The sequence below is a fragment of the Streptomyces sp. NPDC092369 genome, from assembly GCF_044755245.1.
GTDB lineage: Bacteria > Actinomycetota > Actinomycetes > Streptomycetales > Streptomycetaceae > Streptomyces.
In genome coordinates, this window is the sequence record NZ_JBIVQP010000006.1 from 636,915 (window position 1) to 678,521 (window position 41,607).

Below are 41,607 nucleotides of genomic sequence, written 5' to 3' on the forward strand. Positions count from 1 at the left end.
CTCATGCTCTGCAACTCCCTTTTCCTACGGCGGACTCGGCGCCGGACATGGCCGAGGCGGGGCCCCGGTCGGGCGACTCTCCGACCGGTGACCCCGCCTCGTGGCGGGCCTCAGCCCTTGTGCGCGACGGGGCGCTTCGGGGCGGGCTTCTTCGGCGCCGGCTTCTTGGGGGCCGGAGCGGGCTTGCGGGACTTCTTGACCGGGACGATCTTGTGGAAGCTCATGACTCTCTCCTTCGGTTTGGCTTTCGTGTTGTCGTTCGTTCTCGACATGGAAAACACTACGGGATTTCCGAAGCCAAAAAAGCCTTTTCGCCTTAGACCTCAATAAGGATGGATAGGAATTGCCTCTGAAATGAAACTCTCAGCGGAAGGGCGGAACCGAACCCGCATTCACACAGGTTTTATGCCGCACACGCAGAAGGCGGCCGCGCAAAAACGCGGCCGCCTTCGGATGAAGCGAGAGACTACTGAACGATCGTGATCCGGCTCGGCGTCGGCGGGGCGAGCGGGCTGCTCGCCGACGAGTTGGCCGTCAGGTACTGCTCCAGGGCCGTCAGGTCGTCCGCGCCGACCAGGTCGTTCGTGCCCTGGCCCAGCGTGGTGAAGCCGTCGCCGCCGCCCGCCAGGAAGCTGTTGGTGGCGACGCGGTAGGTGGCGGCCGGGTCGATCGCCGCGCCGTTCAGCCTGATGGAGTCCGTGACGACCCGGTCCGCGCCGGACTTCGTCAGGTCCAGTGTGTAGGCGAGGTTGGCGGACGGCTGCAGGATCTTCGGCGCGCTCGCGTTCGACCCGCTGACCTGCTCCTTGAGCACCTGGATCAGCTGGGCGCCGGTGAAGTTCTGCAGGTTCACGGTGTTGGAGAACGGCTGCACGGTGAAGCCCTCGGCGTACGTGACCACGCCGTTGCCCTCGGCGCCCGTGGTCGCGTAGGTCAGGCCCGCGCGGACCCCGCCCGGGTTCATCAGCGCGAGGTCGGTCTCCGCGTCGAGCGCCTTGCCGTGCGCCAGTTGGGCGTCCGCGATCAGGTCGCCCATCGGGGACTCGGTGCCGGTGTTGGGGACGTCGGCGGAGATGTAGCCGATCGCGCGGTTGCCGATGGGGGCGGCGAGCGTGCCCCACTTGCTGATCAGGCTGGTCATGTCGGCCGCCTTGGGGACGGTCCGGGTGACCACGTGGTTCGCCGACTTCACCGACGTACGGGCGATGTCACCCGTGCGACGGTCGTAGGTGAGCGTCGTATCCGTGTAGAGGCGGCCGAAGGACGCGGCCGAGGTGACCATACGGGGGTTGCCCGCCGGGTCGGGGATCGTGCAGACGTACGCGGCGTGTGTGTGGCCGGTGACCAGGGCATCGACCGACGGCGAGATGTTCTTCGCGATGTCGACGATCGGACCGGAGATGCCGCTGCCCGCGCCCGAGGCGTCACAGTTGTAGTTGTAGGCGCCGGACGCCGGCAGGCCGCCCTCGTGGATGAGCGCCACGATCGACTTCACGCCCTGCTTCTGCAGCTCCTTGGCGTACTTGTTGATCGTCTCGACCTCGTCCTTGAACTTGAGGCCCTTCACGCCCTCGGCGGAGACGACACCCGGGGTGTCCTCCAGCGTCACGCCGATGAAGCCGATCTTGACGCCCTTCTTCTTCCAGACGTAATACGGCTTCAGGATCGGCTTGTTGGTCTTCTCGTCCAGGACGTTCGCGGCGAGGTAGGGGAAGTCGGCGCCCTTGAACTTCTTGTCCGTGTAACAGCCCGCGGTGGGGTGGCAGCCGCCGTTCTGCAGACGGGCCAGTTCCTTGGCGCCCTCGTCGAACTCGTGGTTGCCGACCGAGGTGACGTCCAGGTCCAGGTTGTTGAGCGCCTCGATGGTGGGCTCGTCGTGGAAGAGGCCGGAGATCAGCGGGGAGGCGCCGACCATGTCGCCGCCGGCCGCGGTCACCGAGTACGCGTTGCCCTTGCGGGCCTCGCGCAGGTGCGTGGCGAGGTACTCCACACCGCCCGCGTCGATGGTCTTCGTCGTGCCGTCCGCCTGGAGTTCGGTGACCCGGCCCGACGAGCCCGCCGGGGGCTCCAGGTTGCCGTGCAGGTCGTTGAAGGACAGCAGCTGGACGTCCTGGTAGCGGCTCGGCTTCGGCGTGCCGTGGTGACCGTGCCCGCTGTCGTGCGCGTCCGCCGGGATCGCCGCTCCGAGGGCGCCGACGGTGGCGAGCGCGGCGGCCGCGGTCAGGAGGCGGTACGCCCGTCTGCGACGCGGGTTCGGCTGGGAAGTGGCTGGCATGCGCCCCCCTGTGGGTCTGCTGAGGTAGTGGCCCGTTCCGGCCGCAGCCTAGGGTCAACGCGCGTAGCGCGACAGGGGTTTCCGGGTTACATCCTGGTTTCCCTTTGCCCTCCCCTTTGCGGCCACTTTGCCGGGTCCTCGGCTTACCCTCGTACGCATGACCAGCGACGACACCGTGGGATCCGACCGGGCCCGCACCATCGAGAACCTCACCGCGCTCTCCCCGCAGCAGACCGAGGCGGTGCTCGCGCTGCTCGCCGAGGCCGCCCGGCAGGACGGACAGCAGGCGGTGTCCGAACAGGGGCGGCTCCAACTGCGCGGCGGCGAGCGCACGGGCGTGACGCATCTGCTGCTGAGCGTCGGCGACGAGCTCGTGGGCTACGCGCAGTTGGAGGACACCGACCCGGTGGAGGCGCCGGCCGCCGAGCTGGTCGTGCACCCCGCGCACCGCGGCCACGGGCACGGGCGGGCGCTGGGCTCCGCGCTGCTCGGCGCCTCCGGCAAGCGGCTGCGGGTGTGGGCCCACGGCGGCCACTCCGCGGCGCGGCATCTCGCGCAGGTCCTCGGGCTCACTCTCTTCCGCGAACTGCGGCAGATGCGGCGCCCGTTGACCGACCTGGACCTGCCCGACCCGGTGCTGCCCGACGGGGTCACCGTCCGCACCTTCCGTCCCGGCGCGGACGACTCGGCCTGGCTCGCGGTGAACTCCGCGGCCTTCGCCCACCATCCCGAACAGGGGTCCCTCACCCAGCGGGACCTCGACGACCGGATGGCCGAGGCGTGGTTCGATCCCGCCGGGTTCTTCCTCGCCTTCCGCGACGACGAACTCATCGGCTTCCACTGGACGAAGGTCCACGCGGAGGAGGGGCTCGGTGAGGTGTACGTGGTCGGGGTGCGGCCGGGGGCGCAGGGCGGGGGTCTTGGCAAGGCCCTGACCACGATCGGGCTCCGCCATCTCGCGGGTCAGGCGTTGCCGACGGCGATGCTTTATGTGGACGCGGACAACAAGGCTGCGGTGTCCGTGTACGAGCGGTTGGGGTTCGTCACGTACGAGACGGACCTGATGTACCGCACGGAGACGTGAGCGTCACCGGAGCACGGGGGATGCGGAGCGGTGCTTGATCCGTTCCGGCATGCACAACCCCCACACCACCGCCGCCCCCACCAACAGCACCGCCCACCGCTCGTGCGCCGCCGCCCACCTCTTGTCCTCCACCGCCACGAACAGTGCCCAACTCTCCGGCAGCAGCAGCGGGGTGAGGATCGCGAGGACCAAAAGGCCGGCCGCGACCGTCTGGCCCGGTTCCGCCTGGTCCGTCAGCCGGATCGCGGCCGTCGCCCCGGCGAGCGCGAGCGCGAAGGCCGCTCCCGCCTCCAGGGTGATGTCCGCGACCGGGGGACGGACGGACGACGGTACGAGCAGCAGCACCGCCGTCCACCACGAGGCGAGGACCGGGGCGACCAGCGCGAGCCGCAGCCCGGACCGTACCGGTCGCCGTACCGGCACCGCGGCGGTGGTGTGCCGGGCCGGGTCGTCCAGGACGAAGGCGAGGCCGAGGGCGAGGACGAGGGCGGCGGTGCGCAGGAGGTTGACGGTCAGCCAGGTGGACGGGTCGTCGGCCATGCGGGGTATCGCGGCCAGCAGCAGGGCCATGACGCCGCTCGCCAGCAACGCCCGCCAGGGCAGGGTCCGCCATACGGGGAGCGTCAACTGCCGGATCAGGACTCGCACTTCTCGTCCTTCTCCTTGGGTGCCGGCACACCCAGCAGCTCGGCGGCGCGCGCGGACGTCAGCTCGGGGGAGGTCAACTCCGCCCAGTGCGCCTTCACTTGGGCGGCGACCGTCTCGCGGGGCTTGCCCAGCAGTTCGCGGACGACCGTTGTCTGGGCCGCGCCCATGGACAGCGGTTCGGTCTGGGAGACGACGATGGCGGAGCCGGTCACGCTGTCGTCGAGGCGGACGTCGCGCATGGACCGCAACGGGTCGTCCTGCCCGGCCAGGGCGAGCCACATGACGGTCACCATGCGGCCGCCGCACAGCGAACTCGCCGCCTTCTCGTCGCCCGCGACCAGCACACCGGCCACGGCGACGGAGAACTCGGGGACGCGGTTGCCGCCCCAGGCGGTGCCGACGGTGACCTGGTGGGGTGCGGTGGCGGGGGCGATCGCGCCGTCGGCCTGGAGGCCGTAGCGGGCCTCGATCCGCTGCCGTACGACCAGCGGCTGGTCGTGGGCCGTGCCGCCCGCCAGGGACCTGACCCGGTCCGCGGCCTTCGCCCAGGTGGCGGTCCGTGCCGTCCAGTCCGGGAACGCGCAGTACGTCGAACCCTCCCGCTCGACGCACTTCTGCGTCTTCTCCGGCGCGTTCGTGGCCTGTTCGCGCGCCGTCTTGATCCGGGCGGGGAGGTCCGCGGTCTGCGCGACACCGCCCGTCACCGTGAGGGCGAGCGCCCCGGCGGCGGCCACACCGACCAGCCGGTTGCGCCCGGCGACCAGGACGGCGAGCAGCGCCACGGTCAGGGCGACTCCGGCGAGGTAGAGGGCGTGCCAGGCGGCCGGGCGGCCGATCAGGTCGGAGGGCAGCGTGGTGCTGCTCGACTCGCTGACGATCGGCGCCAGCCAGCGCGTCCCGCGCTCGCCGCCCCCGGCGGGGAACGCCCCGGCGACGAACAGGAAGAGCAGCAGCACGATGGCCAGCGGCGCGGCCATGGCCGACGGCAGCAGCCGGGCCTCCAGCACGCCGATCGCACCGAACAGCAGCACCGTCAGCGGTCCGACGAGCAGTTCGCCCGGCGAGCCGCCGCCGACCGCGCCCGGCTGCAGGGCCGCCCAGCCGAACTGGCCCAGCACGACCAGGCCGGTGACCAGCGCCGCCGCGACGACGGAGAGCGCGTGGGCCGCCGTACGCCACCCGGGCGCCAGGACGAGGACCTGGAAGTGGCGCTCCGTGTCGTACCGCTGGGAGCGCAGCACCGCGTGGTTGACGGACAGCAGGACCGCGAGGGCGACGAGCAGCGGGGCGGCCTGGGTGGCCCGGTCGACGTCCTGGAGGGCGGGGAAGCCGTCCTCGAAGTCGGGGGCACGCCACACCGTCCAGCCGATGTAGGCGGCGAAGGCCACCAGCACCGGGATACGGAGCAGCAGTCGGCGCGCCTCGAACAGGGTCAGGGCGATCACGGCCGCCCAGGTGCGGCGAGGGCCGGGGGTCCGCACGGCCACGGGAGTCTCGTGGGTCAGTACCGCGCTCATGCCGCCGCCACCTCCGCGCTCATGCCGTCCAGGGTGAGCAAGTAGCCGTCCTCCAGGCTGGGTTCGAGCAGGTCCGCGCCGGGCGGCGGGTCGCCGACGTTGCGGAAGGAGCCGACGCCGGTGCGCCAGCCCGCCTTCGCTCCGGGGTCGCGTTCCGCGCTGCTCCACACGTGTCCGGCGGCCCGCGCGGTGAGTTCGGCAGGGGTGCCGTCGAAGCGGACGGTGCCGGCGGCCATGACCAGCACGCGGTGGCAGAGCATCGCCACGTCCTCGGTCTGGTGGGTGGACAGCAGGACGGTCCGGCCCTCGCCGGCCCGGGCGATCAACTCCCGGAACCTCATGCGCTGTTCGGGGTCCAGGCCGACGGTCGGCTCGTCCAGGACGAGGAAGCCGGGGTCGCCGACGAGGGAGGCGGCGAGCGCGACCCGCTGCCGCATACCGCCGGACAGCTTCTTGATGCGCTTGCCGCGCACGTCGGCGAGGTCGACCTCGTCCAGCACGCGCCGCACCTCGCGGTGGCGGGCGGCGCGGTCGGTCAACTCCTTGAGGATCGCCACGTAGTCGACGAACTCGAAGGCCGTGAAGTCCGGGTGGAAGCCGGGCGTCTGCGGCAGATAGCCGAGCACGCGCCGCACCTCCTGCCGGCCTGCCGCGCTGCCGGGGTCGTGCCCGAGCACGGTGAAGGCGCCGCGGTCCGCGGACACGGCGGTGGCCAGCACCCGCAACAGGGTGGTCTTTCCGGCCCCGTTGGGCCCGAGCAGCCCGGTGACACCCTGGGTCAGCCGCAGCGACACGTCGTCGAGGGCGCGGGTACCGCCGTAGTGGAGGGTAAGCCCCGAGGCGGAGACGGTCGGTGTCATGCGGCACTCCTGGAGAAGAAGACGTCGAAGCGGTCGCGGGCGAGGAAGAGCAGGCCCGCGGCGAGGGCGGCCACCACGGCGGCGGCACCCTGTCCGGCGGCGGTGAACTGCACGAGCGATCCGTCACCGCTCGACCGGGCCAGGACGAGCAGGCCGACCCACACCCCGCCGACCAGCGAGGGCGCGAGAACCTGCCCGAGCCGCGGGGTGAGCGCGAGCCCGGTGGCGGTGAGCGCGAGGGCGGGCAGCAGCCAGGCCAGCGCGCGCAACCCGTAGGCCGGAAGGGCGAGCGTGGCAAGGAAGTTGAGCCCGAGCCCGGTGACCAGCACGGCGACGGTACGGATCATCAGCAGCCGGAACCCGTGCACGGGCGAGACGACCGCCATCTCGTACGTCGGGTCCAGGACGGGCCCGTAGGCGAGCGCGACCCCGGCGAGCGGGAGCAGCGGCGCGAGGGCGAGGAACGCGGTGGGCGAGTCGGCCGTGTGGACCACGCCCACGGTCGCCATCAGTACGAACACTACCGCCGCGAGCCAGGAGCGGCGCAGCACCGGGGTGGCCGCCAGCAACCGCGCGGTGTGGTCGGCGACCCCGACCCGCACCAACGCCCGCTCCCACAGGCCCGGTTGAGGCGCGTCGAGTTCGGCGTCGATACGCTCCCAGCCGGCGTCCACGCCCTCGCTCACGGAGGCCAGCACGCCCCGGCACTCGGCGCACCCGGTCAGGTGCGTGTCGGCGGACCAGAGCAGGGGCGGCGCCAACTCGCCCTGGGCGTAGGCCCGTAGGTCCTCGGCATCCACATGCCATGTCATGCCAGCGCCTCCCGCAGTTGCTTGCGGGCGCGCATCGCCCGCGTCTTGACCGTGCCGGCCGGGATCCCGAGCAGGACGGCCGCCTCCCGGGTGGTCAGCCCGTCGATGACCGTGGCCTGCAGGACCGCCCGCAGTTCCGGCGAGAGCCGGACGAGCGCGCCCGCCAGGTCCCCGTGCTCCACCCCCGCGAGCACGCGTTCCTCGGCGGACGCCTCGTCGCGGTGGCGCAACCGGGCCAGCGCCTGCCGCAGCCGGCCGCGCGCGCCGTCGCCGCGCAGCGCGTCCACCAGCCGCCGCGACCCGATCCGCCACAGCCACCCGGCCGCGTCCCCGGTGCCGGCCTCCTCCCGGTAGCGGGCCTTGCCGCGCCACACCGCGAGGAACGTCTCCTGTACGACGTCGTCGACGATCCCGGCGTCGGCGCAGCGGCCGCGCAGCCGGGCGGTCAGCCAGGGGGCGTACCGGCGGTACAGCTCCTCGAAGGCGCGCCGGTCCGCGTCCGCTGCGATGGCCCGCAGCAGCTCCGCGTCGCTTCTCGTTTCGCTCACGTCTCCTCTTCGCAGCGGGCGTCCCGTCCGGTTCACGAAACCACGACTGTTTTTCGGACGGCTGTTCCGACCGCTGTTCCGACCGCGCCGGCCGACCGGGCTTGACAGGACACCCTCCACCCCACCACCCTTTCACTACTCAATTAGTGAAAGGGTGGTGGAACGGGTGGTCGAGTACCGCATCGACCGGCGCTCCGGCGTCTCCACCTACGTCCAGATCGTTCAGCAGACCAAGCAGGCCCTCCGTCTCGGCCTGCTGGAACCAGGGGACAAACTGCCCACCGCACGCGAGGTGGTCGAGGCCACCGCGATCAACCCCAACACGGTCCTCAAGGCCTACCGGGAGCTGGAGCGCGAGGGTCTGGTGGAGGCCAGGCGGGGCCTTGGCACCTTCGTCCGGCGCTCGCTGGGCACCGCCCCGGCCGCCGAGTCCCCGCTCCGCGACGAGCTGGACGCCTGGGCCGAGAAGGCCCGCGAGGCCGGCCTGGACCGGGACGACATGGCCGCGCTCTTCACCGCTGTACTCGAGAAGCACTTCCAGGGAGACCTCACATGACCGACACCGCGGGCCTCGCCATGGAGGCGACCGATCTGGGCAAGCGTTTCGGCCGGGCCCGGCTGTCCCCCGCCTGGGCCCTGCGCGGCTGCGACTTCCGGCTGCCCGCCGGCCGGGTCTGCGCCGTCGTCGGCCACAACGGCGCGGGCAAGTCCACGCTGCTCGCCCTCGCCGCCGGGCTGCTGGTGCCGACCGAGGGCACGATCCGGGTCCTCGGCACGGACCCCGCGTCGGCGCGGGCCCGGGTGGGCTTCGTAGGCCAGGACAAGCCGCTCTATCCGCAGCTCACGGTCGCCGAGACGCTGCGCATGGGCGCCGACCTCAACCCCGGCCACTGGGACGCGCCGACCGGCGAACGGATCGTGTCCGACGGCGACCTCGACCCGAAGTCCCGCATCCGCGCCCTGTCCGGCGGCCAGCGCACGCGGGTGGCTCTCGCCCTGGCCCTGGGGAAACGCCCTGACCTCCTGCTGCTGGACGAGCCGATGGCGGACCTGGACCCCCTCGCCCGCCACGAACTGATGGGCGTCCTCATGTCCCAGGCGGCCCAGCACGGCACGACGATCGTCATGTCCTCCCATGTGGTCGCCGAACTGGAGGGTTCCTGCGACCACCTCCTCCTGATCGGAGCCGGGCGCGTCCGCCTGTCCGGCGACATAGACGACGTCCTGACGGCCCACACCCGCGTATCCGGACCGGCGGCCACGTCCCTGGACCCGCACGGGGTCATCGAGTCCCGCACGACGGGCCGCCAACTGACCGCCCTGCTCCGCACGTCGGGCCCTCTCCCGCCGGACCTCCACCCGACCACGCCCTCCTTGGAGGAACTGGTCCTGGCCTACCTGCGCAATCCGGGGGCGACGGACACCACGGGGGCCCAGCAGGAGAAGGCGGCGGCATGAGAACACCGACAGCCCGTGCCCGGGACGGGTCGGCAACCCACGGCACGACCGAGCGAGGGGACGCACCCGTCGCACCCGTCGCCCCCGTTGCACCCGTCGCGCCCGTTGCACCCGTCGCGCCCGTCGCGCCCGTCGCGCCCGTTGCACCCGTCGCGCCCGTCTCGGCGGCCGAAGCGCCGCTCGAATCTGGAGCCGCAGCCGCTTCCAGCCTCGGGTCCGGAGCCGGCCGCTCGGGCACTTCCGGCCTCCCGCGCACTCCCGGCCCCGCGTCCGCAGCCGACCTCGCACGCACTCCCGGTCTCGCGCCCGCAGCCAGTCTCGTGCGCAGCTCCAGCCTCACGTCGGCAGCCGACCTCGCGTGCACTCCCGGCCTCACGCCCGCAGCCAGCCTCGCACGCACTCCCGCCCCCGCGTCCGCAGCCGACCTCGTGAGCACCTCCGGCCTCACGTCCGCAGCCGACCTCGCGCGCACTCCCGGCGTCACCTCCGCAGCGGCCCTCGCACCCACCCCCGCGGCCGTGGCCCCGCCCGCGCACACTCCCGCTCACGCCCCCACCCCCGCCCCCGCCCCCGCCCTCGAACCCGCGGTCGCCGACGGCGATTTCGCCCCGCAGGGGCCACCCGCACCCGACAACGAAATCCGCACGGGTGGTGCGGGTGGGAGCTTCGAGGCCGATGGCGGAGCCGAGGCCGTAAAGGCGCCCATCTCCATCCCGTTCCATCACACGAAGGCCTCGATATGACCGCCCTGTCCGTGTCCGTGAACACCGGGCACCCCGCATCGCCCCGCCTGCTGAGGTGGCTGGTCCGGCTGCACAGGCCCGCCCTGTGGACCTGGGCCGCCGTCATCGTCGTACTCGCCGCCGCCCTGCTGTGGCTGGGAGGCCCCCTCACCGACGCATCCGGGGCGGCCTGGCGCCACTACGACGCCTGCCGCATGGGCCATGCCTGCCACTACGACCAAGATGCGATCGTCCGCTACAAGGACGTCTACAACTACACGACGTATGCCGTCCTGTTCCTGCCCTTCGCCGCCGCGGCCTGGGCCGGCGGCTCCCTCATCGGCCGCGAGATGGAGACCGGCACCGCCCGCCTCGCCTGGACCCAGGGCATCCGCCCCACCCGGTGGCTGGCCGCCAAGCTCGCCGCCCCCGCCGTCCTGGTCACCGCCGGTACCGGCCTGCTCGTCCTGCTCCACCACCGCGCGTGGTCCGCGGGCGACGGCCGCATCGACACGGCAAAGCCCTGGTACAGCTTCGAGACCTTCTACGCCAACGGCCCCGTACCGGTCGCCCTGGCCCTGGCCGGCCTCGCCGGCGGCGCGCTCATCGGCCTCGTCTCGGGACGCTCGCTGGCCGCGCTCGGCGGCGGCGCGGTCCTCACCGGTGCCCTGTGGTTCGCCGGCCACACGGCCATGCCCCACCTGTGGCCCACGGTCACCAGCGTCACCGGCCTGGACCACAACGGCCCCACCGGCTCCGGCCTCCAGGTCGACTCGGGCCTGCTGACCTCCGCCGGCGCCCGGCTCGCCGACCCCTACTGCGGCAGCGACATCTCCTGGGAGTGCCATGTGCTGTACACCAAGCTGGACGCCGTCTCCTTCTACAAGGACTACCACCCGGCGTCCCACTTCTGGCCCCTCCAGCTGATGACCTCCGGCCTGCTCCTCGCCGTCGCCGCGCTCTTCACCCTGGCCCTGTTCCGCCTGCTCAAGCGCCGGACCGCCGCATGACCGCCGCCCGCCTGCCCCGCCTGGTGCTGCGCCTGCACCGCACGGCCCTGATCGTGTGGGCCGTCTTCGTCCTCGGCACCGTCGGCGGCCTGGTGTGGCTGACCGAGGTCACGGCGGACTCCGTACGCGCCGACCTGAACAGCTGCCGGGTCATCACCCGCTCCTGCGACCCCACCTTCCTCCCGGCCGGCGACTACGCCTCACCCCTGGGCTGGATCAGCACCCTCGCCTACTACAGCTTCTGGGGAGTCGCCGCCTGGGCCGGCGCTTCCCTGATCGGCCGCGAACTGGAGAGCGGCACCGCCCGCCTCGCCTGGACCCAGGGCGTCACCCCCACCCGCTGGCTCGCCGCCAAACTCGCCGTCCCCGCACTCGCGCTGCTGCTCGGCGGCACGCTCTTCGTCCTCGTCTTCCGCTGGGCCTGGGCCGCGCACCGCGACCTGGTGGGCGACGACTGGACCTTCGACGACGTCTTCGCCGCCCGCGGCCCGGCCCTGGTCGCCTGGAGCCTGTGTGCCCTCGCGGTCGGCGCTCTCACTGCGCTGCTCCTGCCCCGCTCGCTGCCCGCCCTGGCCGTCTCGGTCGCCGTGATGATCGCGCTCAACCAGTACCTGGAGAAGCACCGCACGGACCTGTGGCCCAAGAAGCCCTCCTCCTCAGGGGAACACCCCGCGTCCCACTTCTGGCCCATGAACCTGGTCGAGACCGGCATCCTCCTCGCGATCGCCGCCCTCACGACGACGGCCGCCTTCTGGACCCTGCGCCGCCGTACGGCCTGAGGTGCCGGTTCGCGTACGTCCCTTCCACGGAGGGAGGGACGTACGTACTCTCCGAAGGCACCTGTCAGCGGGCCATGACGCCCCGGCCGCCGACGCGGCCGCCCGGGAGCCGCCTCGCGATATCCCGCACGCCATGTCGCCGTAACCAACGGTTCAGACGGGCTTGCGACCCTCGGCCAATGACGCCCACCGTGCCAGAGCCTTCGCCGCCCCCAGAGGCGACCGCGGGCAACGGGGACGCCCTGCTGCCCCTGGCCGCACTCCGGCCCGCCGCCTCCGACGCGCCCGTAAGGCCGGTGGCGCGGAAGAATGGGTCCATGAGTCAGCCGAACCCCCAGGCACAGGTCCAGCACGCGCAGCCCTCCGTGGGCTCCATAGCCGCGCACCGCCCGCACACGGTGTCCGCCGCGGTCTCCGACCTGGAGCCCGACATCGACGCCGACCTCGACGAGTACGAGGAGTCGCCGTACGACGGGCCCCAACTGCCGCAGGGCCGCTTCCTCGACCGGGAGCGCAGCTGGCTGGCGTTCAATGAACGCGTCCTCGAACTCGCCGAGGACCCGAACACGCCCCTCCTGGAGCGGGCGAACTTCCTCGCGATCTTCGCCAGCAACCTGGACGAGTTCTTCATGGTCCGGGTGGCCGGACTCAAGCGCCGTATCGCCACCGGTGTGGCCACCCGCTCCGCCTCCGGACTCCAGCCCACCCAGGTCCTGGAGATGATCTGGGCCCGCTCCCGTGAGCTGATGGCCCGGCACGCTGCGACCTACCACGAGGACATCGCCCCCGCGCTCGCGGAGGAGGGCATTCACCTGGTCCGCTGGAGCGAGCTGACCGAGAAGGAGCAGGCCCGCCTCTTCACGCTGTTCCGGCACCAGATCTTCCCGGTCCTCACCCCGCTGGCCGTCGACCCCGCGCACCCCTTCCCGTACATCTCGGGTCTCTCGCTCAACCTCGCGGTCCGCGTCCGCAACCCCGTCAGCGGCCAGCGGCACTTCGCCCGGGTGAAGGTGCCGCCGCTGCTGTCCCGCTTCCTGGAGAGCTCCCCGGGCCGTTACGTCCCCATCGAGGACGTCATCGGCGCCCATCTGGAGGAGCTGTTCCCCGGCATGGAGGTGCTGGAGCACCACGCCTTCCGGCTGACCAGGAACGAGGACCTGGAGGTGGAGGAGGACGACGCGGAGAACCTGCTCCAGGCGCTGGAGAAGGAGCTCATGCGGCGCCGCTTCGGGCCGACGGTGCGCCTGGAGGTCGAGGAGTCCATCGATCGCGAGGTGCTCGACCTGCTGGTGCGCGAACTGAAGATCAGCGAGGCCGAGGTGTACCCGCTGCCGGGTCCGCTCGACCTCACCGGCCTCTTCCGCATCCACCGCCTGGACCGGCCCGAGCTGAAGTACCCGAAGTTCGTCGCCGGGGTGCACCGCGATCTCGCCGAGGTCGAGTCGGCCTCCTCGGCCGACATCTTCGCCGCCCTGCGCAAGCGGGACGTGCTGCTGCACCACCCCTACGACTCGTTCTCGACCTCGGTGCAGGCCTTCCTCCAGCAGGCCGCCGAGGACGACGACGTCCTGGCCATCAAGCAGACCCTGTACCGGACCTCCGGCGACTCCCCGATAGTCGACGCGCTCATCGACGCCGCCGAGTCCGGCAAGCAGGTCCTGGTGCTGGTCGAGATCAAGGCCCGCTTCGACGAGCACGCCAACATCAAGTGGGCGCGCAAGCTGGAGGAGGCCGGCTGCCACGTGGTCTACGGCCTGGTCGGCCTGAAGACCCACTGCAAGCTGTCGCTGGTAGTCCGCCAGGAAGGCGACACGCTACGGCGCTACAGCCACGTCGGCACCGGCAACTACCACCCCAAGACGGCCCGTCTGTACGAGGACCTCGGCCTGCTCACGGCCGACCCGCAGGTCGGCGCGGACCTCTCCGACCTCTTCAACCGGCTCTCCGGCTACTCGCGCCGCGAGACCTACCGCCGCCTCCTGGTCGCCCCCAAATCCCTGCGGGACGGCCTGATCGCGCGGATCAACAAGGAGGTCCAGCACCACCGTGCCGGACGTCCCGCGTTCATCCGGATCAAGGTCAACTCGATCGTCGACGAGGCACTCATCGACGCGCTGTACCGGGCGTCCCAGGCAGGCGTACCGGTCGACGTGTGGGTGCGCGGCATCTGTGCCATCCGCCCGGGTGTCACGGGCCTGTCGGAGAACATCCGGGTCCGCTCGATCCTCGGCCGCTTCCTGGAACACTCCCGGGTCTTCGCCTTCGGCAACGGCGGCGAGCCCGAAGTGTGGCTGGGCAGCGCCGACATGATGCACCGCAACCTCGACCGCCGTATCGAGGCCCTGGTCAGGGTCACCGACCCGGCCCACCGCGCAGCCCTGAACCGGCTGTTGGAGACCGGCATGTCCGAGACCACCTCCTCCTGGCACCTCGGCCCGGACGGTGAGTGGACCCGGCATGCCACCGACGCGGACGGCCAACCCCTGAGGAACGTCCAGGAGATGCTCATAGACGCCCGGAGGCGCCGGCGTGGCACAGCGACACCTTGACCCGACGGACCCCACGGCCGGGCCCGCCCCCACCGGGGACGCCCTCGCGGGCTACCTGCGGGCCCAGGCCACGGAGTTCCTCCGCGCCCTGCGGCTGCACCGGGAGACCGGCAGCGGCCCGAACGGCACGGAGGAGTCCGTCGACGCGGCGCGCGCCCTGCGCCGCTCGGTCCGCCGCATCAGCGGCAGTCTGCACACCTTCCGTCCCCTGCTGGAGACCGACTGGTCGGAGAACCTGCGCCCCGAACTCGCCTGGCTGTCCGGCACGTTGTCGATGGAGCACGCGTACGCGGCCCGCCTGGACCGGCTGCTGCTCGCGCTGCACCGGCTGTCGGGGGCCGCGGTGCTCCCCGCGCAGTCCGCGGGCGGCCCGGCCGCCCGGTCCGACCTGGCGACCGCGGAGCGCGGCAATCTCACCGTCGGCGCGGCCAAGGCGGGCGCGCTCCTGGAACGCCAGCTCACCCTCGCCCGGACCCGGGCCCACAGCACCGCCCTGCAGGCGCTCGGCTCCTCCCGCTTCCACGCCGTCGCCGACAAGGTCGCCGTGCTGGCCAGCGAGGTCCCGCTCACCACGACCGCGGCCCGGGCCGACCTCGGCCCGCTGGCCGCCGCGGCCCACGAGCGGCTCACCGACGCCGTGACCGGACTGCCGCTGGTGACCGCCGGGCACCCCTACAACTCCGAGGCCCTGATCCACGGCCTCTCCCCGGACCCGGCCCCGCATCCGCAGGACGCCCCCTGGCACCAGGTCCGCCTGCTGCTGCGCCTGCACCGCTACTCCCGCGAGGTCCTCCTGGGCGAGAACGCCCTGGTCGACATCCGTCTCCTCGACGCGGGCCAGGCCCTGAACCGGCACCGGGACGCCTCGGAGGCGGCCGCCGCCGCGGCCTCGGCGGCCCGCACCCCCCGCATCGCCCCCGCGACGGCCTACGCGCTCGGCGTGCTCCACGCCGACCAGCGCCACGAGGTGGAGGGCGCCCGTTTCGCCTTCCAGCAGGCATGGCAGCGGCAGGAAGTACGGGCCAGTTGACGCGGAAGCAGGAGGTGCGTGCCAGGTGACCCAGACCGACAACACCCTGATCCAGGCGGCCGGCGGAGTGCTGTGGCGGCACTCCCCCGTCGACTCCGAGCTCGAAGTGTGCCTGGTCCACAGGCCGAAGTACGACGACTGGTCCCACCCCAAAGGCAAGCTGAAGCGCGGCGAGGAACCGCTCGCGGCGGCCCTGCGCGAAGTGGCCGAGGAGACGGGTTACACGGCGGAGCCGGGCACGGAACTGTCCACCGTGCGCTACTTCGTGGGCGGGCGCCCCAAGCAGGTGCGGTACTGGGCGGCCGAGGCCCGCTCCGGCGGGTTCGCCCCGAACGACGAGGTGGACCGCATCCTGTGGCTCTCCCCCGGCGCGGCCCGCAGCCGCCTGACCCAGTTCCGCGACCGCGGCCTGGTCGACGAGCTGCTCACCACCCTGCGTCACGCCTGAGGGTGGAGATGGACCTCCGCATCCGTCCGGGCCTGACTGCGGGCTCTGCGGGCCGGACCACGCCATCCGCAGACACAGCGGGCGAAGCAGAACTTGCCCTGTTCGACGGTCGTCGTCCGGTGTTCCTGATGCGGCACGATCACCACGCTACCCACCCTGAGTAAAGGGCTGGTATGCGCGTGACGGCACCCCCCACCCCTCGTTAAGCGGAACGACAGGGGTCCGTGCCGGGCGGCCCGGCTGGGGGTGAGCAGGCCATGGCGGAACGCCAGCACAGGATGGGCGGAGCGGTCGTCGCGGGGGTCTTCGTCTGCCTCGGCGGTCTCGGCACGAGCGGCTGTTCCGGCGCCGACGGCACCGCCGACGCCCGCACGTCCGACCCGGTCGGGACCCTGCACCGGGCCGCCGGAAACCTGGTGGAGGCGGGCAGTTCGAAGGCGCGGACGTCGATGGAGATGGCCACCGGCGGCACCCGGGTCACCATCCGCGGCGAGGGTGTCTACGACTACCGCAGGCAGGTCGGCCGGCTCCAGGTGCGGCTGCCGCAGGACCCGGCCGGGAACGCCGAGCACCGCCCCATCACCGAACTCCTCGCACCCGGCGCCCTGTTCATGAAGAACCGGGGCGCCGGCGTCCCCGCCGACAAGTGGGTCCGGGTGGAGACGGCCGCCCTCTCCGACGGGAATCTCGTGACCGGCGGTGCCACCGATCCCTTCGCCGCCGCCGAACTGCTGCGCGGCACCCGCACGGCGACCTACCTCGGCCGCACGGAGCTGGCCGGCACCGAGGTGCGGCACTACCGTGGCGTGGCCGACCTCACACTCGCCGCGCGGGGCGCAGGCCAGGGCGCCCGGGACGCGCTGGCCGCGGCGGCGAAAGGGTTCGCCACCGCCGAGGTGCCCTTCGACGTCTATCTCGACGACGCGGGCCGCATCCGCAAGGTCAGACACCGGTTCAGCTTCGTCAACGGCCGTCAGAAAGGTACCGTCGCGGTGGCCTCGACGACGCTGCTGTACGACTTCGGGGCCCCCGTCGACGTATCCCTGCCGAAGGCGAGTGACATCTACGCCGGGAAGATCGCAGAGGGATGAGGGCGGGCGCGTGGTTCAGTGACGGGCGTCAAGAACTAGCCCTTCCGTGCCATGCGCGGTGTGTAGGCCGCTCCCTACTCTAGGAAGTCGGTGACGGCAGAGAAGAGGTGATGCACGTGGCTCCGGTCGGCGGTACGGCAGTTCAGGACCACGTGGCCCTCGCCGAGATCGAGCTGTGCGGGGACCTGATCATCGCGGCCTCGGCCGCGCGCGAGGACCGGCTCAGCATGGATTGCATCGACGAGGTGCTCAGAGTGGCCGAGGAACGCGAGGAGCCGGTCGGCCGGTGACCTGGGGCCTGTCCGGGCCGTCGGGCCGGGGCGCTCAGGTGCGCAGCAGGCGGCCGATGGCCTTCGTGGCCTCCTCGACCTTGGCGTCGATCTCGTCGCCGCCCTTGACGGCCGCGTCGGCGACGCAGTGCCGCAGGTGTTCCTCCAGGAGCTGCAGCGCGAAGGACTGCAGGGCCTTGGTGGAGGCGGACACCTGGGTGAGTATGTCGATGCAGTAGGTGTCCTCCTCGACCATGCGCTGCAGGCCGCGGATCTGGCCCTCGATCCGGCGCAGCCGCTTGAGGTGCTCGTCCTTCTGCTTGTGGTAGCCGTGCGTGACGTGCTCGTGGCCGCCGCTCTCGATGTCCTCGGAGGGGGCCGTGGCGCCGGCCTGTGTCGTCGTCATCGCGTCCTCCGTGTCACGGGGCGATCACATACCCCTGCTGGGTATATGGTAACGAACTTTGCTGGGTATAGGGCCCTTGGTACTGCCCCCGTGCTGATCACCGTGCCCGATGGGCGACACTGATGGGCGGCCCATTAGCCGTGGCCGGATGATGCCCTTAGCATCAGCCTGACCGAAACCGATGCAATCCGAGGACCCCTTGTGCGCTTTCGTCTGACCCCCAGGGAGACGAGCTTCTACGACATGTTCGCCGCGTCCGCGGACAACATCGTCACGGGCTCGAAACTCCTGATGGAACTGCTCGGGGCGGACACCGCCGGCCGGGCCGAGATCGCAGAGCGCATGCGGGCAGCCGAACACGCAGGCGACGACGCCACGCACGCGATTTTCCACCAGCTGAACTCCTCCTTCATCACGCCCTTCGACCGCGAGGACATCTACAACCTCGCGTCCTGCCTCGACGACATCATGGACTTCATGGAGGAGGCCGTCGACCTCGTCGTCCTCTACAACGTCGAGGAACTGCCCAAGGGCGTCGAGCAGCAGATCGAGGTCCTGGCGCGGGCGGCGGAACTGACCGCCGAGGCCATGCCCAACCTGCGCACGATGGACAACCTCACCGAGTACTGGATCGAGGTCAACCGCCTGGAGAACCAGGCCGACCAGATCCACAGAAAGCTTCTTGCCCATCTCTTCAACGGCAAGTACGACGCCATCGAGGTGCTGAAGCTCAAGCAGATCGTGGACGTCCTGGAAGAGGCGGCCGACGCGTTCGAGCACGTGGCGAACACGGTGGAGACCATCGCCGTCAAGGAGTCCTGAGGCGTCGATGGACACCTTCGCTCTCATCGTGACCATCGCGGTCGCGCTCTTCTTCACGTACACCAACGGCTTCCACGACTCGGCGAACGCGATCGCGACGTCCGTGTCGACGCGGGCGCTGACCCCGCGGGCGGCGCTGGCCATGGCCGCCGTGATGAACCTCGCCGGCGCCTTCCTCGGTTCCGGTGTCGCCAAGACCGTCAGCGAGGGCCTGATCGAGACGCCCGAGGGCTCCAAGGGGATGGGCATCCTCTTCGCGGCACTGGTCGGCGCCATCGTCTGGAACCTGGTCACCTGGTACTTCGGCCTGCCCTCCTCGTCCTCGCACGCGCTGTTCGGCGGCATGGTGGGCGCGGCCCTCGCGGGCGGCACCGACGTGATCTGGCACGGGGTGCTCGACAAGGTCGTCATCCCGATGTTCGTCTCGCCGGTGGTCGGCCTGGTGGCCGGCTACCTCGTCATGACGGCGATCATGTGGATGTTCCGCCGGTCCAACCCGCACAAGGCCAAGCGGGGCTTCCGGATCGCGCAGACGGTGTCCGCGGCCGGCATGGCCCTTGGCCACGGTCTGCAGGACGCGCAGAAGACCATGGGCATCGTGGTGATGGCACTGGTCATTTCCGGCCACGAGACGTACGGCGACCCGATCCCGGTCTGGGTGAAGATCGCCTGCGCCCTGATGCTGTCCCTCGGCACCTACGCGGGCGGCTGGCGCATCATGCGCACCCTGGGCCGGAAGATCATCGAGCTGGATCCCCCGCAGGGCTTCGCCGCCGAGACGACCGGCGCGGCGATCATGTTCACCACCGCGTACCTCTTCAAGGCCCCGGTCTCCACGACCCACGTCATCACCTCCGCCATCATGGGCGTCGGTGCCACCAAGCGCGTGAAGGCCGTGCGCTGGGGGGTCGCCAAGAACATCGTCCTGGGCTGGTTCATCACGATGCCGGCGGCCGCGCTCGTGGCGGCGGGGTCGTTCGGACTCGTGAACCTGGCGTTCCTGTAGCCCTGTTGGACGCCGGGGGCAGTGGCCCCGGTGCTCTTCGGACAACGACGACGGGCCCGCCCCCGGGAGCCGGGGGCGGGCCCTTCATCGACCTCACGGTGGCACCGCCATGCAGCACCGTGAGGGGTCGTACCGGCTCGGGTTCGGCTCAGCCGAAGCGGCCGGAGATGTAGTCCTCGGTCGCCTGGACCGACGGGTTGGAGAAGATCCGCTCGGTGTCGTCGATCTCGATCAGCTTGCCGGGCTGACCGACGGCGGCCAGGTTGAAGAACGCCGTGCGGTCCGAGACACGCGCCGCCTGCTGCATGTTGTGCGTCACGATGACGATCGTGAAGCGCTCCTTCAGCTCACCGATCAGGTCCTCGATGGCGAGGGTGGAGATCGGGTCCAGGGCGGAGCAGGGCTCGTCCATCAGCAGCACCTTGGGCTCGACCGCGATCGCGCGGGCGATGCACAGACGCTGCTGCTGACCGCCGGACAGGCCCGAACCGGGCTTGTTCAGCCGGTCCTTGACCTCGTTCCAGAGGTTCGCGCCCTTGAGCGACTTCTCGACGATGTCGTTGAGCTCGTTCTTCTTGTACGAGCCGGACAGCTTCAGGCCCGCCGCTACGTTCTCGAACACGGACATCGTCGGGAAGGGGTTGGGCCGCTGGAAGACCATGCCGACCTCGCGCCGCACGGCCACCGGGTCGATCCCGGCGCCGTACAGGTTCTCGTCGTCGAGCATGACCTTGCCCTCGACCCGGCCGCCCGAGGTGACCTCGTGCATCCGGTTCAGGGTGCGCAGGAACGTGGACTTGCCACAGCCGGACGGGCCGATGAAGGCCGTCACGCTGCGGGGCTCGATGGCCATCGAGATGTCCTCGATGGCGCGGAAGGAGCCGTAGTAGGCGCTGAGGCCGCTGACGTCGATTCGCTTGGCCATGGAAATCACTGCTTCTTTCGAGGGGAGTCAGGTCGCTGTATGGCCGCGTCAGCGACCGGACTTCGGGGCCTTCCAGCGGGCGACGCCGCGAGCCACGAGGTTGAGGATCATCACGAAGGCGATCAGCGTGAGCGACGCCGCCCAGGCCCGGTCGTACGCCGCGTTGGCGCCCGCGCTGTTCGCGTACTGCTGGTAGATGTACAGCGGCAGCGACTGTTGCGCACCCTCGAAGGGGTTGTTGTTGATGAACCGGTTGCCGAACACCAGCAGCAGCACCGGGGCCGTCTCACCCGCGATACGGGCGACCGCCAGCATGATGCCGGTGGTGATGCCGCCGATGGAGGTCGGCAGGACCACCTTCAGGATGGTGCGCCACTTCGGGATGCCGAGCGCGAGGGAGGCCTCGCGCAGTTCGTTCGGGACGAGCTTGAGCATCTCCTCGGTGGAGCGGACCACGACCGGCATCATCAGGATCGCCAGAGCCAGCGAACCGGCGAAGCCGAAGGGCTCCAGGTCGAAGATCAGCATGAGGCTGAGGATGAACAGGCCCGCGACGATCGAGGGGATACCGGTCATCACGTCGACGAAGAAGGTGATCGCCCGGGAGAGGTTGCCCCGGCCGTACTCCACCAGGTAGACGGCGGTGAGCACGCCGATCGGCGCCGCGATGACGGTGGCGAGACCGACCTGCTCCAGGCTGCCGATGATGGCGTGGTAGATGCCGCCGCCGGGCTGGTTGTCGGTGACGATGCCCATCGAGTGGGTCAGGAAGAAGATGTCGAGGACCTTCGTGCCACGCGCGACGGTCGTCCACACCAGGGAGATCAGCGGCACCAGGGCGATCAGGAAGGCCACCCAGACCAGCCCGGTCGCGATCCGGTCCTTGGCCTGCCGGCCGCCCTCGACCCGTGCGGAGATGCCGTACGTGCCGACGAGGAAGAGCAGACCGGCGATCAGGCCCCACTGGATCCTGCTGTCGAGGCCGAAGACCAGCCCGATGACGACGGCGAGGACCACGGAGCCGCCCGCGATCGCGAACGGCGACCACTTCGGCAGGATCGCGCCGCGCAGCGTGCTGGGCGCACGGTCGGCGACGGGTGCTGGGTTGCTCATGCGTTGGCCCCCGAGTACTCCTTGCGGCGGGCGATGATCATGCGTGCCGCGCCGTTGACCAGCAGGGTGATGACGAACAGGACCAGACCGGAGGCGATGAGCGCGTCACGGCCGAACTCGTCCGCCTCGCCGAACTTGCTGGCGATGTTCTGGGCGAAGGTGCCACCGCCCGGGTTGAGCAGGCTGCCGTGGATCAGGAAGTCCGGGGAGAGCACGGTCGCGACGGCCATCGTCTCGCCGAGGGCGCGGCCGAGGCCGAGCATCGAGGCGGAGATGACGCCGGAGCGGCCGAAGGGCAGGACGGACATCCGGATGACCTCCCAGCGCGTGGCGCCGAGGGCCAGGGCCGCTTCCTCGATCATCTGCGGGGACTGGCGGAAGACCTCGCGGCTCACGTTGGTGATGACCGGCAGGATCATGATCGCGAGCAGGATGCCGACGGTGAGCATCGAGCGCGGGGCGCCCTCGTCCCACGAGAAGAGGCCGGACCAGCTGAAGTAGTCGTTGAGCCAGCTGAACAGTCCCGTCATGTGCGGAACCAGTATCAGCGCGCCCCACAGGCCGTAGACGATCGACGGCACGGCGGCGAGCAGGTCGATCACGTAGGCGATGGGACCGCTCAGCCTGCGCGGGGCGTAGTGCGTGAGGAACAGCGCGATGGCCACGGCGATCGGGACCGCGAGGACCATGGCGATGATCGAGGAGATCACCGTGCCGTAGGCCAGGACCGCGATACCGAAGCTCGGCGGCTGGACGCCGGTGTTCCACTCGAAGGTGGTGAAGAAGTTCGTGTGGTCCTTGCTGATCGCGAGCGAGGCGCGATAGGTGAGGAAGACCGCGATCGCGGCCATGATCACCAGCAGCAGGATGCCCGAGCCGCGGGAAAGACCGAGGAAGATCCGGTCTCCGGGTCGGGTGACGCCGCGGGCCGCGGCTTTCTGCTCGGTCTCCGTCGGCTGTGAGGTGGGAGGTGGGGCGTCGGTGTTCTGTGTCGTTATGTCCATCGGGTTCTCCGGTCTGCGGAACCGCACGCGAGGTGCGGCTCTGCGAAGCCGTACGCGACCGTACGGCTCGTGGCGGCGGTGCACCGGACGGTGCGGTCCGGCCCCGGTGCGGGCCCGGGGCCGGATCGCACGCTCAGATCAGCTCAGGCTCGAGATGGTGGTACGAACCTTGGCGATGATGTCGTCGGGGATGGGGGCGTAGCCCAGGTTCGGGAGCAGCGCCTGACCCTCCTCGGAGGCGATGTAGGTCAGGAACGCCTTCGTGCCGGGCAGGGAGGCCGCCTTGTTGCCCTTGTCGCAGACGATCTCGTAGGTCACGAGGGTGATCGGGTAGGCGCCCTCGGCCTTGGTGTTGTAGTTCAGCTGCAGCGACAGGTCGCTGCCCGTGCCCACGACCTTGGCGTCGGCGATGGCCTTGGTGGCGCTCTCGCTGCTCGCCGCGACCGGGGCGCTGGCGCCGGTGTCGATGCTGACGGCCTTCACACCGTCGGCGACGTAGGACAGCTCGAAGTAGCCGATGGCGCCGTTGGTCTGCTTGACCTGGGCGGCCACACCGGAGGACTGGGCGGCCGCCTGGCCACCCTTGGCCTGCCAGGCCTTGCCGCCCTCGTACTTCCAGTTGTCGGGCGTCGCGGCCTTGAGGTACTTGGTGAAGTTGTCCGTGGTGCCGGACTCGTCCGAGCGGTGGAACGCCTGGATCTTCAGGTCGGGAAGGTTCGCGTCGGGGTTCAGCTTCTTGATCGCCGCGTCGTTCCACTTGGTGATCTTGCTGTCGAAGATCTTGGCGAGCGTCGGGGCGTCCAGGACCAGGTTGTCCACGCCGGAGACGTTGTAGCCGATCGCGATCGGGCCGCCGACCATCGGGAGGTCGATGCCCTGGCCGCCGGAGCAGACCTTCTTGGAGGCGGTGACCTCTTCGGGCTTCAGCGCCGAGTCGGAACCGGCGAAGGCGAGCTGGCCCTGGGTGAAGGAGGTGACACCCGCGCCGGAGCCGCCGGCCTTGTAGTTGATCTGCACACCGCAGGCCTTGGTGAACTGGGCGACCCAGGCGTCGATGGCGTTCTTCTGCGCCGACGAACCGTCGGAGAGCAGCTGGCCCTTCGCGTCGTCACACTTGATCGAGCCGGCGGCCGCAGTCGACGAGGCGCTGCTGCTGGAGCCGCTGTCACTGCCGGTGTCGTCGGAGCCGCACGCCGTGAGGACCAGGGCGCCGGAGGCGGCGAGTGCACCGAGGGCGACGGCCCGCCGATTCATGCGCTGAAGCTTCACTGAGGGAGTTCCTTCCAATGCTGCCGTCCTGAATCGGCGGCGTGCGAAGACTGGGTGATGGAGGCGCGCATTCGAGGCGCGACCGTCATCGGTAAGGCCGAAATTAGGCAGATCAGGTGAAGGCGCCTATGGCCAGAAATGAACGGAAGGTGAACCCCTGCGGACGGTGTGGTTAGGTCACGGAATGCTCACGGGTCGGGCACACAGAGATTCCGGCGCGATCGTTACACAGCCCTACGCGCATAGAGGACCCTGACGTCCGTACGGAGTGTCGACCAAGTGGAACCCGCGGGACGGGCGGTTCGTCTCGTTCCACGGGAGCCGACAGGAGGCACACATGCAACGGCGTACGTTCATCGGAGGCGGCGCGGCCGCGGTGGCGGCGGTGGCCGCGACCGCGTGCAAGGGTGGCGTCACGAGTTCCGGCACGTCCGGCGACTCCTCGTCCGGTACGTCGGCCCGGGCCGCCGGCACCTCGGCCGCCCCCGCGAACTGGGCCGCCCTCGGCCGCGACCTCGACGGCACGCTGGTCCGCCCCGGCGACGCCCAGTGGGCCACGGCCCGCCAGCTGTACAACACCCGCTTCGACGGACTGAAGCCCGCGGCGGTCGCCTACGTCGCCCACGCCGACGACATCCGTACGACCCTGGCCTACGCCCGCGCGCACGACGTCCAGGTCGCCATCCGCAACGGCGGCCACTCCTACGGCGGCTGGTCCTCGGGCAACGGCAAGCTGATCGTCGACGTCTCCAAGCTCACCTCGGCCAGGGTCAGCAGCGGCCAGGCGGTCATCGGCGCCGGTTCCAAGCTGATCGACGTCTACCGCGCGCTCGCCGCGAAGGGCGTGACGATACCGGCGGGCTCCTGCCCCACCGTCGGCGTCTCCGGCCTGGTCCTCGGCGGCGGCCACGGGGTGGTCTCGCGGGCCTACGGCCTGACCTGCGACAGCCTCACGCAGGCGACCCTCATCACGGCGGACGGCAAGCAACTGGTCGCGAACGCGAGCACCAACAAGGAGCTCTTCTGGGCCCTGCGCGGCGCGGGCAACGGCAACTTCGGCGTGGTGACCGAGCTGCACTTCAAGACCCACCCGGCGCCGCAGGCCGTCTCCGGCTATCTGACCTGGCCGTGGACGAAGGCCGCCGCGGTGCTCACGGCCTGGCAGGAGTGGGGCCCCGACCAGCCGGACGAGATCTGGTCCTCGCTCCACCTGGAGAACTCGGGCACTTCCCCGACCGTCTCCGTCGCCGCGTTCTCCCTGGGCGGCTACACCGAGCTGCAGAACGCCGTGGACCGCCTCGCCCAGCGGATCGGCGCCGACGCGAGCAGCGTCTCGCTGCGCCGGCGCGGTTACGAGGAGGCCATGGAGATCTACGCCGGCTGCTCCTCGTACTCCGCGCAGGCGCAGTGCCATCTGCCGGGCTCGACCCCGGGACGCAACACGCGGGGCGCGCTCGAAAGGGAGACGTACGTCGGACGCTCCGACTTCTTCGACCGGTCGATCCCGGCGGCCGGCATCCAGACGCTGCTGTCGCGGGTGTCGTCGGTGCGGGGCGGGTCGGGCAGCATCGCGCTCACCGCGCTGGGCGGGGCGATCAACCGGGTGTCTCCGACGGCGACGGCGTTCGTGCATCGGCGGTCGCGGATGCTGGCGCAGTACATAGTGTCGTGGACGCCGGGTACGTCCGGCAGTACGGCACAGGCGTGGCTGTCCGGCGCGCACGACGCGATGAAGCCGTATGCCTCCGGCGCTGCTTACCAGAACTACGCGGACGCGGCGCTGAAGGACTGGCGCAAGGCGTACTACGGGGATGCGGCCGGGCGGTTGGCCAAGGTGAAGAAGCGGTACGACCCGGACCACTTCTTCACGTACCCGCAGGCCCTCTAGAAACGGACATCAGCGACCCCGGACGAGTCGTCAGGCGGCCAGGTCCCTGTCCTCCACGCCCGCTTCCGTGCGCGTGCCCGGGATCAGGGCGTCCCGCTCGATGCGCGGGCGGCGCCTTGATCGGATGAGCCGGCCCGCCCGGGGCGCCCGCTCGACGGCCTGCGTCACCGGGGTCAGCAGGGCCATCGCCAGCGGGGAGAGGAGGAGGGTGACCGCCGTGCCCAGGGCGAAGCCGCCGATGACGTCCGTCGGGTAGTGGACGCCCATGTAGACGCGGCAGAAGCCTTCGAGCAGGGCCAGGCCGATGCCGATGAGGCCGAACTTCCGGTGGGCCACGAAGAGGCCGACGCCGATGGCCATCGTGATGGTGGCGTGGTCGCTGACGAAGGAGTAGTCGGTCTTGCCCGCCACGAGGACGTCGAGTCCCTCGTGGGTGCGGAAGGGGCGGGGGCGCTCCACGAAGCCCCGTATCGGGATGTTCACCAGGACGGCGAGGCCGGCGGCGAGCGGGGCCCAGATCAGGGCGGCCACGGAGGACGCGGCCTCCGTACCGCCGCGTCGGCGGACCGACCACCAGCAGGCCAGCACGAGCAGGACCATGGCGATCAGCAGACCGTACTCACCGACGTACTCCATGCCCCGGTCGAACCAGTGCGGAGCGTCCTTGGCGAGGCCGTTGATGTCGTAGAGCAGGTCGACGTCGGGGTTCGACCCGGATTCGGCGAGTCCAGCCATCGTGCTGCGGCCCCTTCGTCGTCGTCTGCTGCTTGCGCTCGCACTCCTTCGTGCGCCGCGCCTACCCACCCCCGTGGATGTGGATGTAGTTCACGCCGTAGATCACTACGACAACAGGAACGCACGGTCCCGGTTAATACGTTCCACCCTCCACCGAATGATCACTCAGACGTTATCGAAGAGAGACACATCTCCCCAGCTCAGGGGGTGGGTTGACGCTCCGCTCACACCGTCGTGGGGAGTGCTTTCGCGCCATCTTCGGTGACCCGGGTGGCGCCGAAGTAGTCGGGGGTGGCGATCGGGTCGAACCGGATCACGGCCCCCGTCCGGGGCGCGTCGATCATGTACCCGCCACCGACGTAGATCCCGACGTGCCGGATCGCCCGGGAGTCGGTCAGGTCGTCGGAGAAGAAGACCAGATCGCCGGGGAGCAGCTCGTCGCGCGAGGGGTGCGGGCCCGCGTTGTACTGGTCGTTGGCGACCCGCGGCAGCGTGATCCCGACACTCTCGTACGCGGCCTTCGTCAGCCCCGAGCAGTCGAAACGCCCGCCCTGGGCGGCGGTTCCGTTGCCGCCCCACAGGTACGGCGTGCCGAGCTTCTTCTGCGCGTAGGAGATCGCCCCGGCCGCCTGCTCCGACGGATCGACGCGGCCCACGGGAGCCGCGAAGCTCTCCTCCAGGGTCGTGATCGTCTTGACGTAGTTCCGGGTCTCCGCGTACGGCGGCACACCCCCGTACTTGATCACCGCGTAGGAACCGGCGTTGTACGAGGCCAGCATGTTTTCAGTCAGATTCCCGGGAACGTCCTTCACGTACGACGCGAGTTGGCAGTCGTAGGAGGCGGCGGACGGAATGGCGTCCTCCGGATCCCACACATTGCGTACGCCGTCTCCGTTGCCGTCGATCCCGTGCGTGGCCCACGTCCCGGGGATGAATTGCGCTATCCCCTCGGCCGCCGCCGGGCTCTTGGCGTTCGGGTTGAACCCGCTCTCCTGGTAGAGCTGCGCGGCGAGCAGGGCCGGGTTGATGGCCGGGCAGAGGTTGCCCCACTTCTGCACGAGGGTCTGGTACGCGGCCGGCACGGCACCCTTGGCCAGCGCCTTGCCGCTGCCGCCCACGCCGTTCGCGAGGTTCCCGGCGACGATGTAGACCCCGAGGACGAGCAGCGCCACGAAAGACAGGCCGGTGCCGGCGGCGACGCCCGCCACGATCCATCCCTTACGCACCGTCAACCGCCCCTCGCCACCCAGGAGTCCGCGCCCAGGTCAGTGTAGGGGCGGCACCTGTCTTCCGGGGTGATCACGGGAAGCGGAAACCGGACAATACGCAGGCGTCGGTTCAGGGGTCTTGAGGAGGGCGGCCGTCAGGGATCCGTCGCCGCGTCCTCGTAGAGCTCCGCCGCCTCCTTGCCCAGCACCACGCTGTAGGAGATGTCGGCCGTGGCCCCGCCCTGTTCGTGTCCGCCGAGGATCCCGACGACCCGTCCGTCGCCGTTGACCCACGGGCTGCCGCTGGTGCCGCCGGTGAAGTCGGGGCAGACGATGCGCTGTTGGGTACGGCTGTGCGCGACCGGCTTGTTGGTGCAGCTGACGGGCGCCTCGCGGGAGTTCGGATACCCGGTCATCGTCACCGCGGTGGCCCCGGTCGCCGTCCCCGCGGTGAACCGGTTCCCGCCGACCACGTCCTCGACGCCCCGCCCGCCCCGGTCGTCGAGCACGGCGAAGGCGACATCGCTGTCCTCGTCCTCCCCCTTGGCCCAGCCGTCGGGCAGGAACCGTCCGCGCACGGTCCACACCCCGTGCGGCGCCGTGCCGTCCCGGTATCCCGGCACGAACACGAAGTCCCCGCCGCCGTCCAGGCAGTGCGCCGCGGTGACGATGACGTCGTGGTGCGGGCTGCGCACGACGGAGGCGGTGCAGAAGTGACCGCCGGTGAGGCGTCCTGCCCGGTCGGCGTCGAACAACGCCCCGACGCGCGCGCTCTGCGCGGTCACGGCGGCGACCGCGGTCACGCCGAGCGGCCCCGGGCCGTCGTCGGCGGCGGCCAGCGAGGCCGAGGTGACGGCCGGCCCGAGCAGCGCGACCGCGACGAACAGGGGGCGGGTGATGCGGGGGATGCGCTTCATCGGGGCCCACTCTGACCTACGAAGGTGAGAAACCGGTCCGCCCTTCTCACCGTAACCGGCCCCTCCCGACCTCGCCCGCGCGACCTGTCCCGCCTCGAAAGCGTCCGCGCGACCCGTCCCGCCTCGACGAGTGCCCGTCAGCCGCCCGAATCCGAGGCGCCGCCCGCCAGCAGCTTCGCCGCCAGCGCCCGCAGCTGCGCCCGCTCCCCCGCCGTCAGCACCTCGGCCAGCTCACCGATCGCCCGCTCGATCTCGGCACCGCCCTCCACGGTCAGCTCCCGCCCCGCCGGGGTCAGGCTCACCAGCACCCCGCGCCCGTCGTGCGGCGACGGCACCCGGCTCACCAGCCCCCGCTTCTCGGCCCGGGAGACCAGTCCCGTCATCGAGGACTTGTCCAGGCCGAGATGCCGGGCCAGTTCGAGCATCCCCGGCCGCCGGTCGCGCAGGATCCCGAGCAGCCGGACCTGCACGACCGAGAGCTCGTGCGCGGCCGCGACCCGAGTCAGCACGCCCTGCACCAGGAACGACAGCTGGACCAGGGCGTCCACGGTGTTCAGGGACCGGTCAGGGGTGCTCGGCACCTGATCCGGCGGGTGACCGGCGGTCATGGTCGTCTCCTTCCCTCATTTAGTACGTGGCACAAACCGCTTGACCTAGTACGTGCCACAAACTAGCTTCAAAGTAGTACGCGCCACCAACCATATCCCTCTCACACCCGGAGCCCTCCATGCACGCAGCCGTCGTCCACTCCTTCGACACCCCGCCCCGCTACGACTCCGTGGACACCCCTCGCCCCCAGGGCGCCCACCAGGTCCTGGTCGACGTCCTGGCCGCAGGACTGCACCCCCGCGTCCGCTCCACCGCCGACGGCACCCACTACACCTCCGACGGCTCGCTCCCGCTGATCCCGGGCATCGACGGAGTCGGCCGCACCCCCGACGGCGACCTCCTCTACTTCGTCGCCCCCGACGACGCCCCCGGCACGATGGCCGAGCAGACCGTCGTGGACCGGCGCCGGGCCGTCACGCTGCCGCCGGGCACCGACCCGATCGCCGTGGCCGCCGCGATGAACCCGGCCATGTCGTCCTGGATCGCGCTGCGCCGCCGCGTCACCCTGCCGTCCGACGCCCGGGTCCTGGTGCTGGGCGCGACCGGCAGCGCGGGCCGGCTCGCGGTCCAGATCGCCAAGCACCTCGGCGCCGCGCACGTGGTCGCCGCCGGCCGCGACCCCGAACGCCTCGCCCTGCTGCCCGAGTTGGGCGCCGACGAGACCGTCTCCCTCGCGGCCGCTCCCGACCGGGCGGCCGCCGACCTCGCCCGCACGGCCGCCGACGCGGACATCGTCGTCGACTACGTCTGGGGGCCGGTCGCCGAACAGGCGATGCGCGCCCTCCTCACCGCCCGCCCCGACCGCGCAAGGACCCTCGCCTGGATCCAGATCGGCTCGATGGCGGGCACCGAACTCACCCTGCCCTCCGCCTACTTGCGCGCGGCCGACCTGCGGATCATGGGCAGCGGCCAGGGCTCGGTCAGCACCGCGGGCATCCTCGCCGAACTCCCCGCCCTCGCCGAGCGGATCACCGCCGGGACCTTCGCCGTCAACCCGCTCGCCGTCCCCCTCGCCGAGGTCGAGAAGGCGTGGAGCGCCCCCACGACCCCCGGCGGGCGGATCGTGCTGACGCCCGGCGTCTGACGTCCGACCGCCACCCCCCTCCCCTGTGCCCTGACTGTGCGCCGGGTCAAGTCACCCCCATTCCCCCTCCATCGCCCAGCCATTGATCAGTAAGCCCACAGGCCCCTTCGGTAATGCGGAAGTCAGGATTCCGAAACCTGTCTTGTTTGTCGCGTACTCAACAAGCAAGGGTCTACGCGGGTCGCCGCCCCTGCCGGGAACCCCTGGCAGTCCCCCCACCGCAGGCCTCTGCCCACCCCTCCCAGGAGGCTTTACGTTGCGTACGTCCACGCCCGACTCCCCCCACATACGCGCCAGATGGAGCCGTATCGGCTCGGCCACCGTGGCCACCACCGCGCTCGTCCTGGCCGGTCTCGGCACCGCGGTGCACGCGAGCGCCGCGACTCCCGCCGCGCACAAGGCGAGCGCCAAGGAGATCGCCGCCGCGGTCGCCAAGGCGCACGTCACGTACACCTCGGCCTGTGACGCCACCCCCGCCAAGGGCTACGCGTCCTGCAACGCCCTGCGCGTCACCTCCGGCACCACCGCCTTCCAGGAGGCGCAGGCCGCGAAGAAGGGCGTGACGCCCAAGTCGGTGTCCCCCAAGGCGGCTTCGGCCACCCCGACCGGTTACGGCCCGAGCGACCTCCAGTCGGCCTACGGCCTCACGTCCGCGTCCGCCTCCGACGGCGCGGGCGAGACGATCGCCATCGTCGACGCGTACGACGACCCCAACGCCGCGGCGGACCTGGCCACTTACCGCTCGTACTACGGCCTCTCGGCCTGCACCACGGCCAACGGCTGCTTCAAGAAGGTCAGTCAGACCGGCTCCACGACCTCCCTGCCCACCGCCGACAGCGGCTGGGCCGGTGAGATCTCGCTCGACCTCGACATGGTCTCCGCCATCGCCCCGAAGGCGAACATCCTGCTGGTCGAGGCGAAGTCGTCGAGCATGGCCAACCTGGGCACGGCGGTGAACGAGGCGGTCAAGCTGGGCGCCAAGTTCGTCTCCAACTCCTACGGCGGCTCGGAGTCCTCCTCGGACACCTCCTACGACTCCTCGTACTTCAACCACGCGGGCGTCGCCATCACCGTCTCCGCGGGCGACGAGGCCTACGGCGCCGAGTACCCGGCCGCCTCCAAGTACGTCACCGCGGTCGGCGGCACCAAGCTGTCGACGTCGTCCAACAGCCGCGGCTGGACCGAGTCCGTCTGGAAGACCAGCAGCACCGAGGGCACCGGCTCCGGCTGCTCCGCCTACGACGCGAAGCCCAGTTGGCAGACCGACACGGGCTGCACCAAGCGCATGATCTCCGACGTCTCGGCGGTCGCCGACCCGGCCACCGGAGTCTCCGTCTACGACTCCTACGGCGCCGACGGCACCGGCTGGAACACCTACGGCGGCACCAGCGCCTCGTCCCCGATCATCGCGTCGGTGTACGCCCTCGCGGGCACCCCGGGCAGCGGCGACTACCCGGCCCAGTACCCGTACAGCGCGGCCGGCACCTCGGCACTGAACGACGTGACGAGCGGCAACAACGGCACCTGCTCGACGAGTTACTTCTGCACCGCGAAGTCGGGCTACGACGGCCCGACCGGCTGGGGCACCCCGCAGGGCCTGGACGCCTTCACGGGCTGAGCGGGTCGCGCGGTACGGCAGCACCTCCCCGTCGGGTCACGGGGAGCCGCCTGAAGGGGAGTACGTGGGGACTCCTCGGCGGCATCGGAAGGGAAACGGGTCACGGCAGCCGGCCGCGGCCCGTTTCCCCGTGCCCGTGCCCGCGCCCACGCCGTCTCCCTCGCCCGCCTTCTCCCTTGATCCACCTGTGAGTTGGGTCAAGCGCGCGTCACCCGCGATCCATTCGCCGGCACCGGTTCGGTAAGGCGGAGGTCAGGATTCCAGATCGCCCTTGTTGTCGCGTACTCAACAAGCGCATCGTCGTCGCAGGCCGCCGCCCGCCGCCGGACCCCACACCGACGGCTTCGCACCCGCACTGCCCCTGTTTCCACCCCACCAAGGAACATCAGGAGGCTGCACGATGCGTTCCACTCCCCCCGACAGACCGTCCGCACGCAGCGGTTGGCGCCGGCTCGGCACCGCCGCAGCGGCCACGGCCGCCCTGCTCCTCGCCGGATTCGGCACCGCCGTCCAGGCCGACGCGGCCCCCTCGGCCACCACCGCGAAGGCCACCTGGACCGCGACCCCCTGTGCCACGCCGAAGCACAAGGGCGAACTCGCCTGCAACTCCTACCGGGTCACCGGCGGCCTCACCGCCTACCAAAAGGAACAGGCCAAAATTACGGGCATCACGCCCAAGGCGGCCGACGCCGCCACCCCCTCCGGCTACGGCCCCACCGACCTCCGGTCTGCCTACGGCCTCACCTCCGCCGCCACCTCCAACGGCGCCGGCGAGACCATCGCCATCGTGGACGCCTACAACGACCCCAACGCCGAGGCGGACCTGGCCACTTACCGCTCGTACTACGGTCTCTCGGCCTGCACCACGGCCAACGGCTGCTTCAAGAAGGTCAGTCAGACCGGCTCCACGACCTCCCTGCCCGCGTCGGACACCGGTTGGGCCGAGGAGATCTCCCTCGACCTCGACATGGCCTCGGCGGTCTGCCCGAACTGCAACATCCTGCTGGTCGAGGCGACTTCGGCCACCATGGCCAACCTCGGCACCGCGGTGAACCGCGCGGTCACCCTGGGCGCGAAGTACGTCTCCAACAGCTACGGCGGCTCCGAGTCCTCCTCGGACACCTCCTACGACTCCTCGTACTTCAACCACGCGGGCGTCGCCATCACGGTCTCCGCGGGCGACAGCGGCTACGGCGCCGAGTACCCGGCGGCCTCCAAGTACGTGACCTCGGTGGGCGGCACGGCCCTGGCCAAGGCCACCTCCACCACCCGCGGCTGGAGCGAGACCGTCTGGAAGACCAGCAGTACCGAGGGCACCGGCTCCGGCTGCTCCGCCTACGACACCAAGCCGACCTGGCAGACCGACACCGGCTGCACCAGGCGCACGATCTCGGACGTCTCCGCGGTCGCCGACCCGGCCACCGGAGTCTCGGTCTACGACTCCTACGGCATCACCGCCGGCTGGTACACCTTCGGCGGCACCAGCGCCTCGTCCCCGATCATCGCGGGCGTCTACGCCCTGGCCGGCACCCCCTCCACCTCCTCCTACCCAGCCTCCTTCCCCTACGCGAAAGCCGGCACCTCGGCCCTGAACGACGTGACATCCGGCAACAACGGCACCTGCTCCACCACCTACCTGTGCACCGCCCAGTCGGGATACGACGGCCCGACCGGCCTGGGCACCCCGGAGGGCGTATCGGCCTTCACCGGCTGACCGACTGACCCTCCGTCACCGAACGGGCCACGGCGACCAGCCGTGGCCCGTTCGCCGTGCCGGGATACCCTTCACCCGGAGAACATCGGCGCGACCACTCACCCGACCGACCGTCAGAAACGGCCCTGGTCATAGAAGGGGTCAACGACGGAACCTCACGACAGGTTTCGCTCAGGCCTCATTGCCCGGCGTGACCTGCCGTGATACACAGAGTGACGGTACGAGCTATTCGTACGAAACCCGCCAACCAATGCCGTCAAGTCGACATACGACGGCACCATTGTCGGCGAGAATGAGTCTGACCTCTGCGCCAAGGCAGGGGCCGCGGAACCGGAACTACCGAACAGGGGCGGTGACTTACATGCTCTTTGCGGCCGACAAGGGAGACATCAACACCATCATCGGCGGGATCGCTCCGGACTGGGGCCCCTTCGGCAGCCTGGGCAACGAGGCCAAGGTGATGATCGAGGTCGTGATGGCGGTCGCCATCCTGCTCTGCCTCGCCCTGGCCATCTGGGGCGCCGCCAAGCAGCGCATCGGCGCGACCGCCCTCCGGGACACCTTCAGCGCGGAACAGGGCAAGGGCCTCATCATCGCCGGTCTCACGGGCGTCTTCATCATCGGCTCCCTGGGCACCCTCTTCACCATCGTGTACGGCATGGCCGTCTAGCAGGCGTCCCTCCCCCTGAGGTTGCTTCTCCCTGATGTCGAGTCATCACTCCGCGTCCGCGCGGACTCCAGCACGGCTACCGTCGTATGTCTACGAGGTGGAGAGGGCGTACGCGGCATGAGTCTCGGAGACGACCACGAGCCCTCCGGGGGTTACGGCGGCACCGGTCAGACCCGCACGCGACTCCCCGAGGGCACCAGCGACGTATACGGCGGCGCCCGCAGAGGCGGCCGCTCGTCGTCCCGGAGCCTGGTGACGGTGGTCGGCGTGGTGGTCCTCCTGATCGCGGCGATCGCATTCGCGAACAGAGGCGGTGACGATTCCCCTGCGGGGAGCTCAGCGGGGGACAAGCCGGAGGCGTCGAGTACGGCGGCGAGCGGCACCAAGCCGGTCCAGTCGAAGGTGGCGGGCATTCCGGCCGGGTTCACGCACGATCAGCAAGGTGCCCAGAGCGCGGCCTCGAACTACGCCACGGTGCTGGTCTCGGCCGACATCCTCAAGCCGACCCGGCGCACCCAGATCGTCCAGCAGGTCTTCGTCCCGAACAAGCAGGCCGCCCTCCAGGACCAGCTCAACAAGGCCTACTCCAGGACCTTTCTGAGCCAGATCGGCCTCGATGCCAACGGCAACGCGGCCGCAGGCCACACCTATGTGTCCCGCACCGTTCCGATCGGGACCAAGACCACCAGCTACTCGGACACGACGGCGACCGCCGAAGTGTGGTGCACCGGGCTGTACGGCACAGCCGGCGAGGACTCGACGACCCCGGTCACCAGCGACTGGTTCACCATGACCCTCCAGTTGGAGTGGTCGGGCGGCGACTGGAAGGTCGACAGCTTCTCGCAGAAGGACGGCCCCGCGCCCGTCCCAGGGGACGCGAAGGCGTCCAGCGCCGACGAGATGGCCAAGGCTGTCGAGGAGTACGGAGGCTTCACCTATGCCCGGTAGCCCGCGCCGCGCGCTCAAGGTAGCCGCCGCGTTCACAGCCGTACAAACCGCAGTCGTGCTGCTTGCCACCCGTGCCGTCGCGGCGCCCACCCCGTCCCCGACGGCATCCGACGACAAGTGCGACCTCATCGTCGGCCCCGCCAAGGACTACTGCGAACGCGGCAGCAACGACAAAGGCACCGGCGGCTCCACCTCCATCGACCCGCTCGGCGGCACCCTCGACCCGCTCTCCTCCTTGGCAAAGGGCTGCGCCGACGCCGCCTCCTGGACCATCGACAAGCTCAGTGCCGCCGTGAAGGACACCGCGAACGTCGACTTCACGAACGAAAAGTTCCTCCAGCAGTACGCCGTCGTGTTCGCCGCGTCGACGATCCTGACCCTCCTGCTGTGGCTGCTGGCCGTGGCCAAGAGGGCCGTGCGCGGGGTGCCTCTCACGACCGCCATCTCGGAGGCGATCGGGTTCCTCTGGCTGACAGTTCTCGCGTCGGCCTTCACCCCGCTCATCCTCTACACCATCGTCTCCGCGACCGACGGCGTCACCGACGTCCTCGCCAAGACAACCGGCAACCAGACAGACACGTTCTTCGGCACCTTCTCCGGCGCCCTCGGCAAGGGCGAGGACATCGGCGGCGGCCCGATCATGCTGATCGTCGTCTCCCTGGTCAGCATCCTCGCCGCCGGAGTGCTCTGGCTGGAGCTCGTCATCAGGGCCGCCCTACTCTACGTGGGCGCCCTGCTCGGCACCGTCGTCTACGCGGGCCTGGTCGACAAGAACCTCTGGGGCCACGTCCGCCGTTGGGCCGGCATCATGATCGCGGTCATCCTCGTGAAACCGGTCATCGTGATCGTGCTGGGCCTGGCCGGCGCCCTGTCCTCCGACAACGGCCCCGACTCCTTCTCCGCCGTCGTCTCCGGCCTCGCGATCATCCTGCTCGCCATCTTCGCCAGCGCGATGATCTACCGCTTCGTACCCGGCTTCGGCGACGAGATCGCGAGCGGCCGCAACAACCGCATCATGCAGGGCGCCGAGGGCAAGGCCGCCGCGGTCATCAGCTCCCCGGCGACCATGGTCGCGCAGGGCATCAAGACGCACAGCGCCCGCGCGAACGACGGCGGAGGCGGCGGCGGCCAGTCCTCCGGCGGCGGCTCCCGCCCGGCCAACCCGGTCAGCGGCGGCGTAGCCGCACACAGCACCCGGACCCCGAACGGTGGTGGCGGCGGATCTGTCCCCTCCGCCGCACCCGCACCCCGTTCGGCCAGCCCGGTGAACACCCCGCACGCAGGCAACAGCAGCTCCAACCGCACGGGAGGTGAAGGGCGTTGACGACCGAGTCCCACCTGTCCCATCCGGTCACGCCCCGCCGTACATATCTCATCGGCCGCGCCCGGCCGAACGCGATCGTCGGCCGCAACCGCGAGTCCGGCGAGATCGCGCTCATCATCGCGGGCGCGTTCCTCGGCATGATGTGCGGGCTCCTGGTCCCCGTCCTCTCCCTGCGCATCGTACTGCTGATGGGCTTCCCGCTGGTCGCACTGGCGGCGGTCTACGTGCCGTACAAGCACCGCACCTTCTACAAGTGGTTCGAGATCAACCGCAGTTACAAGCGCACCCTGAAGCGGGGCACCACCTACCGCTCCTCCGTCATGGAGGCCGGCACGCAGTTCGACGGCCGCGAGGTCGAGATCGGCCCGCCGCCCGGCATCGGCCGCATCAACTGGCTGGCCGCCCCCTTCGGCCCCGACGAGATCGCCGTCCTGCTGCACGCGGACCGCCGCACGGTCACCGCCGCGATCGAGATCGAGGGCCCGGGCGTCGGCCTGCGCGACAGCGAGGACCAGGAAGCCCTCGTCGACCGCTTCGGCACCCTGCTCAAGCACGTGGCCAACGGCGACGGCTTCGTCACCCGCATCCAGATGCTCGCCCGCACCCTGCCCGCGGACCCGGACGCCCACGCCAAGGACGTCTCCCTGCGCGGCGACGAGAAGGCACTGCCCTGGCTGGCCCAGTCCTACGACCAGCTCCAGTCGATGGTGTCCACCAGCAGCGAGCAGCACCGCGCGTACCTGGTCGCCTGCATGCACTTCAACCGCGAACTCTCCGCCGAGGCCCACGCGATGGCCCGCGCGGCCCGCCCGCAGAACGGCCGCAAGGTGGACCGGGACGCGGGTCTCGCCGTCGTCATGGCCCGCGAGCTGACCGACATCTGCTCGCGGCTGCAGGAGGCCGACATCCGCGTACGACAGCCGCTGGGCCAGGGCCGTCTCGCCTCGCTGATCCACTCCATGTACGACCCCGACCACCCCATCGACCACATCCAGGCGATGACCAAGCGCAACGCCTGGCCGGCCGAGCTGGACGCCATGGAGCCGACCTACCTCCAGGCCAAGACCCGCGAGTCCTCCACCCGCGCGCCCTGGTGCCACGCGACCGCCTGGGTCAAGGAGTGGCCGATGACCCCGGTGGGCGTCAACTTCCTTGCCCCGCTGCTGGTTCACACCCCGGACGTCATCCGCACGGTCGCCGTGACGATGGACCTCGAACCCACCGAGGTCGCCATCGAGCGCATGCTGACCGAGAAGACGAACGACGACGCCGAGGCCTCCCGCGCGGCCAAGATGAACCGCACCGTCGACCCGCGTGACGTGGCCGCCCACAACCGCATCGACCAGCGCGGCGAGGACCTGGCCAGCGGCGCGGCCGGCGTCAACCTCGTCGGCTACATCACCGTCTCCTCCCGCAACCCCGAGGCCCTCGCGCGCGACAAGCGCACGATCAGGGCCTCCGCCGGCAAGTCGTACCTGAAGCTGGAGTGGTGCGATCGCGAGCACCACCGCGCCTTTGTGAACACCCTCCCGTTCGCCACCGGCATTCGAAGGTAGGGGCCATAAGCATGCGGGATCCGCTGTCCGTCCTCACCGACGCCTTCACGTCGTTCCTCTTCGGCAAGATCGAGACGACCCGCCTGCCGGTGCGCACCTCCACCGGCCAGGCCCAGGCGGTCTACCTCCCGACCGCCGCGCCGGGCCTGGGCGACTCGGGCGTGATCATCGGCCGCGAGGTCTACTCCGGCAAGGGCTACATCTACGACCCCTTCCAGCTCTACGGCCAGCAACTCCCCGCGCCCCACTGGCTGGTGCTCGGCGAGTCCGGCAACGGCAAGTCGGCGCTGGAGAAGACGTACGTCCTGCGCCAACTGCGCTTCCGCGACCGCCAGGTCGTCGTCCTGGACGCCCAGGGCGAGGACGGCGTCGGCGAATGGAACCTCATCGCGGAGGAGTTGGGGATAACCCCCATCCGTCTGGACCCGACCGCCGCCCTGGACATGGGGATCCGTCTCAATCCCCTCGACCCGGCGATCACGACCACGGGCCAACTCGCGCTGCTCCGCACGATCATCGAGGTGGCGATGGGCCACGGCCTCGACGAGCGCTCCGGCTTCGCGCTCAAGGTCGCGCACGCCTACGTCAACGAGACGGTCGTCGAGCGCCAGCCCGTCCTCATGGACATCGTCGAGCAACTGCGCCACCCGGAACCGGAGTCGGCGGAGGCGATGAACGTCGCCATAGACGACGTCCGTGCCTGGGGCCTGGACGTGGCACTCGTCATCGACCGCCTGGTCGACGGTGACCTGCGCGGCATGTTCGACGGCCCGACGACGGTCGGTATCGACCTGGACGCGCCCCTCATCGTCTTCGATCTGTCCCACATCGACCGCAACTCCATCGCCATGCCCATCCTGATGGCGATCGTCGGCGTGTGGCTGGAGCACACCTGGATCCGCCCCGACCGGAAGAAGCGTATCTTCCTGGTCGAGGAGGCCTGGCACATCATCAACAGCCCCTTCGTGGCCCAACTCTTCCAGAGGCTGCTGAAGTTCGGCCGCCGGCTCGGTCTGTCCTTCGTGGCGGTGGTGCACCACCTGTCCGACGTCGTCGACGGAGCGGCGGCGAAGGAGGCGGCGGCGATCCTCAAGATGGCCTCCACCAGGACCATCTACGCCCAGAAGGCCGACGAGGCTCGGGCGACGGGCCGGGTCATCGGCCTGCCGCGCTGGGCCGTGGAGATCATCCCGACCCTCACTCCCGGCATCGCCGTGTGGGACGTCAACGGCAACGTCCAGGTGGTCAAGCACCTGATCACGGAGACGGAACGCCCCTTGGTCTTCACGGACCGCGCGATGACGGAGTCGTCCAGCGACCAACTCGCCGCGGACGACGCCCTGCGCGCCGCCGAGCTGGAGGCGGAGGAGCGGGCCGCCGCCTTCGTGGAACAACACCTCGCCGACTACGACGACTCGTCCGAGTCGACGGTGGCCTAGCGGGAGGCGAACGTGGTCAGACCGGACGACCGCCGACGGGACGGCCAGGGTGGCATCCCCGACGGCCTGCTGATCGGCATACTCGCCTTCCTCCTCGGCATGACCGTGCTGGTCTGGTCGGCCACGGGCCTCGCGGGACTGTTCTCCCACGGCGCGTGGCCGACGGCGGTCACCTTCACGAACACGCCCGTCGCGATGCGGCACCTCATGGGGCAACCGCACGACATCGCCGCCGCCTGGCCCACCACCCCGCCGGCCCAGCTGTCGGGCTACGGGCTGTTCTGGGGCCTGTTCATCGGCCAGTTGATGGTCCTGTTCGTCCTCACGATCTTCGTGATGGGCACGGTGGCCCGCTGGCGGGCGGTACGAGCGAGACGGCACACTGCCACGACAGGAACAGCGAAGGCGGAGGAACCGCGGGAGCCGTACCGGGAGGAGCACCGGGCGACACACGAAGTACCCACGCCCCGTACGGAACCCACCCCGGTGGAGGCCGCCCCCGCCCAGCCGACCGCCCCGCCCCCGATGGCCCAGTTCGCGGCGGAGGCGCCCGCACAGGAGCCTCTCGCACCGCCGCAGCCCCTGTTCGACGGCAGCAGGACATCCGGGGTCTCCACGGTCCTCCTGGCCCCCAGAGAGGACCGCAGAGCCACCGCCGCGCAGGCGGTACGAGACGCGGAGGGCCCCGTCCTCGTCATCACCTCGAACCCCGCCGTCTGGTCGGACACCAAGGACGCCCGCGCCAAACTCGGCCCGGCCCACCTCTACGACCCCGCCCACCTCTGCGACACCCCGGCCCGCCTGCACTGGTCCCCCACCATGGGCTGCGAGGACAAGCCGACGGCAGCGGCACGGGCCACCGCCCTGCTCGCCCCGATCCGCCCGACGGCCAAGCTGGACCAGGCCCTGACAGCCACCGCGGAAACGCTCCTGCGCAGCTATCTGCACGCCGCCGCGGTCGACGGACGCACCATCCGCCACGTCCACCGCTGGGCCCAGGGCACCCAGGTCCAGGACGCGGTCCGCATCCTCCGTACCAGCCCCAAGGCGGCCTCGGGCTCCGCCGGCGAACTCGAGGCCGCGCTCACCGCACACCCCGAACGCCGTGACATGGCCCAGGAGTTGACCAGCCGCGCACTCTCCTCGCTCTTCACGGTCAACATCCGCGAGGCCTGCACACCCAACCGAAGCGACGCGCTCGCCCTGGATTCCTTCATCGACGAAGGGGGCACGCTCTATGTCGTGGGGGAGTCCATCGAGGACCCCAGGATGAACCCGGGCGCGATGCCCCTCCTGACGGCTCTCGTCTCCAGCGTGGTCGAGCGTGGCCGGCACATGGCCGAACGGTCATCCTCCGGTCGCCTCGACCCACCACTGACGCTCGTCCTGGACGACGTCGCCGCCGTGGCTCCGCTTCCCCAGCTCCCGGAGCTGCTGTCCACCGGAGCGGAGCGGGGCCTGCCGACCCTGGCCCTGCTCCGCTCCCGGGAACAGGGCCGTGCCCGCTGGCCGCACGACGAACTGCCGGTGTGACCACTCAGTCCGACTACTCCGGCGGATCGAGTACGAACTCCAACTCCGCGTCCCCGGGGCTCTTCTCCAGCGGAATCGTCCGCCCACTGGGCACGAACCCGGCCCGGCGATAGAAGGCCTGCGCCCGCCCGTTGTCCGCGTGCACGATGAGCCGCACCCGCTCGACCCCACGCGCCCACGCCCACTCCAGGCCGGCATCGAAGAGCACCTCGGTGAGCCCGATCCCCCGATGCTCGGGCGCCACGAACACTCCTACGACATGCCCCTGCTTCCGGTCGATCGAGAACCCGGCCCAGTCCGTCGTCCCGGGCTCCTCTATCAACACCGTCAGCGTCCCGACCCACTCACCGTCGGGCCCCTCAGCGATGATCTGCTGCGCGTCCGGCCGACCCTCGGCACCATTGGCGGTGCGCTCCCGCCAGAAGGAGTCGGGATGCGCCAACGCCTCCTCGTAGGTCTCCAGGAACGCCAGATGCGCGACGGGATCCTGCAACGCGACAAGCCGCAGCGTCTTCGCCGCGGGCCACTCGTCGGGACGTACGGAACGGACCTTGTAGTTCATGTCGGCAACGGTAGCCGAACGCAGAAAACCCCCGTACCGAATAAACGGTACGGGGGTTTCCCCAAAAATTGTTCGGCGGTGTCCTACTCTCCCACAGGGTCCCCCCTGCAGTACCATCGGCGCTGTAAGGCTTAGCTTCCGGGTTCGGAATGTAACC

The 41,607-nt window shown here is 70.5% G+C and carries 40 protein-coding genes and 1 rRNA gene (1 of these 41 cut by a window edge); 23 read left to right on the forward strand and 18 right to left on the reverse strand.

Annotated elements, in window-relative coordinates; translation table 11 throughout:
- Both ACIQI8_RS34915 and ACIQI8_RS34920 read right to left on the reverse strand, forming a co-directional pair.
- A protein-coding gene (locus ACIQI8_RS34915; RefSeq protein ID WP_402359566.1) for an ABC transporter ATP-binding protein crosses the window boundary here: on the reverse strand, nt 1–5 show its 5' end (the start). 1,780 nt of this gene lie to the left of the window's left edge; 5 of the gene's 1,785 nt are visible here — the first part of the coding sequence; it begins with the start codon at nt 3–5; its stop codon lies off the left edge, out of view.
- A 461-nt stretch (nt 6–466) separates the two neighbouring features.
- A complete protein-coding gene (locus tag ACIQI8_RS34920; protein WP_402359569.1) occupies nt 467–2,275 on the reverse strand; it encodes a bifunctional metallophosphatase/5'-nucleotidase in 1,809 nt (602 codons plus the stop codon).
- Between the two features lie 157 nt (nt 2,276–2,432).
- Between ACIQI8_RS34920 and mshD the strand changes: the two genes are divergently transcribed.
- On the forward strand, nt 2,433–3,359 hold the full coding sequence (mshD, locus tag ACIQI8_RS34925; RefSeq protein ID WP_402359572.1) for a mycothiol synthase: 927 nt from the start codon (nt 2,433–2,435) through the stop codon (nt 3,357–3,359).
- A gap of 3 nt (nt 3,360–3,362) precedes the next feature.
- On the opposite strand, the gene ACIQI8_RS34930 is transcribed toward mshD, so the two are convergent.
- Genes ACIQI8_RS34930 through ACIQI8_RS34950 form a run of 5 tightly spaced genes read right to left on the reverse strand, consistent with a single transcriptional unit; the run spans nt 3,363 to nt 7,744 of the window.
- Nucleotides 3,363–4,007 carry an ABC transporter gene (locus ACIQI8_RS34930; protein WP_402359575.1) on the reverse strand — a complete coding sequence of 215 codons (645 nt, stop codon included), beginning with the start codon at nt 4,005–4,007 and terminating at the stop codon, nt 3,363–3,365.
- Complete coding sequence (locus tag ACIQI8_RS34935; protein WP_402359578.1) at nt 3,995–5,524, reverse strand: ABC transporter permease; 1,530 nt, start codon at nt 5,522–5,524, stop codon at nt 3,995–3,997. Before ACIQI8_RS34935 ends, ACIQI8_RS34930 begins: the two co-directional genes overlap by 13 nt.
- Entirely contained in the window at nt 5,521–6,384 is an 864-nt protein-coding gene (locus tag ACIQI8_RS34940) for an ABC transporter ATP-binding protein (protein ID WP_402359581.1), read from the reverse strand. The genes ACIQI8_RS34935 and ACIQI8_RS34940 overlap by 4 nt, the downstream gene beginning before the upstream one ends.
- On the reverse strand, nt 6,381–7,196 hold the full coding sequence (locus ACIQI8_RS34945) for a zf-HC2 domain-containing protein (RefSeq protein ID WP_402359584.1): 816 nt from the start codon (nt 7,194–7,196) through the stop codon (nt 6,381–6,383). Before ACIQI8_RS34945 ends, ACIQI8_RS34940 begins: the two co-directional genes overlap by 4 nt.
- Nucleotides 7,193–7,744: an RNA polymerase sigma factor gene (locus ACIQI8_RS34950; protein ID WP_402359587.1), complete on the reverse strand. Its 552-nt coding sequence runs from the start codon at nt 7,742–7,744 to the stop codon at nt 7,193–7,195. Before ACIQI8_RS34950 ends, ACIQI8_RS34945 begins: the two co-directional genes overlap by 4 nt.
- Nucleotides 7,745–7,910: 166 nt before the next feature.
- Between ACIQI8_RS34950 and ACIQI8_RS34955 the strand changes: the two genes are divergently transcribed.
- The 10 genes from ACIQI8_RS34955 to ACIQI8_RS35000 all read left to right on the forward strand — a co-directional run bounded on the left by ACIQI8_RS34955 (nt 7,911) and on the right by ACIQI8_RS35000 (nt 17,121).
- A complete protein-coding gene (locus ACIQI8_RS34955) occupies nt 7,911–8,300 on the forward strand; it encodes a GntR family transcriptional regulator (RefSeq protein WP_123996718.1) in 390 nt (129 codons plus the stop codon).
- Nucleotides 8,297–9,202: an ABC transporter ATP-binding protein gene (locus tag ACIQI8_RS34960; protein ID WP_402359590.1), complete on the forward strand. Its 906-nt coding sequence runs from the start codon at nt 8,297–8,299 to the stop codon at nt 9,200–9,202. Before ACIQI8_RS34955 ends, ACIQI8_RS34960 begins: the two co-directional genes overlap by 4 nt.
- 428 nt (nt 9,203–9,630) lie before the next feature.
- On the forward strand, nt 9,631–9,945 hold the full coding sequence (locus ACIQI8_RS34965) for a hypothetical protein (RefSeq protein ID WP_402359593.1): 315 nt from the start codon (nt 9,631–9,633) through the stop codon (nt 9,943–9,945).
- Nucleotides 9,942–10,934 (forward strand): ABC transporter permease, encoded by a 993-nt coding sequence (locus tag ACIQI8_RS34970; protein WP_402359596.1) that lies wholly within the window; start codon nt 9,942–9,944, stop codon nt 10,932–10,934. Before ACIQI8_RS34965 ends, ACIQI8_RS34970 begins: the two co-directional genes overlap by 4 nt.
- Nucleotides 10,931–11,713, forward strand: a complete 783-nt coding sequence (locus tag ACIQI8_RS34975) for a hypothetical protein (protein ID WP_402359599.1) — start codon at nt 10,931–10,933, stop codon at nt 11,711–11,713. Before ACIQI8_RS34970 ends, ACIQI8_RS34975 begins: the two co-directional genes overlap by 4 nt.
- Nucleotides 11,714–11,892: 179 nt before the next feature.
- The gene (locus ACIQI8_RS34980; RefSeq protein ID WP_402359602.1) at nt 11,893–14,262 is read left to right on the forward strand and encodes an RNA degradosome polyphosphate kinase; all 2,370 of its coding nucleotides are present in this window, start codon (nt 11,893–11,895) and stop codon (nt 14,260–14,262) included.
- Entirely contained in the window at nt 14,243–15,292 is a 1,050-nt protein-coding gene (locus tag ACIQI8_RS34985; protein WP_402359605.1) for a CHAD domain-containing protein, read from the forward strand. Before ACIQI8_RS34980 ends, ACIQI8_RS34985 begins: the two co-directional genes overlap by 20 nt.
- A 25-nt stretch (nt 15,293–15,317) precedes the next feature.
- The gene (locus tag ACIQI8_RS34990) at nt 15,318–15,740 is read left to right on the forward strand and encodes an NUDIX hydrolase (protein WP_402359608.1); all 423 of its coding nucleotides are present in this window, start codon (nt 15,318–15,320) and stop codon (nt 15,738–15,740) included.
- A gap of 257 nt (nt 15,741–15,997) precedes the next feature.
- Nucleotides 15,998–16,831: a hypothetical protein gene (locus ACIQI8_RS34995; RefSeq protein WP_402359611.1), complete on the forward strand. Its 834-nt coding sequence runs from the start codon at nt 15,998–16,000 to the stop codon at nt 16,829–16,831.
- 110 nt (nt 16,832–16,941) lie between these two features.
- A complete protein-coding gene (locus tag ACIQI8_RS35000; protein WP_123996602.1) occupies nt 16,942–17,121 on the forward strand; it encodes a hypothetical protein in 180 nt (59 codons plus the stop codon).
- Nucleotides 17,122–17,155: 34 nt separating this feature from the next.
- Here the strand turns inward: ACIQI8_RS35000 and ACIQI8_RS35005 are convergent, their stop codons facing one another.
- Nucleotides 17,156–17,506 (reverse strand): metal-sensitive transcriptional regulator, encoded by a 351-nt coding sequence (locus ACIQI8_RS35005; RefSeq protein ID WP_402359614.1) that lies wholly within the window; start codon nt 17,504–17,506, stop codon nt 17,156–17,158.
- A gap of 201 nt (nt 17,507–17,707) precedes the next feature.
- Here ACIQI8_RS35005 and ACIQI8_RS35010 point away from each other — a divergent pair, with 201 nt between their 5' ends.
- Entirely contained in the window at nt 17,708–18,328 is a 621-nt protein-coding gene (locus ACIQI8_RS35010; RefSeq protein ID WP_048585568.1) for a DUF47 domain-containing protein, read from the forward strand.
- 7 nt (nt 18,329–18,335) lie between these two features.
- Complete coding sequence (locus tag ACIQI8_RS35015) at nt 18,336–19,334, forward strand: anion permease (RefSeq protein ID WP_401715610.1); 999 nt, start codon at nt 18,336–18,338, stop codon at nt 19,332–19,334.
- 148 nt (nt 19,335–19,482) lie between these two features.
- Here ACIQI8_RS35015 and pstB read toward each other — a convergent pair whose 3' ends face one another.
- The 4 genes from pstB to pstS all read right to left on the reverse strand — a co-directional run bounded on the left by pstB (nt 19,483) and on the right by pstS (nt 23,645).
- Complete coding sequence (gene pstB, locus ACIQI8_RS35020; RefSeq protein WP_401715608.1) at nt 19,483–20,259, reverse strand: phosphate ABC transporter ATP-binding protein PstB; 777 nt, start codon at nt 20,257–20,259, stop codon at nt 19,483–19,485.
- Nucleotides 20,260–20,307: 48 nt separating this feature from the next.
- Entirely contained in the window at nt 20,308–21,372 is a 1,065-nt protein-coding gene (gene pstA, locus ACIQI8_RS35025) for a phosphate ABC transporter permease PstA (RefSeq protein WP_402359618.1), read from the reverse strand.
- On the reverse strand, nt 21,369–22,376 hold the full coding sequence (gene pstC / locus ACIQI8_RS35030) for a phosphate ABC transporter permease subunit PstC (RefSeq protein WP_402359621.1): 1,008 nt from the start codon (nt 22,374–22,376) through the stop codon (nt 21,369–21,371). Before pstC ends, pstA begins: the two co-directional genes overlap by 4 nt.
- 138 nt (nt 22,377–22,514) lie before the next feature.
- Complete coding sequence (gene pstS, locus ACIQI8_RS35035; protein WP_402359624.1) at nt 22,515–23,645, reverse strand: phosphate ABC transporter substrate-binding protein PstS; 1,131 nt, start codon at nt 23,643–23,645, stop codon at nt 22,515–22,517.
- A gap of 337 nt (nt 23,646–23,982) precedes the next feature.
- On the opposite strand from pstS, the gene ACIQI8_RS35040 reads away from it, so the two are divergent.
- Nucleotides 23,983–25,533 (forward strand): FAD-binding oxidoreductase, encoded by a 1,551-nt coding sequence (locus ACIQI8_RS35040; protein ID WP_402359627.1) that lies wholly within the window; start codon nt 23,983–23,985, stop codon nt 25,531–25,533.
- 30 nt (nt 25,534–25,563) lie between these two features.
- Here the strand turns inward: ACIQI8_RS35040 and ACIQI8_RS35045 are convergent, their stop codons facing one another.
- The 4 genes from ACIQI8_RS35045 to ACIQI8_RS35060 all read right to left on the reverse strand — a co-directional run bounded on the left by ACIQI8_RS35045 (nt 25,564) and on the right by ACIQI8_RS35060 (nt 29,001).
- Nucleotides 25,564–26,268, reverse strand: a complete 705-nt coding sequence (locus ACIQI8_RS35045) for a phosphatase PAP2 family protein (RefSeq protein ID WP_402359630.1) — start codon at nt 26,266–26,268, stop codon at nt 25,564–25,566.
- Between the two features lie 224 nt (nt 26,269–26,492).
- On the reverse strand, nt 26,493–27,500 hold the full coding sequence (locus ACIQI8_RS35050) for an NlpC/P60 family protein (protein WP_402359633.1): 1,008 nt from the start codon (nt 27,498–27,500) through the stop codon (nt 26,493–26,495).
- Nucleotides 27,501–27,631: 131 nt separating this feature from the next.
- The gene (locus ACIQI8_RS35055; protein WP_402359636.1) at nt 27,632–28,393 is read right to left on the reverse strand and encodes a trypsin-like peptidase domain-containing protein; all 762 of its coding nucleotides are present in this window, start codon (nt 28,391–28,393) and stop codon (nt 27,632–27,634) included.
- A gap of 137 nt (nt 28,394–28,530) precedes the next feature.
- Complete coding sequence (locus ACIQI8_RS35060; RefSeq protein WP_402359639.1) at nt 28,531–29,001, reverse strand: MarR family winged helix-turn-helix transcriptional regulator; 471 nt, start codon at nt 28,999–29,001, stop codon at nt 28,531–28,533.
- 119 nt (nt 29,002–29,120) lie between these two features.
- On the opposite strand from ACIQI8_RS35060, the gene ACIQI8_RS35065 reads away from it, so the two are divergent.
- The 9 genes from ACIQI8_RS35065 to ACIQI8_RS35105 all read left to right on the forward strand — a co-directional run bounded on the left by ACIQI8_RS35065 (nt 29,121) and on the right by ACIQI8_RS35105 (nt 40,888).
- The gene (locus tag ACIQI8_RS35065) at nt 29,121–30,086 is read left to right on the forward strand and encodes a zinc-binding alcohol dehydrogenase family protein (RefSeq protein ID WP_402359642.1); all 966 of its coding nucleotides are present in this window, start codon (nt 29,121–29,123) and stop codon (nt 30,084–30,086) included.
- A gap of 256 nt (nt 30,087–30,342) precedes the next feature.
- A complete protein-coding gene (locus ACIQI8_RS35070) occupies nt 30,343–31,704 on the forward strand; it encodes a peptidase S8 (protein ID WP_402359645.1) in 1,362 nt (453 codons plus the stop codon).
- A gap of 400 nt (nt 31,705–32,104) precedes the next feature.
- Entirely contained in the window at nt 32,105–33,418 is a 1,314-nt protein-coding gene (locus ACIQI8_RS35075) for a peptidase S8 (RefSeq protein ID WP_402359648.1), read from the forward strand.
- A 361-nt stretch (nt 33,419–33,779) separates the two neighbouring features.
- Nucleotides 33,780–34,088, forward strand: a complete 309-nt coding sequence (locus tag ACIQI8_RS35080) for a hypothetical protein (RefSeq protein ID WP_280879441.1) — start codon at nt 33,780–33,782, stop codon at nt 34,086–34,088.
- A 117-nt stretch (nt 34,089–34,205) separates the two neighbouring features.
- Nucleotides 34,206–35,036, forward strand: coding sequence for a hypothetical protein (locus tag ACIQI8_RS35085; protein ID WP_402359651.1), 831 nt, complete (start codon nt 34,206–34,208; stop codon nt 35,034–35,036).
- The gene (locus ACIQI8_RS35090) at nt 35,026–36,360 is read left to right on the forward strand and encodes a hypothetical protein (protein WP_402359654.1); all 1,335 of its coding nucleotides are present in this window, start codon (nt 35,026–35,028) and stop codon (nt 36,358–36,360) included. Before ACIQI8_RS35085 ends, ACIQI8_RS35090 begins: the two co-directional genes overlap by 11 nt.
- Nucleotides 36,357–37,916, forward strand: a complete 1,560-nt coding sequence (locus ACIQI8_RS35095; protein ID WP_123996584.1) for an SCO6880 family protein — start codon at nt 36,357–36,359, stop codon at nt 37,914–37,916. The genes ACIQI8_RS35090 and ACIQI8_RS35095 overlap by 4 nt, the downstream gene beginning before the upstream one ends.
- Nucleotides 37,917–37,927: 11 nt before the next feature.
- Nucleotides 37,928–39,355: an ATP-binding protein gene (locus ACIQI8_RS35100; RefSeq protein ID WP_402359657.1), complete on the forward strand. Its 1,428-nt coding sequence runs from the start codon at nt 37,928–37,930 to the stop codon at nt 39,353–39,355.
- Between the two features lie 12 nt (nt 39,356–39,367).
- Nucleotides 39,368–40,888, forward strand: a complete 1,521-nt coding sequence (locus ACIQI8_RS35105) for a type IV secretory system conjugative DNA transfer family protein (protein WP_402359660.1) — start codon at nt 39,368–39,370, stop codon at nt 40,886–40,888.
- A 13-nt stretch (nt 40,889–40,901) separates the two neighbouring features.
- Here the strand turns inward: ACIQI8_RS35105 and ACIQI8_RS35110 are convergent, their stop codons facing one another.
- Nucleotides 40,902–41,450 (reverse strand): GNAT family N-acetyltransferase, encoded by a 549-nt coding sequence (locus ACIQI8_RS35110; RefSeq protein ID WP_402359663.1) that lies wholly within the window; start codon nt 41,448–41,450, stop codon nt 40,902–40,904.
- A 70-nt stretch (nt 41,451–41,520) separates the two neighbouring features.
- Nucleotides 41,521–41,607 (reverse strand): 5S ribosomal RNA (gene rrf, locus ACIQI8_RS35115); the annotation flags it as partial.

What these genes read in the sequence shown, in the direction of transcription:
- ACIQI8_RS34935 (WP_402359578.1), bottom strand. Translation starts at nt 5,524, where the DNA reads ATGAGCGCGGTACTGACCCACGAGACTCCCGTGGCCGTGCGGACCCCC.
- ACIQI8_RS35100 (WP_402359657.1), top strand. Translation starts at nt 37,928, where the DNA reads ATGCGGGATCCGCTGTCCGTCCTCACCGACGCCTTCACGTCGTTCCTC.
- ACIQI8_RS34980 (WP_402359602.1), top strand. Translation starts at nt 11,893, where the DNA reads ATGACGCCCACCGTGCCAGAGCCTTCGCCGCCCCCAGAGGCGACCGCG.
- ACIQI8_RS34975 (WP_402359599.1), top strand. Translation starts at nt 10,931, where the DNA reads ATGACCGCCGCCCGCCTGCCCCGCCTGGTGCTGCGCCTGCACCGCACG.
- ACIQI8_RS35065 (WP_402359642.1), top strand. Translation starts at nt 29,121, where the DNA reads ATGCACGCAGCCGTCGTCCACTCCTTCGACACCCCGCCCCGCTACGAC.
- ACIQI8_RS35005 (WP_402359614.1), bottom strand. Translation starts at nt 17,506, where the DNA reads ATGACGACGACACAGGCCGGCGCCACGGCCCCCTCCGAGGACATCGAG.
- ACIQI8_RS35090 (WP_402359654.1), top strand. Translation starts at nt 35,026, where the DNA reads ATGCCCGGTAGCCCGCGCCGCGCGCTCAAGGTAGCCGCCGCGTTCACA.
- ACIQI8_RS34960 (WP_402359590.1), top strand. Translation starts at nt 8,297, where the DNA reads ATGACCGACACCGCGGGCCTCGCCATGGAGGCGACCGATCTGGGCAAG.
- ACIQI8_RS35045 (WP_402359630.1), bottom strand. Translation starts at nt 26,268, where the DNA reads ATGGCTGGACTCGCCGAATCCGGGTCGAACCCCGACGTCGACCTGCTC.
- ACIQI8_RS35055 (WP_402359636.1), bottom strand. Translation starts at nt 28,393, where the DNA reads ATGAAGCGCATCCCCCGCATCACCCGCCCCCTGTTCGTCGCGGTCGCG.
- ACIQI8_RS34940 (WP_402359581.1), bottom strand. Translation starts at nt 6,384, where the DNA reads ATGACACCGACCGTCTCCGCCTCGGGGCTTACCCTCCACTACGGCGGT.
- mshD (WP_402359572.1), top strand. Translation starts at nt 2,433, where the DNA reads ATGACCAGCGACGACACCGTGGGATCCGACCGGGCCCGCACCATCGAG.
- ACIQI8_RS35085 (WP_402359651.1), top strand. Translation starts at nt 34,206, where the DNA reads ATGAGTCTCGGAGACGACCACGAGCCCTCCGGGGGTTACGGCGGCACC.
- ACIQI8_RS34920 (WP_402359569.1), bottom strand. Translation starts at nt 2,275, where the DNA reads ATGCCAGCCACTTCCCAGCCGAACCCGCGTCGCAGACGGGCGTACCGC.
- ACIQI8_RS35110 (WP_402359663.1), bottom strand. Translation starts at nt 41,450, where the DNA reads ATGAACTACAAGGTCCGTTCCGTACGTCCCGACGAGTGGCCCGCGGCG.
- pstA (WP_402359618.1), bottom strand. Translation starts at nt 21,372, where the DNA reads ATGAGCAACCCAGCACCCGTCGCCGACCGTGCGCCCAGCACGCTGCGC.
- ACIQI8_RS34995 (WP_402359611.1), top strand. Translation starts at nt 15,998, where the DNA reads ATGGCGGAACGCCAGCACAGGATGGGCGGAGCGGTCGTCGCGGGGGTC.
- ACIQI8_RS35060 (WP_402359639.1), bottom strand. Translation starts at nt 29,001, where the DNA reads ATGACCGCCGGTCACCCGCCGGATCAGGTGCCGAGCACCCCTGACCGG.
- pstC (WP_402359621.1), bottom strand. Translation starts at nt 22,376, where the DNA reads ATGGACATAACGACACAGAACACCGACGCCCCACCTCCCACCTCACAG.
- ACIQI8_RS35040 (WP_402359627.1), top strand. Translation starts at nt 23,983, where the DNA reads ATGCAACGGCGTACGTTCATCGGAGGCGGCGCGGCCGCGGTGGCGGCG.
- ACIQI8_RS35000 (WP_123996602.1), top strand. Translation starts at nt 16,942, where the DNA reads ATGCACGTGGCTCCGGTCGGCGGTACGGCAGTTCAGGACCACGTGGCC.
- ACIQI8_RS34970 (WP_402359596.1), top strand. Translation starts at nt 9,942, where the DNA reads ATGACCGCCCTGTCCGTGTCCGTGAACACCGGGCACCCCGCATCGCCC.
- ACIQI8_RS35015 (WP_401715610.1), top strand. Translation starts at nt 18,336, where the DNA reads ATGGACACCTTCGCTCTCATCGTGACCATCGCGGTCGCGCTCTTCTTC.
- ACIQI8_RS34945 (WP_402359584.1), bottom strand. Translation starts at nt 7,196, where the DNA reads ATGACATGGCATGTGGATGCCGAGGACCTACGGGCCTACGCCCAGGGC.
- pstB (WP_401715608.1), bottom strand. Translation starts at nt 20,259, where the DNA reads ATGGCCAAGCGAATCGACGTCAGCGGCCTCAGCGCCTACTACGGCTCC.
- ACIQI8_RS35080 (WP_280879441.1), top strand. Translation starts at nt 33,780, where the DNA reads ATGCTCTTTGCGGCCGACAAGGGAGACATCAACACCATCATCGGCGGG.
- ACIQI8_RS35075 (WP_402359648.1), top strand. Translation starts at nt 32,105, where the DNA reads ATGCGTTCCACTCCCCCCGACAGACCGTCCGCACGCAGCGGTTGGCGC.